Source organism: Nostoc sp. 'Lobaria pulmonaria (5183) cyanobiont', from assembly GCF_002949795.1.
Taxonomy (GTDB): domain Bacteria; phylum Cyanobacteriota; class Cyanobacteriia; order Cyanobacteriales; family Nostocaceae; genus Nostoc.
In genome coordinates this window covers 5,113,366-5,171,036 of record NZ_CP026692.1, presented here as the reverse complement: position 1 = coordinate 5,171,036, position 57,671 = coordinate 5,113,366, and the positions used below count along the sequence as shown (strand labels likewise).

At 42.1% G+C, this 57,671-nt stretch carries 53 protein-coding genes, 4 tRNA genes and 3 pseudogenes (1 of these 60 running past the window's edge); 25 read left to right on the top strand and 35 right to left on the bottom strand.

The features are described 5' to 3' along the window. The first annotated feature begins 14 nt into the window (after positions 1–14). The 5 genes from mfd (at position 15) to NLP_RS22795 (ending at position 4,978) form a co-directional block, all read left to right on the top strand. Positions 15–3,569, top strand: coding sequence for a transcription-repair coupling factor (gene mfd, locus NLP_RS22815; protein ID WP_104908351.1), 3,555 nt, complete (start codon positions 15–17; stop codon positions 3,567–3,569). 56 nt (positions 3,570–3,625) lie between these two features. After that, positions 3,626–3,892 carry a hypothetical protein gene (locus tag NLP_RS22810; protein ID WP_104909985.1) on the top strand — a complete coding sequence of 89 codons (267 nt, stop codon included), beginning with the start codon at positions 3,626–3,628 and terminating at the stop codon, positions 3,890–3,892. Next, a complete protein-coding gene (locus tag NLP_RS22805) occupies positions 3,873–4,436 on the top strand; it encodes a hypothetical protein (RefSeq protein ID WP_104908350.1) in 564 nt (187 codons plus the stop codon). Before NLP_RS22810 ends, NLP_RS22805 begins: the two co-directional genes overlap by 20 nt. Before the next feature lie 132 nt (positions 4,437–4,568). Next, positions 4,569–4,772 carry a type II toxin-antitoxin system HicB family antitoxin gene (locus NLP_RS22800; RefSeq protein WP_104908349.1) on the top strand — a complete coding sequence of 68 codons (204 nt, stop codon included), beginning with the start codon at positions 4,569–4,571 and terminating at the stop codon, positions 4,770–4,772. Then, positions 4,769–4,978, top strand: coding sequence for a type II toxin-antitoxin system HicA family toxin (locus tag NLP_RS22795; protein ID WP_104908348.1), 210 nt, complete (start codon positions 4,769–4,771; stop codon positions 4,976–4,978). The genes NLP_RS22800 and NLP_RS22795 overlap by 4 nt, the downstream gene beginning before the upstream one ends. A gap of 7 nt (positions 4,979–4,985) precedes the next feature. Here NLP_RS22795 and NLP_RS22790 read toward each other — a convergent pair. After that, a pseudogene (locus NLP_RS22790) lies at positions 4,986–5,456 on the bottom strand (DUF29 domain-containing protein). Positions 5,457–5,628: 172 nt separating this feature from the next. On the opposite strand from NLP_RS22790, the gene NLP_RS22785 reads away from it, so the two are divergent. Beyond that, on the top strand, positions 5,629–5,838 hold the full coding sequence (locus NLP_RS22785; protein WP_104909984.1) for a type II toxin-antitoxin system HicA family toxin: 210 nt from the start codon (positions 5,629–5,631) through the stop codon (positions 5,836–5,838). Next, on the top strand, positions 5,804–6,187 hold the full coding sequence (locus NLP_RS22780) for a type II toxin-antitoxin system HicB family antitoxin (RefSeq protein WP_104908347.1): 384 nt from the start codon (positions 5,804–5,806) through the stop codon (positions 6,185–6,187). The genes NLP_RS22785 and NLP_RS22780 overlap by 35 nt, the downstream gene beginning before the upstream one ends. 1 nt (position 6,188) lies before the next feature. Here the strand turns inward: NLP_RS22780 and NLP_RS22775 are convergent, their stop codons facing one another. The 4 genes from NLP_RS22775 to NLP_RS22760 all read right to left on the bottom strand — a co-directional run bounded on the left by NLP_RS22775 (position 6,189) and on the right by NLP_RS22760 (position 9,808). Next, positions 6,189–6,620 carry an NUDIX hydrolase gene (locus NLP_RS22775; RefSeq protein ID WP_104908346.1) on the bottom strand — a complete coding sequence of 144 codons (432 nt, stop codon included), beginning with the start codon at positions 6,618–6,620 and terminating at the stop codon, positions 6,189–6,191. Between the two features lie 5 nt (positions 6,621–6,625). Continuing rightward, positions 6,626–7,078: a DUF3531 family protein gene (locus NLP_RS22770; protein ID WP_104908345.1), complete on the bottom strand. Its 453-nt coding sequence runs from the start codon at positions 7,076–7,078 to the stop codon at positions 6,626–6,628. Between the two features lie 105 nt (positions 7,079–7,183). Further along, positions 7,184–8,116, bottom strand: coding sequence for a Sll0314/Alr1548 family TPR repeat-containing protein (locus tag NLP_RS22765; protein WP_104908344.1), 933 nt, complete (start codon positions 8,114–8,116; stop codon positions 7,184–7,186). A gap of 111 nt (positions 8,117–8,227) precedes the next feature. After that, on the bottom strand, positions 8,228–9,808 hold the full coding sequence (locus NLP_RS22760; RefSeq protein WP_104908343.1) for a group II intron reverse transcriptase/maturase: 1,581 nt from the start codon (positions 9,806–9,808) through the stop codon (positions 8,228–8,230). Between the two features lie 823 nt (positions 9,809–10,631). Here NLP_RS22760 and NLP_RS22755 point away from each other — a divergent pair. Together NLP_RS22755 and rsmG are read left to right on the top strand one after the other, a co-directional pair. Continuing rightward, positions 10,632–11,306: an ABC transporter ATP-binding protein gene (locus tag NLP_RS22755; protein WP_104908342.1), complete on the top strand. Its 675-nt coding sequence runs from the start codon at positions 10,632–10,634 to the stop codon at positions 11,304–11,306. A 73-nt stretch (positions 11,307–11,379) separates the two neighbouring features. Continuing rightward, positions 11,380–12,114, top strand: coding sequence for a 16S rRNA (guanine(527)-N(7))-methyltransferase RsmG (rsmG, locus tag NLP_RS22750; RefSeq protein WP_104908341.1), 735 nt, complete (start codon positions 11,380–11,382; stop codon positions 12,112–12,114). Between the two features lie 126 nt (positions 12,115–12,240). Here rsmG and NLP_RS22745 read toward each other — a convergent pair whose 3' ends face one another. The 3 genes from NLP_RS22745 to NLP_RS22735 all read right to left on the bottom strand — a co-directional run bounded on the left by NLP_RS22745 (position 12,241) and on the right by NLP_RS22735 (position 15,033). After that, on the bottom strand, positions 12,241–13,056 hold the full coding sequence (locus NLP_RS22745; protein ID WP_104908340.1) for a superoxide dismutase: 816 nt from the start codon (positions 13,054–13,056) through the stop codon (positions 12,241–12,243). A gap of 110 nt (positions 13,057–13,166) precedes the next feature. After that, positions 13,167–14,288, bottom strand: a complete 1,122-nt coding sequence (locus NLP_RS22740) for an ABC transporter ATP-binding protein (protein ID WP_104908339.1) — start codon at positions 14,286–14,288, stop codon at positions 13,167–13,169. Positions 14,289–14,304: 16 nt separating this feature from the next. Next, complete coding sequence (locus tag NLP_RS22735; RefSeq protein WP_104908338.1) at positions 14,305–15,033, bottom strand: GUN4 domain-containing protein; 729 nt, start codon at positions 15,031–15,033, stop codon at positions 14,305–14,307. 276 nt (positions 15,034–15,309) lie between these two features. Between NLP_RS22735 and NLP_RS22730 the strand changes: the two genes are divergently transcribed. Further along, positions 15,310–16,731 carry an NADP-dependent isocitrate dehydrogenase gene (locus tag NLP_RS22730; protein WP_104908337.1) on the top strand — a complete coding sequence of 474 codons (1,422 nt, stop codon included), beginning with the start codon at positions 15,310–15,312 and terminating at the stop codon, positions 16,729–16,731. 878 nt (positions 16,732–17,609) lie between these two features. Here NLP_RS22730 and mtnA read toward each other — a convergent pair. The 6 genes and pseudogenes from mtnA to NLP_RS22700 all read right to left on the bottom strand — a co-directional run bounded on the left by mtnA (position 17,610) and on the right by NLP_RS22700 (position 23,323). Continuing rightward, positions 17,610–18,689, bottom strand: coding sequence for an S-methyl-5-thioribose-1-phosphate isomerase (gene mtnA, locus NLP_RS22720; RefSeq protein WP_104908335.1), 1,080 nt, complete (start codon positions 18,687–18,689; stop codon positions 17,610–17,612). A gap of 215 nt (positions 18,690–18,904) precedes the next feature. Further along, positions 18,905–19,045: pseudogene (locus NLP_RS22715) on the bottom strand (S-methyl-5-thioribose-1-phosphate isomerase); the annotation flags it as partial. A gap of 395 nt (positions 19,046–19,440) precedes the next feature. After that, the gene (locus NLP_RS35635; RefSeq protein ID WP_267894887.1) at positions 19,441–19,566 is read right to left on the bottom strand and encodes a hypothetical protein; all 126 of its coding nucleotides are present in this window, start codon (positions 19,564–19,566) and stop codon (positions 19,441–19,443) included. Positions 19,567–19,598: 32 nt separating this feature from the next. Further along, on the bottom strand, positions 19,599–21,506 hold the full coding sequence (dxs, locus tag NLP_RS22710; protein WP_104908334.1) for a 1-deoxy-D-xylulose-5-phosphate synthase: 1,908 nt from the start codon (positions 21,504–21,506) through the stop codon (positions 19,599–19,601). A 758-nt stretch (positions 21,507–22,264) separates the two neighbouring features. Next, on the bottom strand, positions 22,265–22,711 hold the full coding sequence (locus NLP_RS22705; RefSeq protein WP_104908333.1) for a hypothetical protein: 447 nt from the start codon (positions 22,709–22,711) through the stop codon (positions 22,265–22,267). 237 nt (positions 22,712–22,948) lie between these two features. Further along, entirely contained in the window at positions 22,949–23,323 is a 375-nt protein-coding gene (locus NLP_RS22700) for a hypothetical protein (RefSeq protein ID WP_104908332.1), read from the bottom strand. 110 nt (positions 23,324–23,433) lie between these two features. Between NLP_RS22700 and NLP_RS22695 the strand changes: the two genes are divergently transcribed. After that, entirely contained in the window at positions 23,434–23,640 is a 207-nt protein-coding gene (locus tag NLP_RS22695) for a hypothetical protein (RefSeq protein ID WP_158680503.1), read from the top strand. 7 nt (positions 23,641–23,647) lie between these two features. Here the strand turns inward: NLP_RS22695 and NLP_RS22690 are convergent, their stop codons facing one another. Together NLP_RS22690 and NLP_RS22685 are read right to left on the bottom strand one after the other, a co-directional pair. Further along, the gene (locus tag NLP_RS22690) at positions 23,648–24,610 is read right to left on the bottom strand and encodes an aldo/keto reductase (RefSeq protein WP_104908330.1); all 963 of its coding nucleotides are present in this window, start codon (positions 24,608–24,610) and stop codon (positions 23,648–23,650) included. A gap of 306 nt (positions 24,611–24,916) precedes the next feature. Continuing rightward, positions 24,917–25,222 carry a small RNA NsiR4-regulated ssr1528 family protein gene (locus NLP_RS22685; RefSeq protein ID WP_104908329.1) on the bottom strand — a complete coding sequence of 102 codons (306 nt, stop codon included), beginning with the start codon at positions 25,220–25,222 and terminating at the stop codon, positions 24,917–24,919. Here NLP_RS22685 and NLP_RS33465 point away from each other — a divergent pair. After that, positions 25,221–25,385 (top strand): hypothetical protein, encoded by a 165-nt coding sequence (locus NLP_RS33465; RefSeq protein ID WP_158680502.1) that lies wholly within the window; start codon positions 25,221–25,223, stop codon positions 25,383–25,385. The two genes, NLP_RS22685 and NLP_RS33465, sit on opposite strands and share 2 nt — an antisense overlap. A 2-nt stretch (positions 25,386–25,387) precedes the next feature. Here the strand turns inward: NLP_RS33465 and NLP_RS22680 are convergent, their stop codons facing one another. The 3 genes from NLP_RS22680 to NLP_RS22665 form a co-directional block, all read right to left on the bottom strand. Continuing rightward, a complete protein-coding gene (locus NLP_RS22680) occupies positions 25,388–25,642 on the bottom strand; it encodes a hypothetical protein (RefSeq protein WP_104908328.1) in 255 nt (84 codons plus the stop codon). A gap of 272 nt (positions 25,643–25,914) precedes the next feature. Further along, positions 25,915–29,004, bottom strand: a complete 3,090-nt coding sequence (locus NLP_RS22670; RefSeq protein WP_104908326.1) for a phosphoenolpyruvate carboxylase — start codon at positions 29,002–29,004, stop codon at positions 25,915–25,917. A gap of 84 nt (positions 29,005–29,088) precedes the next feature. After that, the gene (locus tag NLP_RS22665; RefSeq protein WP_104908325.1) at positions 29,089–29,343 is read right to left on the bottom strand and encodes a hypothetical protein; all 255 of its coding nucleotides are present in this window, start codon (positions 29,341–29,343) and stop codon (positions 29,089–29,091) included. A gap of 507 nt (positions 29,344–29,850) precedes the next feature. Between NLP_RS22665 and NLP_RS22660 the strand changes: the two genes are divergently transcribed. The 3 genes from NLP_RS22660 (at position 29,851) to psbA (ending at position 35,986) form a co-directional block, all read left to right on the top strand. After that, complete coding sequence (locus NLP_RS22660) at positions 29,851–32,865, top strand: DUF1574 family protein (protein WP_104908324.1); 3,015 nt, start codon at positions 29,851–29,853, stop codon at positions 32,863–32,865. A gap of 68 nt (positions 32,866–32,933) precedes the next feature. Then, positions 32,934–34,433, top strand: coding sequence for an MBOAT family O-acyltransferase (locus NLP_RS22655; protein ID WP_104908323.1), 1,500 nt, complete (start codon positions 32,934–32,936; stop codon positions 34,431–34,433). A 470-nt stretch (positions 34,434–34,903) separates the two neighbouring features. Then, on the top strand, positions 34,904–35,986 hold the full coding sequence (gene psbA, locus NLP_RS22650; protein ID WP_104908322.1) for a photosystem II q(b) protein: 1,083 nt from the start codon (positions 34,904–34,906) through the stop codon (positions 35,984–35,986). A 63-nt stretch (positions 35,987–36,049) separates the two neighbouring features. Here psbA and NLP_RS22645 read toward each other — a convergent pair whose 3' ends face one another. The 8 genes from NLP_RS22645 to NLP_RS22620 all read right to left on the bottom strand — a co-directional run bounded on the left by NLP_RS22645 (position 36,050) and on the right by NLP_RS22620 (position 44,355). Then, on the bottom strand, positions 36,050–36,184 hold the full coding sequence (locus NLP_RS22645) for a PepSY domain-containing protein (RefSeq protein ID WP_234017031.1): 135 nt from the start codon (positions 36,182–36,184) through the stop codon (positions 36,050–36,052). Between the two features lie 134 nt (positions 36,185–36,318). After that, positions 36,319–37,350 carry an AMIN domain-containing protein gene (locus NLP_RS22640; protein WP_104908321.1) on the bottom strand — a complete coding sequence of 344 codons (1,032 nt, stop codon included), beginning with the start codon at positions 37,348–37,350 and terminating at the stop codon, positions 36,319–36,321. 151 nt (positions 37,351–37,501) lie between these two features. Beyond that, positions 37,502–38,497 carry a helix-turn-helix transcriptional regulator gene (locus NLP_RS22635; RefSeq protein WP_104908320.1) on the bottom strand — a complete coding sequence of 332 codons (996 nt, stop codon included), beginning with the start codon at positions 38,495–38,497 and terminating at the stop codon, positions 37,502–37,504. Between the two features lie 436 nt (positions 38,498–38,933). Continuing rightward, the gene (locus NLP_RS22630; RefSeq protein ID WP_104908319.1) at positions 38,934–40,142 is read right to left on the bottom strand and encodes a PepSY-associated TM helix domain-containing protein; all 1,209 of its coding nucleotides are present in this window, start codon (positions 40,140–40,142) and stop codon (positions 38,934–38,936) included. Then, positions 40,102–40,254 carry a hypothetical protein gene (locus tag NLP_RS33460; protein ID WP_158680500.1) on the bottom strand — a complete coding sequence of 51 codons (153 nt, stop codon included), beginning with the start codon at positions 40,252–40,254 and terminating at the stop codon, positions 40,102–40,104. Before NLP_RS33460 ends, NLP_RS22630 begins: the two co-directional genes overlap by 41 nt. A 111-nt stretch (positions 40,255–40,365) precedes the next feature. Next, on the bottom strand, positions 40,366–42,258 hold the full coding sequence (locus tag NLP_RS22625) for a TonB-dependent siderophore receptor (protein ID WP_267894945.1): 1,893 nt from the start codon (positions 42,256–42,258) through the stop codon (positions 40,366–40,368). A 33-nt stretch (positions 42,259–42,291) separates the two neighbouring features. Beyond that, positions 42,292–42,978, bottom strand: a complete 687-nt coding sequence (locus tag NLP_RS35130; protein ID WP_234017030.1) for an AMIN domain-containing protein — start codon at positions 42,976–42,978, stop codon at positions 42,292–42,294. A 324-nt stretch (positions 42,979–43,302) separates the two neighbouring features. Continuing rightward, a complete protein-coding gene (locus NLP_RS22620) occupies positions 43,303–44,355 on the bottom strand; it encodes a helix-turn-helix transcriptional regulator (RefSeq protein ID WP_104908318.1) in 1,053 nt (350 codons plus the stop codon). Between the two features lie 100 nt (positions 44,356–44,455). Here NLP_RS22620 and NLP_RS22615 point away from each other — a divergent pair. Then, positions 44,456–44,605 (top strand): annotated as a pseudogene (locus NLP_RS22615) (Uma2 family endonuclease); the annotation flags it as partial. Positions 44,606–45,145: 540 nt separating this feature from the next. Here the strand turns inward: NLP_RS22615 and NLP_RS33455 are convergent. The 3 genes from NLP_RS33455 to NLP_RS22595 all read right to left on the bottom strand — a co-directional run bounded on the left by NLP_RS33455 (position 45,146) and on the right by NLP_RS22595 (position 47,824). Continuing rightward, positions 45,146–46,150, bottom strand: coding sequence for a transposase (locus tag NLP_RS33455; RefSeq protein WP_158680498.1), 1,005 nt, complete (start codon positions 46,148–46,150; stop codon positions 45,146–45,148). 21 nt (positions 46,151–46,171) lie between these two features. Then, positions 46,172–47,023, bottom strand: a complete 852-nt coding sequence (locus tag NLP_RS22600; protein WP_104908316.1) for a hypothetical protein — start codon at positions 47,021–47,023, stop codon at positions 46,172–46,174. A 141-nt stretch (positions 47,024–47,164) separates the two neighbouring features. Next, positions 47,165–47,824 carry an Npun_F0813 family protein gene (locus NLP_RS22595; protein WP_104908315.1) on the bottom strand — a complete coding sequence of 220 codons (660 nt, stop codon included), beginning with the start codon at positions 47,822–47,824 and terminating at the stop codon, positions 47,165–47,167. A 357-nt stretch (positions 47,825–48,181) separates the two neighbouring features. On the opposite strand from NLP_RS22595, the gene NLP_RS22590 reads away from it, so the two are divergent. Both NLP_RS22590 and NLP_RS22585 read left to right on the top strand, forming a co-directional pair. After that, positions 48,182–48,254: transfer RNA gene (locus NLP_RS22590), tRNA-Arg, on the top strand. 252 nt (positions 48,255–48,506) lie between these two features. Next, complete coding sequence (locus NLP_RS22585; protein ID WP_104908314.1) at positions 48,507–48,908, top strand: hypothetical protein; 402 nt, start codon at positions 48,507–48,509, stop codon at positions 48,906–48,908. A gap of 426 nt (positions 48,909–49,334) precedes the next feature. Here the strand turns inward: NLP_RS22585 and NLP_RS22580 are convergent. The 3 genes from NLP_RS22580 to nadA form a co-directional block, all read right to left on the bottom strand. Next, positions 49,335–49,406, bottom strand: a tRNA-Thr gene (locus NLP_RS22580). An 87-nt stretch (positions 49,407–49,493) separates the two neighbouring features. Further along, positions 49,494–49,579 (bottom strand) — tRNA-Tyr (locus NLP_RS22575). A gap of 124 nt (positions 49,580–49,703) precedes the next feature. Further along, the gene (gene nadA, locus NLP_RS22570; RefSeq protein WP_104908313.1) at positions 49,704–50,678 is read right to left on the bottom strand and encodes a quinolinate synthase NadA; all 975 of its coding nucleotides are present in this window, start codon (positions 50,676–50,678) and stop codon (positions 49,704–49,706) included. 149 nt (positions 50,679–50,827) lie between these two features. On the opposite strand from nadA, the gene NLP_RS22565 reads away from it, so the two are divergent. The 7 genes from NLP_RS22565 to NLP_RS22535 all read left to right on the top strand — a co-directional run bounded on the left by NLP_RS22565 (position 50,828) and on the right by NLP_RS22535 (position 55,481). After that, entirely contained in the window at positions 50,828–51,748 is a 921-nt protein-coding gene (locus NLP_RS22565; RefSeq protein ID WP_104908312.1) for a TIGR04168 family protein, read from the top strand. 131 nt (positions 51,749–51,879) lie between these two features. After that, positions 51,880–51,964: transfer RNA gene (locus tag NLP_RS22560), tRNA-Ser, on the top strand. A 246-nt stretch (positions 51,965–52,210) separates the two neighbouring features. Then, positions 52,211–53,650: an AAA family ATPase gene (locus tag NLP_RS22555; RefSeq protein ID WP_104908311.1), complete on the top strand. Its 1,440-nt coding sequence runs from the start codon at positions 52,211–52,213 to the stop codon at positions 53,648–53,650. 29 nt (positions 53,651–53,679) lie between these two features. Then, complete coding sequence (locus tag NLP_RS22550) at positions 53,680–54,204, top strand: hypothetical protein (protein WP_104908310.1); 525 nt, start codon at positions 53,680–53,682, stop codon at positions 54,202–54,204. Between the two features lie 90 nt (positions 54,205–54,294). Next, on the top strand, positions 54,295–54,561 hold the full coding sequence (locus NLP_RS22545; RefSeq protein WP_104908309.1) for a FitA-like ribbon-helix-helix domain-containing protein: 267 nt from the start codon (positions 54,295–54,297) through the stop codon (positions 54,559–54,561). Then, positions 54,558–55,016: a type II toxin-antitoxin system VapC family toxin gene (locus NLP_RS22540; RefSeq protein WP_104908308.1), complete on the top strand. Its 459-nt coding sequence runs from the start codon at positions 54,558–54,560 to the stop codon at positions 55,014–55,016. The genes NLP_RS22545 and NLP_RS22540 overlap by 4 nt, the downstream gene beginning before the upstream one ends. Before the next feature lie 21 nt (positions 55,017–55,037). Beyond that, positions 55,038–55,481 (top strand): acyl-CoA thioesterase, encoded by a 444-nt coding sequence (locus NLP_RS22535; protein WP_104908307.1) that lies wholly within the window; start codon positions 55,038–55,040, stop codon positions 55,479–55,481. A 40-nt stretch (positions 55,482–55,521) separates the two neighbouring features. Here NLP_RS22535 and NLP_RS22530 read toward each other — a convergent pair whose 3' ends face one another. Together NLP_RS22530 and NLP_RS22525 are read right to left on the bottom strand one after the other, a co-directional pair. Then, positions 55,522–56,916: a 2-succinylbenzoate--CoA ligase gene (locus tag NLP_RS22530; RefSeq protein ID WP_104908306.1), complete on the bottom strand. Its 1,395-nt coding sequence runs from the start codon at positions 56,914–56,916 to the stop codon at positions 55,522–55,524. Next, on the bottom strand, positions 56,901–57,671 hold the 3' portion of the coding sequence (locus NLP_RS22525; protein ID WP_104909983.1) for an o-succinylbenzoate synthase. The gene runs 198 nt beyond the window's last position; 771 of the gene's 969 nt are visible here — the last part of the coding sequence; its start codon lies off the right edge, out of view; it ends in the stop codon at positions 56,901–56,903. Before NLP_RS22525 ends, NLP_RS22530 begins: the two co-directional genes overlap by 16 nt.

The window sequence follows — 57,671 nt, the reverse complement described above, 5'->3', positions numbered from 1 at the left end:
CGCTAGTAGTACTTATGTCATTTTCTTCTATTGTGCGTGCCTTAGGCCGATCGCCGCTTACTACTGAATTTCTTTCTAAGCTGAATCGACAACAAGAATTGCGGTTAAATGGCATTCCCAGGCTGCCCAAGACTCTAGTGGCTTCGGCATTAGCACAAGCTCAGGGCAAGGATTTATTCGTGGTTTGCGCCACTCTGGAAGAAGCTGGACGCGTTTACGCACAACTGGAGGCAATGGGATGGCAAACAGTACATTTTTACCCCACCTCCGAGGCTTCTCCCTACGAACCTTTTGACCCGGAAACTGAAATGAGTTGGGGGCAAATGCAGGTATTGGCAGATTTGGTCAACAGTCAAGAGTCATTAGTCATTAGTCATTTGTCCTTAGAAACAAACCAAAGACAAAGGACAAATGACAAAGGACAAATGACAAATATGGCGATTGTAGCTACTCAAGGGGCGCTGCAACCCCATTTACCTCCGCCAGAGGCTTTTCAACAATTCTGTCTTACCCTGAAAAAAGGGATGGAATTAGACCTGAATAGCTTCAGTGAAAAAATAACTATTTTGGGATACGAAAGAGTGCCTTTGGTGGAAACAGAAGGACAATGGAGCCGACGGGGCGATATTGTTGATGTGTTCCCGGTTTCTTCTGAGTTTCCAGTCCGGTTGGAATGGTTTGGCGATGAAATCGAGCAAATGCGGGAATTTGACCCAGCAACCCAACGTTCCGCCCTCGACAAAGTTGACCAGTTAATTCTTACCCCCACTAGCTTTACTCCCGTCGTGATGGCTGCACTGAAAAATAGTCCTGAGTTCCGAGTGCTGAGTGCTGAGTTGAATTATGACTCAGAACTTAGCACTAATAACTCATCTCTGATCGAGGGTAGTCGTCGTTTTTTGGGGTTAGCTTTCGAGCAACCAGCATCTTTGCTAAACTACTTAGCAGAGAATACCCTGATTGCCATTGATGAGCCAGAACAGTGTCATGCTCATAGCGATCGCTGGGTAGAAAATGCCCAAGAACAATGGGGAATAACCCATGAGCAAGAATCTACTCCCCTAACATTGCCGAAAATACACCGTTCGTTTGATGACTGTCTGGTTGATGTTGCCAAGTTTAAAACATTATATTTATCGGAACTATCAGAGGAAAATAGCGGGATCAATCTTGCTAGCCGACCTGTTCCAGTCACGCCGCACCAGTTTGCTAAATTAGCTGAAACCATCCGCCAAGAACGCGATCGCAATTTCTCGATCTGGCTGCTTTCTGCTCAACCTTCGCGTTCCGTCTCGCTGTTGCAAGAACATGACTGTCCGGCTCAGTTTATCCCGAATCCCCGCGACTACCAAGCGATAGATAAGCTCCAAATTAACCATACTCCTATTGCCCTAAAATATTCTGGTCTTGCGGAATTAGAAGGTTTTATTCTACCTACGTACCGATTGGTAATTGTCACAGATCGGGAATTTTTTGGGCAGCATTCCTTGGCGACTCCCGGCTATATCCGCAAGCGCCACAAAGCTACTTCTAAACAAGTTGATCCCAATAAGCTGCGTCCGGGCGATTATGTGGTTCACAGAAATCATGGTGTTGGTAAATTTGTCAAGCTGGAAAGTTTGACGATTAATAACGAAACCCGTGATTACTTGGTGGTACAGTATGCTGATGGATTACTTAGAGTCGCAGCCGATCAAGTAGGTGCTTTATCGCGGTTCCGGGCCGCAGGTGATAAAGCACCGGAACTCAATCGGATGACCGGTAAAGCTTGGGAAAATACGAAGAATAAAGTCCGCAAAGCGATCAAAAAATTGGCGGTGGACTTGTTGAAACTATATGCAGCGCGATCGCAACAACAAGGTTTTAGCTTTCCAGGTGATATGCCTTGGCAAGAGGAATTAGAAGATTCTTTCCCCTACCAACCCACAACCGATCAGCTCAAAGCTGTTCAAGATGTAAAACGCGACATGGAAAGCGATCGCCCAATGGATCGCTTAGTTTGTGGCGATGTCGGTTTTGGGAAGACGGAAGTGGCGATTCGTGCTATTTTTAAAGCAGTCATCGCCGGTAAACAAGTGGCACTCCTTGCGCCAACAACTATTTTAACACAGCAGCATTACCATACACTCAAAGAACGTTTTGCACCCTACCCCGTAAATGTCGGTTTACTCAACCGTTTTCGTTCGGCTGAAGAACGCCGCGATATTCAAAAGCGATTGGCAACGGGCGAATTAGATGTAGTAGTTGGTACACATCAACTTTTAGGTAAAGGTGTGGCATTCCGTGATTTAGGACTGTTGATAGTAGATGAAGAACAGCGGTTTGGGGTGAACCAGAAAGAGAAAATTAAAAGCCTGAAAACTCAGGTAGACGTGCTGACTCTCTCCGCCACTCCCATTCCCCGGACTTTGTATATGTCCTTGTCGGGAATTAGGGAAATGAGTTTGATTACCACTCCACCACCAACCAGACGACCGATTAAAACCCATTTATCACCGATTAATTCCGAAAGCATCCGCACAGCGATTCGTCAAGAATTAGACAGAGGTGGACAGGTGTTTTATGTAGTTCCACGAGTAGACGGAATTGAAGAGACAACAGCCAATTTACGAGAAGTAATACCGGGAGCTAGATTTGCGATCGCTCACGGTCAAATGGATGAAAGCGAGTTAGAATCAACCATGCTCACTTTCAGCAATGGCGATGCAGATATCCTCGTTTGTACGACAATTATTGAATCTGGCTTAGATATTCCGCGAGTCAACACGATTTTGATTGAAGATGCTCACCGCTTTGGATTGGCACAGCTGTATCAATTACGCGGTCGTGTGGGACGTGCAGGGATACAAGCTCATGCTTGGTTATTTTATCCGAAGCAACGAGCATTATCTGATGCGGCTCGGCAACGATTACGAGCGATTCAGGAATTTACTCAGTTAGGTTCTGGGTATCAACTAGCGATGCGCGACATGGAAATCAGAGGCGTGGGTAACTTGCTAGGGGCAGAACAATCCGGTCAAATGGATGCCATCGGTTTTGATTTATACATGGAAATGCTGGAAGAAGCAATTCGGGAAATCCGAGGACAAGAAATTCCGAAAGTGGAGGATACCCAGATTGACCTCAACCTGACGGCGTTTATCCCAGCAGATTATATTACCGATTTGGATCAAAAGATGAGTGCTTATCGGGCGGTGGCCACAGCTAAATCTAAATCAGAATTAAAACAGATAGCAGCCGAATGGAGCGATCGCTATGGTACTTTACCTGTCCCTGCAAATCAACTTTTGCGAGTCATGGAACTCAAGCAGCTAGCGAAAAAGCTCGGATTTAGCCGCATTAAGCCAGAACAAAAGCAGCACGTCGTTTTAGAAACACCGATGGAGGAACCTGCTTGGAATTTGTTGGCGGCGAATTTACCAGACAATCTCAAGACACGCTTTGTCTATTCTCCAGGTAAAATTACAGTGCGCGGGTTAGGGGTTTTTAAGGCAGATCAACAATTGCAGAATTTGATTGATGCTTTCGGGAGAATGCAGGGTGCAATTCCAGAGGCTGCTATTGTTTGATAAGTTTTGCTCAAGTTTCTATCAATTTAGAACCAAACCTACAGAGGATAACCAGAGTGAGTATTAATCTTGATTTGCCACCAGAGCTAGAAAACGAGCTTTTTACTGAAGCTTCTCGGCTAAACCTTCCTCTTTCTGAATATATTCTTCGGATTCTTTCTGTGAGGCAGGTTTTAGCAAATCCACCGAGGACAGGAGCCGAACTCGTTGCTTATTGGCAGAGCGAAGGTGTGATAAACTCACGACCTGATATTACAGATAGTCAAGCATACGCTCGCAAGTTACGCCATGAGGCCCAAACCCGTGAGCGAGAATCGTCCTGATTCTTGGGAGGATGAGGGAGAAGTTGTTGTTTGGGGATATCGAATATCTGGTTCAGCAGTTTCTTTTCGTTCTCAGATTGACTACTTTCCAAAAAATCGACTTGAGTATGTAGATATATGTCAGTTTGTTTGCGATCGTATGGCAGACTTACTTGATGAATGCATTCAGAGGATCAAACAACATAATAATTTAGAAGATTCATCTGTAGACGTAGCAGATTATGGATTTAGAATTTATCATTATTGCGAATATTTTTTGGGAGAAGAAGAGACTCTATCTCTGAAGTTAAACCAGCTTTCTAAAAGCGGGAAACTAAAAGAGGTAAACCGTAAAGGTGGACTGTCTGAAAAAGTTGCTCAATTTGGGGAGATTGATTTCTGCCTCAGTTCTGGATCGATAACTTTGATGAGAAAAATTAACAGCGATAAAAAAGGATTTGTTAAAGAGGTTGAGCAACAGGATATCAAAACATATCAGGAATATTTAGATTTTATAAAACGAAAAATAAATGACTATAATCTGCTGGACAAGCTTGAACTTTAAAGAGAAGTGTAGGTAGTCAGTTAGCGTAGCCTAACACTCTGTTGCAGTGAACAACATTAATTTGAGTCGCCAGAGTTAAGAACAAACAGGTATGCTTATTTGTATATTCTCACAAACTAGCTCAACAAGTTTATGAAAATCAGAGCAATCATTCATCCAGCAGAAGAAGGCGGCTATTGGGCAGAAGTTCCCGCGCTTCCCGGTTGTATTACCGAAGGAGACACCATAGAAGAGGTGATGGCTAATTTAAAAGATGCTATTGAAGGTTGGCTTGAAGTTGCCAACAGTCGTAATGCAATTGAGTCAACAGATCAAGTTGTTGAAATTGCTGTATGAAATCGATTTCCGGCAAGCAACTTTGTAAGATTGTGGAACAAAAAGGTTGGGTTTTGCAAAGAATTACTGGCAGTCATCATATTTATGAAAACCCCGAAGTAGAAAAAATCCTGTCAATTCCTGTTCACCGCAATCAAGATTTGAAAGTTGGAACCTTGAAAGCTTTGATGAAAATAGCCCAGCTATCTGAAGAAGATTTACTTTAATTTCAAATTACTGCTCTGATTCATCCACTAACTTGCTTGGTTCACCGGGGTAAAAATCATAGTCAACAATCTCTGACAAACTGTAAGGACACTCCACCGAAAAAGTCCGCTTGGGCAAATCTGTTTCTCCAACAGCCAATTCGACACCTTTAAGGTAGGCTTTGCGAAGTGCTTCTTCAAGGTAGGGTTTGAGGCTAGGATTGTCTTCAAGCTGTTCAGCAATATCTAACCGTTGAATCCGAAGTGTTGCTAACCAGCTACGGCTACGGCGTTGGGACTGGTACTGCCATTTTAGTAAATTTCCCATCAACACACTCAGACGATTTCGTAATTATTGACGTTGCTGTTTACCCAAAGATTGAATCTCCTCAATCAGATTTTGCAGATCAATCTGACTCCACTGCTCATTGCGAAGTAAAGTTGCTTGTTCCTGTGTCCAAGCGTAAAAATCAGTTTCGTAGAGGCTTGGTGAAAGCATTGGTATCTTTGGGTTTGTTTCAGGTACACCCATTAGGTTAGTTCAACCTCAACGTCTTTGCTTTTATGCCTCACATTTTTGATACTATCTATAGTATCATTTATCAATGAGCAAATTAAGAAAATTAGTAGATCAGTTCCTAAAATAACCTCCAGAAGTGCGGTTTCAGGAAGTGTACTATCTATTGGAAGCTTTTGGCTTTGAAGAGAAAAGGTCTAAGGGTAGCCATCATAGCTTCCGAGACTCCCAAGGTAAAATTATCACTGTACCCAAAACAGGAGGACAAAAAGTTAAAGGAGTTTATGTACAGCAAATAGTTGAACTATTAAATTTAGAAGAGTGGATTGATGAAGACACTGAACCAGAAGAACCAGCAGATTGAGAAGCCGTCCTTAGAATATTATTTAAATCTTCAGTACCCTCTAACACTTTATCCCGACCCAGAGGGGGGATATGTAGCTCAAATTAAAGATTTACCTGGATGTCTTACCCAAGGCGAAACTCTTGAAGAGATAATGGCAAATCTTAATGAGGCGCGGGAATTGTGGATTGAAACAGCTTATGAAGCAGGCGATGATATTCCCTTGCCAAGTAATAATGATAGCTATAGCGGTAAACTACTACTACGGATGCCAAAATCTTTACATCGGCGTTTAGCTGAGACTTCTGAACGGGAAGGCGTTAGTCTCAACCAATATATTGTGTCTTTGTTGAGTGCGATTTCCAGATGATTTATAAATATTCAAAAAATACTTCAGGTACTAATCTGAATTCCCCAGATTTCAAGCGAGATATATCTATCCATAACGCTCTATGTTTATGATGTGGTGATTCGGAAAAAATTAAACTTTCCAGTTGATAAAATTTTGAATCAACAAAGTCACATTGATAAAGCTGAATAATTTCATGACCTTGCCTACCATTAAATGTAAACAGGTTTTCTATACAACCTAAATATTTAATATTAGTTAATTGTGCCTGAATTTCCTCTTGAAACTCTCGTTCTAAGGCGGCACGGCTGGTTTCGCCAAATTCGACACCACCGCCTAAAGCACGATAAAATGTTTGTTGTTTTACGGGATCGTAGCCTTCAGAAAGAAATATGCGTTCGCTATCCCGAATTAGCCCCAAGGCTATTACCCGAATTTCGCCTGCTTTATTCATTGTAACTAATTATCATAAATAGACTGAGGACGACTTTCGCTATCCTCAATAGGCCAATCTGAATTTTCACCACCGATGTACAATTCTTCAATGGTGACATATTCCTGACTAAGCTGTGTGAGAGCATTGATTAAAATATCCAGAGCGATCGCATCACTGGTTCCTAAATCAAACCAACAACGTCCCCACTGTCCCTCATATTCAAACTCACCTATGTTGTGCATCAGTGCTAGTAGGCTTTTGTCATAGCCCTGTTCATCATAATTCATGTAGCTGATATCGAGTCCAGTGTCCTGCACCTGGAGATTCTCTGCATTAAATGCACCCAATTTACCCAGATAAAACCAGGAATTGAAAACTTCTTCTACATATTGCTTTTCACGCGCAGAAGGATTTGTGCTGAATCTCAGCCAAATCCACATATCAAAAGGATTAATTTCGCGGAACTGAATCTCCATTTTGGTCTAATATCTCAATTACTCTTCTAGAAATAAGCATATCAAAGTAGGGAATGGAGAATGGGGCATAGGAGATAGAGAAAAAACTTAATCGCCAATGCTCAATTACCCAGCATTCTTCAGGCTAACAGCACTTCTGCGTTCGCGCTCAATTTGTTTGACTAAATCGCCTGGGAGTTGAGATTTTTTAGTCAATGCTTTGTCAAAATTAGCGATCGCTTCCTCGATCGTTTCCTGGCTTTTTTCTTTTTGCCCCAGTTGTTTCAGGATTTGGGCTTTGAGATAATAAATTTCTGGATTATCGGATGTGGTTTTGATCGCCCGATTCACATACTCTAGTGCTTGTGGATACTTTTTTAAATCTCGGTAAGCAAGAGCAATACCCCGATCGACTAGATACCCAGGAGAAGCATTTTGTTCTAAGCGTCGAATTGCCTGATCTGGGCTAGCAAAAGGCAAATTAACCGCCAATAATAAATCCATATAACCTTTGATTAAATTCAGTTCTGGATCGTTGGCAGAAATTGCTTCGGCTTTGTCTAAATATTCATAAACTTGTCGTAGCCGACTCAAGGCTTGGGGTACACCGTTGACTGTACCTTCACGAGTGATAACTACTGCTCCTTCTAAAAAATGACCAATAGCAATGTATAAATTACCACGCAATGGATCGCTAGGAATCAGTTTTTGTCCTGTTTCTAGAGTTTTCTGACTGTAGGTGTCAAGTTTAGCCCAATCCTTATTTCCGTATGCTAAAGATGCCTTCATAGCATAAACTAGAGGTTCATTTGGCTCTTTGGATAGTGCTTGTTCCAGATAATGATCTGCTACTGGATAGTTGCCCTGTTGAAAAATTGCTTTAAAAGCTGCTTCTGTTTGGTCGCCAATTTGATGAGGTTCGCGATTGCGAAACGGATCGCCAGCCAGAGAGGGATTTACCCAGACATTAAGTGCGATCGCACCTGCAAAAGCAGTCTGAGCAAAGGTGGTTAGTTTAGCAGATTCTACTAATCGAGGCGAAGAAAACCTTTTAGTCATTTTAACCCTCAGAATAATTGCGGTTGGTTGAGTCGATGGGGGATATTATTCCCCGCACCTCTCAGTTAAATCTGGGCGTGCGACTTTCACCGCACCCAGCTTCCGATGTTCTTAGCTTGCGCTTTTGCTTATGTGTTTGTAATCGTGGCAACTCTCATGAATTGCTTCCAGATTATTTTTCTTCCAATTGGCGTGATTTCCATCGATGTGATGCAGATTAATCCGTTCTTCATCGATGAATTTTAGACCGCAGGAAGCACATCTATGGTTTTGCTTCTTGAGGGCTTTAGAGGTTTCGCCGTCGTAGAGCTTACTATTACGTTCACTCCAATAGGCTGTGTCTCCGTCATACGGGGATTTGGTACCCTGAACCATGACGTGTTTATTTTCGGAGGTAGGAACCGTTGGAAATGCTTTCTTTATGAGCTTTTCGCTCGAATAGCGATTCTGTTTTGTTTCCTTGTTAAATACCGTGTAGGCTCTGTGGTGCATGAACCAAAGCGAGTGCTTTGAGCCGTCCATCTTACAGAACTTATGGTAATTTCTCCAGCCTCTAACTATCGGAGCTAATTTCTCAGCTTTTACGATAGAACCATAATTCGAGTTGTTAACGACGTGTTTTACTTTCTTACGGAACGCTTTAAAGTTATCCACTGAGGGACTACATCTGAACTTTCCGTTTTTCTGGACTTTAAAGTGCCAGCCGAGGAAATCAAACCCATCTGTCGCGGCGGTAACTTTGGTTTTCTTTTGGCTTACATTCATTCCGCGTTTGCGGAGGAACTCGCTGATTCTTTCAAGTATCTCTGTTGCATCATCTTCGGGTCGGAGTATAATAACCATGTCATCCGCGTATCGGATTGATGGCTCGGCAATTTGTTTTGCCGATGTTTCAGGTGTTATCCTTCTTCCCCCTCTGTGTAGAGAGTGGTATCTGTGGATACTCTCAATTCCGTTGAGTGCAATATTTGCTAATAGTGGGCTGACCACTCCCCCTTGTGGGGTTCCTTGTTCAGGAAATTCTGGATTTACCCCTGCCTTGAGGCATCGGAAGATACCGAGTTTTAGGCCTTTGGGGGCGATGAGTTCGTCCATTATTACTGAGTGGCTAATCCTGTCGAAGCACTTTTCAATATCGAGTTCGATTACTCGTTTTTCTATTCCGTTGGCTTGGGAGTTTAGGTTGTTAAAGATGTGTTTTTGTGCATCATGGGCAGAGCGCCCAGTTCTGAACCCATAACTCCTGGCGTGGAAGGTGGCTTCGTGTGCTGGTTCTAGTGCATATTTTGCTAGGCATTGCCAAGCTCTATCCGCGATGGTTGGTATCTTAAGCATTCTGGTAGTCCCGTCTTTCTTGGGAATAGGGATTTCCCTTAAGCCTTGATGCTTCCAATTTCCACTATTCATTTTCAGTAGTTCTTCTAGGTTGAAGCGTTCTTCAAATGAGAGGGATTTCTTACCATCAATACCAGCTGTCTTTTTACCAGCGTTTAGCTGAGATACAAGTCTAATTGCAAGAAATCGAGCCGAGGTGGATTTTAGAATAAGCTTTTGGAGTGACCTAGCTTTCCGCTTGTTTCCAACTTGAACAGCTTTGTACACGCGCTTTTGAAGGCGGAATAGGTTACGCCGGAATTTCTTCCAGGGTAACGTTAACCATGATTCACTGGTTTTGTAACTGTGTCTAATCATACTCTTCTCTAGTTAGTGTATTCTGAACACCTCAGACCAATTACGGTCTGTCCTACCCGAATTGTGGGGATTCCTCCGCTCGTCTGGGCTACTTGGGGTTCGACTGCCCCTAGACCCACAACTCGTTTTTATTCGTTCCCTCGGAGAGATTGATAGTTCCGTTAGATGTAGCCAATTTGACCATTAGATTCCCTGGACTCTTGCCGTTAATTATTCCGAAATGCGGCGGGAATTGAATTTGTCTCTAATGGAGTCAGGGTTGTTTGTGTTACGCCCTGCTCTACAATAGGTCACTTTTCTAGGCTCTGTTATCATCATGGGAACCCCCTATTAGCGCCAGTGTCAGCCCGTAACGGCTGTCTGATTGCACCCTGTTCCCAGCTTCACTCTACAAGAACCGAGCTTGTTCGGTGTGGGCAGATAAGGAGTCAATTCTGAGTCGGAATGGTAGGGCTTTCACCTACATCTGACCGAGAGTTCAGCCTTTAGTGACAGTAATCTGCTGTCAGACTGGACTAGTTATTTACGGACTGACTACCGTGATTCTCTAGTCAACGAATCGCACGAAATAGTTGTATGTGTTACTTAGAATGCAAAAATGGTTAATTTGAACTTGCCTCTGCTTCAACCAAAATTTTCTTATATATTGGTAATCTTTCCATGCTTCCAGGCTTAGTCTGCCACAATGGAGAAAAAGTGGATAATTCTTGCTGCTAAATTAAGGTGTTAATCCAGGTAATGCGCTGTAAATTTTTCCAGAATTTTCCAGATACTCTCAGTGTAGCTAATCAGTAATTTGCTGACTTTTTGGTAATCTTAACAAATGCTTTATCTCCGAAATGTAAATTATCATCCGACAGCGTGCCCAACAGCGATTCTCAAATCGATCAATTTAGAATTAGCACCCCAGCAGCTAGGTCTGATTATTGGTCCGAGTGGTTCGGGTAAAAGTACCTTACTAGAAATTTTGTCGGGACTAGCCGAACCCACTACTGGCGCTCTCTTCTGGCGTGAACAAGAACTTCTAGCCGAACAGCTACAACAATTAGCCGGGCTGGTATTTCAGTTTCCAGAGCGACACTTTTGTGGTGGTTCGATTTTAGAAGAATTGCGTTTAGGACATCCTGAGTTAGGGTCAGAACGAGTCAGACAGGCGCTGAGTGAGGTGGGATTAGAGCATTTATCGCTTTCCGCTGCTCCCCATGCTTTGAGTGGTGGTCAGCAACGACGTTTAGCTTTAGCAGTGCAATTAATTCGCCAGCCAAATTTACTGTTATTAGATGAACCCACAGCTGGTTTAGATTGGTCAATGCGTCGGCAACTGGTAAATTTATTAGCAAAACTGAAACAAGATTGGACATTGTTAATAGTGACACACGATGCTGGGGATCTGTTAGCGATCGCAGACCGTTGCTGGACACTTAACCACGGCGAACTAGAATCAGTAGACCCAAAGACACTAGAATCCAAAGTTAAAGAACCTCTACCAACTGTGTGAGAAAAGAGCAGGGGGCAAGGGGAGAAAGAGAATGCCTCAGACCCCATGCCCAATGACAAATGATAAATGACAAATGACAAACTTATTGCCTGAAATGGCAGAAATCTGGCAGCAAACTCTCAATTGGCAACCAACTCCTCAACAGCAAGTACAATTTCAAAAGCTTTATGAGTTAATCCTAGAAGGTAATCGTCAACAAAATTTAACTCGGATTGTTGAACCCCAAGAGTTTTGGGAAAAACATCTCTGGGATTCTTTGCGAGGAATTGCATCTCTGTTATCAGTAAATTTCTCTTCTGCTTCTCCCGCTCTCATCGATATTGGTACAGGTGCGGGTTTTCCGGGTGTTCCAGTGACAATTTCTGTACCTAATTGCACAATTACTCTTCTCGATTCAACTCGGAAAAAAATTACTTTCCTCGACAATATATTAAGTGAACTTGCCCTAACCAATGCCAAAACTCTTGTTGGTAGAGCGGAAGAAATTGGTCAGCACCCACAGCATCGACGAGCTTATAATATTGCATTGATCCGTGCCGTAGGGGCAGCCTCTGTCTGTGCAGAATATACTCTACCACTACTCAAACAGGGAGGTTTAGCCATAATTTATCGCGGTAATTGGACAGAGGATGAAACAGCTGCTTTACAGAATGCTGTGAACCAGTTGGGTGGTGTCATTGAATCAATCGAACAATTTACAACACCCTTAAGTCATAGCATCCGGCACTGTGTGTATTTGCGTAAAATAAGCACCACACCAATTCAGTTTCCGCGTGCTATTGGTATACCTACCCAAAAGCCTCTTTAACTAATTCGTAATTCGTAATTCGTAATTATAAAAGCTAGAGCAGCCCACACTGATTATAATTACGAATTACTTTGACAGGAGCCGAAGATAAACTTTTTATTTTTTGCTATCTTTCCTGCCCCATTTTTAAGCAAATTTACTTGCTGCTGCAAACCGCTTATTAATTTCATCCCAATTAACTACGTTCCACCAAGCATCTAAATAATCCGCACGGCGATTCTGGTAATTGAGATAATATGCATGTTCCCATACATCATTACCCAGGATGGGATATTTACCTGCACTTAAGGGACTATCTTGATTAGCTGTAGTTGCCACTTCCAACTTGCCACCCTTGTTACGCACTAGCCAAACCCAACCACTACCAAAACGACCAGCACCAGCCTCGTTAAACTGTTTTTTGAAAGCTGCAAAAGAGCCAAAATTTTGATTAATCGCGGAGGCTATATTTCCTGTTGGTTCTCCCCCACCTTTCGGTTTCATAATTTCCCAGAACATTGAGTGGTTGACATGACCACCGCCATTATTACGTACTGTTTTGCGAATATCTTGTGGTACATTGTCAAGTTTTTGCAACAGTTCTTCAATAGTTTTGCCTTTGAGTTCTGGATGTTTGGCTAACGCTGCATTCAGGTTTTTAACATAAGTTGCGTGGTGTTTATCATGGTGAAATTGCATCGTTTTAGCATCGATGTGTGGTTCGAGTGCTTCGTAAGCGTAAGGTAAAGGTGGTAGTTGAATAGCCCCTGTTGTATTTGGCGTTGTATTTGCTGTTGTATTTGGTGTTGTATTTGGTGTTGTATTTGCTGTTATATTTGGTGTTGTCTCGGAAGTTGCAGTGTTTCCCTGAGGAGATTTCTCTGCCGATGCACAAGCGTCTAATGCAAAAGCACCAGCACCTGATGTAAGTAAAACCAAGAAATGGCGTCGATTAATAGTCATATAAGTTTTGCAGCGAATCTATTCAGTCTCTATTGCAGTTTTCATTTTCTTAGATTTTGGCTACAAAAAATTAGAAATTAGCGATTACTTCTGGCAGTTTAAGAAACTCTTTATAAAATTCTGTCCCCAGTTTTGGGATCGAATACAAACAACTGATTTAAATCGAGCTGTAGAGAAAGGCGATCGCCTGGACGAAGACGCATATCACCGCCTACCTGAATATTCAACATCACCGCCGAAGCAGGTAAACCAGCACGAATCAAAGTTTCTCTTCCCAAAGGTTCCACAACTTTAACTTCAACCGATAATAGTCCTGAGTTTTGAATACTGTTAGCGGTAGCCGGGGGTTCAGCTCGTTCTGAGTCAGTGTTGATTTTGATATGCTCTGGACGAATCCCTAAATCAAAACTGTGTCCCTGATGCGACTGTAATTTGTCATTTACAACTGCTGGAATCGCTAATAACTGTCCACTCACATCAAAACCATTATTTTGATAGATTGCAGGCAAAATATTCATTGGCGGACTGCCTAAAAAACTTGCCACCATCTGGTTAGCAGGATTTGCATAAATAGTTTGGGGATCGCCAATTTGTTGAATCCGCCCGCGATTTAGCACGACAATTTTATCAGCCAAAGTCATCGCTTCAACTTGATCGTGGGTGACATAAATAGTTGTAATACCTAATTGTTGATGTAACTGTTTCAATTCTGCTCTGGTATCATCGCGCAATTGGGCATCTAAATTAGATAAAGGTTCATCAAGTAAAAACACTTGGGGTTCACGAGCGATCGCTCTCCCTAATGCTACTCGTTGTTGTTGTCCACCCGAAAGTTGTTTGGGTTTACGATCTAGCAAGTGATCTAGAGAAAGCGATCGCGCCACATTCATCACTCGTTCTTGAATGATTTTTCGGTCAACCTTCCGCATTTGCAAGCCAAAGCCGATGTTTTGGGCCACACTCATGTGAGGATAGAGAGCGTAGTTTTGGAACACCATCGCCACATCTCGTTGTCTGGCTGGGATATTATTCACCAAGCGATCGCCAATGAAGAGTTTACCTGATGTGGCGGTTTCTAAACCAGCGATCGTTCGCAAAATTGTAGACTTACCACAACCCGATGGCCCGACTAAAACCCAAAACTCGCCATCGGGAATTTCAAAGGTAATATCCTCAATCGCAGTGACGTTATTGAATCTACGCTTAATATCTTCTAGACGAACGTTTGCCATTATCTATTTCTCAAAATCATTTTTCAGAATTCTTTGTCCAAGCAGGGTGAGAGAGTAAAGAAGCAAAAACTCGTACCCCCCGAAGTTGATTAGAGAGGGGTAAATGGCCTCTAGGCGCACTCAAATCCCAGGTAAACTCGTTAGGGTATCGCGTCCAGGTATTACCTGCTTTCCAGCCAATTTTCGGCCAGAAATTCTCCCAATTTTTACCTAAACTTAACCAGATTTCTCGCTGCACTGAAAAGCCAAATTTACCTTCGGAGTGGACTAACCAGAGGTTGTTAATGGTTTGCAAGTCAACAGCTGAGGAATTTTCTACTTCACTAAAATACAACCATTTTCGTTGTACAGCCGTTGGCCCTGATAGTTCACACATTTTTTCTATGGTGAGGCGATCGGCTGCTTGGAAGTCTTGAACAGCAAGTAGCTGTTGCAAAGAATTGTAGTTAATGTCGCACTCTGATTTTAGAGGTACAATTCCTTCAGGAAAACAGGAGCGCAAAAATTCTTTGGCTTGGGGTGCATCAGAGTTATACAGGACTTGGTAAGCTTTGCCATCAACCCAAGTCGCTGGGTTTTCACGTCGTTTCAGTAAAAATTCCATCAACACGTCTAATCCCTCATTACCCAACTCAGCTAACTGTGGGATTATCTGTTGTTGGACTTTTTCAGACCCAGCGATTAATGGTTGTCGGAGGGAGTCGATGTCATTAGCAGGGCCTGATAAAATCATTGGGTCTGTCATGCCATTCTCGTTTTAGCGGTCAGTGAAAAAGTGGTAAGCTATTAGGCTTCTTTAAGGCGAAGCACTGATAGCGAAAAGTAGTTTACTATTTTTGATCGTACAAAATTGCGATCGCTTCACTGAAATCCCACATTATAATTCCCAAATAATGTACAAGGGGAATAGGGGGAAAATCTGTGCCTTATGGCTTGGTGAACAAAAGACACAGCAAAATATACAAGCCTGCCACATAAGGTTTTTTTAACTAGCAGCGTATCGATTAGGAGTGTGTGAACGATGTATGAAAAGATTACCCCCCCCGCAACCGGAGCAAAAATCACCTTCAAAAATGGTGAACCAATCGTACCGGACAATCCAATTATCCCCTTTATTCGGGGCGACGGCACAGGTATAGACATCTGGCCTGCTACCCAAAAAGTGCTAGATGCTGCGGTAGCCAAAGCATACAAGGGTCAGCGTCAAATTAGTTGGTTCAAGGTTTACGCTGGGGACGAAGCCTGCGATTTATACGGTACTTATCAATATTTACCTCAGGACACTCTCACGGCAATTGAAGAATATGGTGTAGCTATTAAAGGGCCTTTGACTACTCCCATTGGGGGGGGAATTCGTTCTTTAAATGTGGCGCTGCGGCAAATTTTTGACTTGTATGCCTGTGTACGTCCTTGCCGCTACTATGCAGGTACGCCTTCACCCCACAAAAATCCCGAAAAGCTGGATGTAATTGTTTATCGGGAGAATACAGAAGATATTTATTTAGGCATTGAGTGGCGACAAGGTAGCGAAATCGGCGATCGCTTAATTAAAATTCTCAACGAAGAACTGATCCCCGCCACCCCAGAACATGGGAAAAAACGCATTCCTCTTGATTCTGGTATTGGCATCAAACCCATCAGCAAAACTGGTTCCCAGCGTCTAGTCAGACGTGCCATTAAACACGCTTTGCTCTTGCCCAAACATAAGCAACAAGTGACTTTGGTGCATAAGGGCAACATTATGAAGTACACAGAAGGCGCTTTCCGCGACTGGGGTTATGAACTAGCAACCAGCGAATTTCGCCAAGAAACTGTCACTGAACGAGAATCTTGGATTTTGAGTAACAAGGAAAAAAATCCCAATATTTCCTTAGAAGAAAACGCCCGCGAGATTGATCCTGGGTTTGATGCTCTCACTGAAGAGAAAAAAGCGCAAATTGTCAAGGAAGTTGAAACTGTTCTTAACTCAATTTGGGCAACCCACGGCGATGGCAAATGGAAAGATAAAATTTTGGTGAATGACCGGATTGCTGACAGTATTTTTCAACAAATCCAAACTAGACCGGATGAGTATTCGATTTTGGCGACGATGAACTTGAACGGCGATTACTTGTCTGATGCCGCCGCCGCCATTGTTGGGGGATTGGGAATGGGGCCAGGGGCTAATATTGGTGATTCTAGTGCCATATTTGAAGCTACCCACGGTACTGCACCTAAACACGCTGGCTTAGATCGAATTAATCCGGGTTCAGTGATTTTGTCTGGTGTGATGATGCTGGAATTTATGGGTTGGCAAGAAGCCGCAGACCTAGTTAAGAAAGGTTTAAGCGATGCGATCGCCAGTAGTCAAGTCACCTACGATTTAGCCCGGTTGTTAGAACCGCCAGTTGAACCCTTAAAATGTTCTGAATTTGCCGAGGCAATTATTCAGCATTTTGGTTAAGTTTACTAGGGTTAATTAGTTGAATAAAAAGACCTCTGCCTGGTTTTATTACACAAAACCTGTCCCTCTCCGAGTCGGAGAGGAAGAGACTTGAATTTTAGTTCAAGACAGGGAGAGGTTTCTAAATTTGCTCTATGGCAATACTCGTAAATTGGCTAAGGTATTGGTATAAAGGTACAAATACGAGATTATTTTGATGGCTAAAGGTTTTGGAAAATCACCTGCTAATATAGAAACTCAAGGTCTACGCCCCTTTAGACAAGCACTCTAAAAGCTTGATTTTATCGATGAAAACGAGAAGCGCTATATTTGTTCCTTGTCTAGGGTTTTTAATCGAATGACCAAATAATTTTGAGAAAGCCCTGACGATTTTTATTCGCCAGGTCAGTATTTTTACTAAATCAACCATTTTAAAAAAGCGAAATGGCATTTTATTTGCAAAAAACACCAAAATCAGAAAGCGAACTGGGGTTTGAGTAAGTCAAATGGCATTTTGAGAAAGCAAAAGCTTATTTTACTTGCGGAAAACACCAAAATGAGAAAGCAAAAGCTTGTTTTGAATAAGTCAAAGCTTATTTTACTTGCGGAAAACACCAAAATGAGAAAGCAAACTGGGGTTTGAGAAAGTCAAAGCTTATTTTGAGAAAGTAATTGCGGATTTTGCTTATTGAATTTAGTCCAAATATGAAGTTTAGATAAAATTATTGAAAAAATTGCTGATAAATTTTGATCCGTCAGATTTTAAAGTAGTCAAAAAACAAAGTCCCCGGCTTTTCTAAAAAGTCGGAGATTTTTTTGGGGCAATCCTCTATAAAGTTTCCGTTATTCGGATTTAGAGCGATCGGTAGAGTTATCGAGAACTCGGCGCAAGTTCTCCATTAATTCGGATTTAACCCAATCGGTAATTGCTTTAACTGTGATTTTGCTAATTCGTGAGGTGCGATCGCTCCATTCTCTGTAATGATGGCTGTAATCAACTCAGCCGGAGTCACATCAAAAGCTGGATTGTAAAAATCTACACCCTCAGGTGTGAGAATAGTATCGCCAACTTGATATATTTCTGTTGGATCGCGTTCCTCAATGGGAATTTGGCTGCCATCGGCTAATTCAAAATCAACGGTGGAAAGGGGTGCAGCGACAAAGAAGGGTATATTATGGGCAATAGCAGCGATCGCAACACTATATGTACCAATTTTGTTAGCAGTGTCGCCATTGGCAGCAATGCGATCAGCACCCACAACTACAGCATGAATCAAACCCTGTTTCATGCAATGGGCTGCCATATTATCAGTAATTAATGTCACTGGAATCCCTTCTTGCACACATTCCCAAGTGGTGAGTTTTGCGCCTTGTAAGCGAGGACGGGTTTCATCGGCAAATAAACGTTCTAAACGTCCTTCCCTCCAAGCAGAACGCACCACACCTAAAGCAGTGCCATAACCAGCAGTAGCTAATGCCCCAGCGTTGCAGTGAGTAAGTAGCCTCAGCTTTTGTGGAGTATTGGGCAAAACTGCCAAACCATTGTCGCCGATCGCTTGACAGGTTTGTAAATCTTCTATGTTGATTGCTTGGGCTGTTTGGAAAAGGATTTGCTTGATGTCTTCTACTGTTCCCAGAGTTTCGTAGGCAGTTTTCATCATCCGGCTGATTGCCCAAAATAAATTCACCGCCGTTGGACGAGTAGAACGCAACAACTGGGCTACTTTATCTAAGTTTTGCAAAAATTCGTGGCGATCGCTTGTTTCAATTTCCCTTGCGCCAAGAAACATTCCATAAGCCGCAGCCACACCAATTGCAGGCGCACCTCGGACAATCATGGTTTTAATCGCCCGCGCCATATCTTCGCTGCGGTGAATTTCCACAAATGCATACTCGTTAGGTAAACAGGTTTGGTCAATTAATGACACCGAGTCGTTGTGCCAAATAACGGGATAAACCTGGTTTGGAAAATTTGTCATCAAAATTATTACTAATTTAAATTGGAAGTAAGTCTGCGTTAAAAAAATCAAGCGCTCTGACGAAATGTAAAATCAGCGAACAGTTGATAAATCAGTGATTTCACAGTTTTTACAAAACTAAACCTACATCAGTTTTATCGTGCTGACCTTTTTACGTTTACCCCTAATAATATAGCGTTTTTCACTCGTATGAAGTACACAAAAGCCTTATATAGCATTGCATAAGCCGCAGCTACATTAATTACAGGCGTACCTCGCACAATCATGGTTTTAATCGCCCGCGCCATATCTTGACTGCGGTGAATTTCCACAAATGTATATTCGTTAGGTAAGCGTGTTTGGTCAATTAGTAACATTGAGTTATTGTGCCAAATAACGGGATAAACCTGATTTGAAGAAAGTGCAGCACGGCGTAAATCGAGCAACCATACCCTACTCTTAAGCAATCTGCAAAATTCCAAATGCTTATGATATGAGCATTTGGAATTTAGAATTGCAGCGAAGCGTTACTAGGCAATCAGACTTAAATTGCTACTACTCAGATAACACTTGATGATTTTAGATAATCGACTAAAATCACTTGCTTGTAGCGACAGTAGGATTGGCTCTTAGCGACAAATTTTAAATATAGCGCTTCTCGTTTGCGTGGGGTGTAGGGGCACGGCACTGCCGTGCCCCTACACCCCACGATATAATTTTGTACCGCATCTGAATGGGAACCGCTATAGCTTAAATAGTTAATATTTTTCTGTTAGAGAATAAAATAAAACTTTAATCCCGAAACACTAGAATTGTAGCTCCGTAGGCGATCGCATAACTTGAATATACTGATATTAGACTTGCCGTTTTCATAAGCGATCGCCCACACCTGAGTCACAAGTGTGGGCGATTCATTCTACAAAAAATTAGCTAAACAACAGTAGATAATTGCCGTTTAAAGAAAGCTTGCAACACTCTCTCTGCTATTTGATGACTAGTTAAACCGAGTTCTGTCTTAGATTCATTGGGTTCAGCATGATCTACCAATACATCTGGTACACCGAATCGCTTGACAGGAACGAGAATATCTGCATCTAGTAAAGCTTCCGCGATCGCAGAACCAAAGCCACCCATGATACAACCTTCTTCTAAGGTGATAACACGGCCGATTTTCTTTGCTAAAGGCAAAATCAACTCGGTATCCAAAGGCTTAACGAAACGCGCATTAATTACAGTTGCTTCAATGCCATGTTCGCTGAGAATTTCCGCGGCTTGCATTCCTGGATAGACCATTGTGCCATAAGCGACGATTAACACGTCATCGCCTGTACGCAAAATCTCGCCTTTGCCGATTTCCAAAGGTTCCCAGCCTTCCTCCATCAAAGGAACACCGTAGCCATTGCCACGAGGATAACGCATTGCGATCGGCCCACTGGTATGATTAACGCCAGTTACTACCATGCTTTGCAGTTCTGCCTCGTCTTTGGGGGCCATGATTACCATGTTGGGAATGCAACGCAGATAGGCAATATCATACATACCTTGGTGGGTGGGCCCATCAGATCCGACGATTCCCGCCCGATCCAAGCAGAAGAATACTGGCAGGTTTTGGATGCAGACATCATGAATTATCTGGTCGTAGGCGCGTTGCAAGAAGGTGGAATAAATAGCTGCAACAGGGCGCATCCCTTCGCTTGCAAGTCCTGCTGCTAGGGTAATTGCGTGTTGTTCCGCAATGCCGACATCAACATATTGATTCGGCAGTTTTGCTTGAAGTTTATCTAAACCTGTCCCCGTTGCCATAGCCGCAGTAATCCCAATGATTTTCGGGTTTTGTTCGGCAAGTTTCACCAGAGTGTGAGAAAAGACTTTGGCATAAGCCGGGGGTTTGGGTTTATTAGAAGGAATGGCTTTGCCAGTTGCGACGTTGAAAGGGCTTTGGGCGTGGTAGCCAACTTGATCTAGTTCGGCAATTTCATAACCTTTGCCTTTTACTGTTGCCACATGTACCAAAACTGGGCCTGGTATTTGATGTGCTTGTTGGAAGGTGGCAATTAGTTCTTCAAGATTATGCCCATCCACTGGCCCAATGTAGGTAAAGCCGAGTTCTTCAAAAACTGCACCTACCTTTGGAACAGCCAAACGCTTCATACCTTCTTTGATCCGTCCGAGTTCGGGTGATAGGGATTCGCCAACGAAAGGAATTTGCTTCAACTGTTCCTCAAGATTATCTTTAATAAATTGCACCGGTTGGCTGAGGCGCATTTTGTTGAGATAGCGGGGAATCGCGCCGACGTTGCGAGATATGGACATATCGTTGTCATTGAGAACAACCAACAGATTGGTTTTCGGCATGTGTCCGGCGTGGTTGATGGCTTCTAAAGCCATGCCGCCAGTTAGTGCCCCATCCCCAATCACAGCAACGGCTTTAAATTTTTCTCCTTTCAAGTCTCGCGCTAAAGCCATGCCCAATGCTGCTGAAATGCTTGTAGAAGCGTGTCCAGCCCCAAAGTGGTCAAACTTGTTTTCACCCCGTTTGAGATAGCCCGCAATTCCATCTTTTTGTCTAAGGGTGTGGAAGCGATCGTAACGTCCTGTAAGCAGTTTGTGGGGATAAGCCTGGTGTCCTACATCCCAAATCACTTTATCCCGATCTAAGTCCAGTGTTTGGTAAAGTCCTAGTGTTAATTCGACAACACCCAACCCTGGCCCCAAGTGTCCACCATTAACTGCTACTGTTTGAAGATGCTTATCTCGAATCTGACGGGCAATCTGTTGCAGTTGGCGAACAGATAAACCGTGCAACTGATTAGGATGGGTGATTTCGCTCAGATGCATATTATAAGGTTTTCCTCTCTAACTTCCAGTCTCGGTATTTTGATTTTCCCACGGTCGGGTTGTCCACAGAATCAAACTTTTACATTGTTACTAAGTTGTAGTGGAAAGTATAACTTCTTAATTGATAATGGTGAAAAATCTGTTAACCATTAACAATTCGTCAAATAAGATTGCAATCAGTTAAAGTTATAACACATTTCTCCGTGAGTAATGCTACTTATAAAATGCCTGTGATGCGTATAGAAAAACAAGTTTTTTAAGAAGAATTTGCGGAAGTTCCCTAAGCAGATGACTCAATTTTGCTATCTGTAAGTTAGTAAAAAAGAAAATCAAATATTTTAATTTACAGCTATATATCTAGCATAATTGCTAGTAAATTTTTAACTAGAGTTTCTACTCTTCTGCGTTGACAGCAGCTAATTTTATCAGCGATCGCTACTTCTTATAACTGTGACAAATATGTATCTAAAGCTACTCGATTACTTGCTCTAACTTCATGTATTTAGTAAATCATTTCTGTATCTCGTTAAAAGTCTCCAACTAGGAAACGAGGCTTTAACTACAATCCCCTGTAGGCACGCAGAGCTAGCTGTGCTACCCTTACCATAATGTTTAACTATCTGTAAATTGCTGTAATAATATTGACGTAACCTGAGACTTTCCGAAATTACTCGTAAACAACAATGTTTCCGACTTATTAAAAAAGTCGGAAATTTAAAGCTTTCGATTTTCGCAAATCAAATCAGATTGCTATATCTCTATTTACCAAAAGCATCCTTAATGTTTTCAACAGTACGTTCAACAACATTCTTTGTGTTGTCTACTGCTTCTTTAGTCCGAGATGCGTCTTCATTTGCTCTCTTCTGAATTGTAGCGGCATCTTTCTTGGCTTTACGCCCAATAGGGCTATCGTTGTCTGTTGATTGGTCAACTTTACTGGCATTGCTTTTGGCAGCATCCTTCACTTTATCTGCCGTATCATCAATGAAATTTTTGGCTCGTCCAGCATCTTTACTGGTTTTTTCTTGAACTTTATCGCCTGCATCATCGTATGCAATCAAGGTTCCAGTAGGATTGGCCATTGCTGAGGTGTTCGAGAAAAATGCACCTTGCCAAACAAAAGCGATCGCTAACATACAAAACAATGTTGTGGCCATCCAGCGTTTTAGGGTAGAAAGCTGTTTTGTAACATAATTGGATTTCATACAATACAATCTCATGTGATTTAGTATATTATTTCTACTTCATTTAGCTTATTAGCCATATCGATCCCTAGATAGAAGTTCTCGCATCAATAGTTATGAAATTAGTTCACTATTTTGATAGATTGAATTTTGAGTAAAGATTATTTTCTAGTAATCAAAAGTCGGTTTAAACAAATTAGAATTTTTCGACATGGGCGATTGCACCCAGAGAAAAGTTAGCGATCGCCCTTCAGTTAATTAACTTGCAATCGCAACTGACTTTTTACGATTGGGACGCTTGCGTTCTGATTTTTTCTTCAGTCCAACGGCTTGAGCTTGATCGCTATCTGAACCATATTGTCCGCGGATTACTTCTTTCATCGCTAATACAGCATTATGAAATTCCCATTCTGCTAATCGCGCAGCATTGGCCGCAGCACGATATAAAGTTAGTTTTTCAGTTTCGGATTGTTGCTGCGCCAACATAGCTTGATAAGCTTGCTGTAAGTTTGCTACAGAGGCATCAGTACGGTTTGTATTATATGTACTGATGGTTTGCAAGCCGTGAAATGAGTTTATATCTTGAGTAATTGATTGAGAAGGCAAACGACGGGTTTTATCTTGGGTGGGCATACAAGTATACTGATATAGTGTATATTTTAATGTGCCCATTACAACAAAAAATCTAACGGTAAAGTGAGATTTTTAGATAGAACAAGGTAAAAAAAAGCGTGAGTTAATTTTTGCAGGTCGAAACAATGCCATTGTTAGCCGAAACAATCGCATTGTCAGTCGGAACAATCGCATTATCAGTCAAAACAATGGCATTGTTAGACGAAACAATGCCATTGCAGGGAGTTGCATTAGATAGCGTGGCGATCGCAATTACTAAACTGGAAGATGCTTTATTGTTGTATCACCGTATGAACTTCCTGCACAGACAACACTAACAAAGCATCACGCTGACATCAATTGCTGAATACGCTGTGGTTCCTCTCCCAGCCAATCTGGATTTTGGGCGGTGCTGTCAAAGATTGATGAGGTTTTGAACGGCTCAAACTCGCCGCGTGATGCCGCTTCTGCCGTTTTTGCTAAGAGCGATCGCACTTGCTCGTCGTTCATTGGCTGAAACGTCCGCACTGCTTCAAAAGCTTGCTCTAGAATTTCCATGCTGTCAATTCCGGTAATCACAACCGATGTGGGCAGATTCAAAGCATAGTGTAAACATTCAATTGGCGTTACAGTCTTAGACCGTAAAAGAATACCATTTGCCAAGCTTTTCATCCCCAAAATGCCGATATTTTGTTTTACAAGTTCTGGTACAACCAGCTTTGCAAAGCTCCGGTAGTGGGCATCCATTACATTCAGCGGCATTTGCACTGTATCAAATTTAAACCCGTGAGCAGCTGCAACTTCCAGCGTATGTAAATGAATATGGGGGTCTTTGTGTCCAGTGAAGCCGATGTATCGCAGTTTTCCAGCTTCTCGCGCTTCAATGAAGGCAGCATTTGCCCCTTCGGGGTCGAAAATTCGATGGGGGTCTTCGTATCGAATCATTTCGTGATGCTGAACAAGATCGATGCAATCAACTTGCAGACGTTTAAGTGATTCGTCTAATTGTTTTGCGGCTTCTTTCTTAGAGCGACCATCGATTTTCGTCATCAGAAACACTTTATCCCGGTAGCCATCGCGCAGCGCTTTTCCCATACGAATCTCGCTGACTCCACCGTTGTAATCCCAACTGTTATCCATAAAGGTGATGCCGCGATCGATGGCTGTTCTCACAATGCGGATACCCAATTGCTCATCAACGTGCTTCAAGGCAATGTGCCAACCACCCAATCCGATGGCGGAAACTTTCTCTCCTGTGCTGCCAATAACTCGGTATTGCATTTCTGAATTTGACGTAGTTCTTGACATGTGTTCTCCAAGTCTTTCAGCTATTACTTAAGTACATATAGCCATCTGCCAATTCAAACACAAGGTAAAGTTGACAAAATCTTGCTGAAGATACACTTTTCGACGAGATTAGGATAAATACTCAAGAAGCCAAAATACCGATGGCAATTTGGAAGGTGTGAGGTAGATAATTTAATTTATGTGTTAAGCCCAAACGTGTGGCGGTAGGGAATTAGCAGAATTACGCTGTGCGAAGGAGTGTCAGAGTTTGTCGCCAGATATCGCTAAGGTATCTTATCTCAACGAACTCCTAACTCCTAACTTTATTTATTTGCCACTATAGAAAAAGGCAATTTCTTTCTCTTTTAGGGGTGCGAAACCAGCATCTACGAGTAATTGGTCGAGTTCCGCTTGGGGAATGTGTTTTGCGCCAATTCGCACAATGCGCGATCGCATCGTATTAGATACACCACTGCGCTGTCTGTTGCCTTCTAGCGCCATAACTTTACCATAAAGTTCTAGCTTGGCAGACGGAATGGGAGAACCATCAAAATCAATTCCCTGTGCGATCGCTTCATCAATCGCATCAGCCCCTGTAGTAGTTTGATTCCCTGGGTTAGTTTCGGTAGGCATGGTGATTTTCTCTTCTTCGCTATGGGTAGATTTTACCAGCCTTGCTGACACCAAAGCTGCCAATCCTCAAACTCATACCAATTTGAAAATCTTTAAAGACGCGATTCATCGCGTCTCTACCCAAGGATGTGTTGCAATCATTAATTTAATTGGTATCACATGAGACTAATCACGAGCTTGTCGCGTCACCACACCACCAACAAAAGCCCCTAAGATAGTGCCTGTCCAAAGTCCTGTTGTGCTACCTTGCCATATTGCTCCTGGTGTCATCCAAGCGTTGCACATCTCCTTTAAACCCCAAGGTTGGTTTTGGCACTTTTGGCTATGCAGCATTATAGTGATTTGCCCACTGGTGTAAGCACCAAAAAAACCTGATAGCAGCGCCAAAAAAGTGCAAATTAAAATTCTGTTTTTTGTCATTTGTCATTTGTCATTGGTCATTGGTCATTAGTCATTAGACTTCTTGCATAAATCAATGAGCTTTCACCCTAAATCCCTCTCCCAAGCTTGGGAGAGGGACTTTGAAATTGGCTCCCCTTCTCCCAATTTTGGGAGAAGGGTTGAGGGATGAGGGGGAATTTTGCATTTGTGCAAGAGGTCTATTAGTCATGGGAAAGAGGACAAGAGAAAAGACTTGTTGCAAATTATCACTTAAGTTACTTTGTCTCCCCTGCCCCATGCCCCATTCCCAATCAACCTGTATTTCTCATCCCAGCAGCAATACCATTAATAGTTAACAATGCTCCTCGCAGTAACTCGCCTTTGCTGTAACGAGAATGAATTACTCCAGAAGTAGCAGTAGTATTTTGGGACTGCCGTAGACGTTTGAGTAGTGAAACTTGGATAAATCCCAAGGGGACAATTGTGCCATTGCGTAACTGCACAGAGCGTTGCAATACAGGATCGCCATCTAAGAGTCGATTGTGATCGGTGATTTTTAACACCAAATCTCTTGTTAGATAAAACTCGCTGGCAATTTGGTCAAAAACCTTGGCAAAACGAAGTTGATCTTCTGGTTTTGAGAGTTCCTGGACGTAGTGGTGTGCCATTTGCATATCTACTTTTGCCAAAGTCATCTCGGCCTTAGAAATCACCATCTTGAAGAAGGGCCACTTCACGTAAAAGTAGCGGAGTAATTTCAAGTGTTCTTCTGGTTCTTCGTTCAAGAATTCTTGTAACGCTGTGCCAACACCGTACCATGAAGGAAGCAAAAAGCGAGTTTGTGTCCAGCTAAATACCCAAGGAATAGCTCGCAGACTACTTAAATCTTTCTTACCAGATGGACGACGTGCGGGGCGGGAACTAATTTGTAGCTGGCTAATTTCTTCAATGGGAGTTACTTCGTGGAAGAAATCAACAAAATCAGGCTGTTCGTAGATTAGGGCGCGATAATGTTGACGCGATCGCGCTGCTAATTCTTCCATAATCTCATTCCAGGGTTCAATATCATCAAACCCTGTCCGCAGCAGACTAGCTTGAATCACAGCAGTGGTGATGGTTTCCATGTGATACAAAGCCAAGTCCAACAAGGAATATTTGGAAGCTAAAACTTCTCCTTGTTCGGTAATCTTGATTCGCCCATTGATACTATGACCTGGTTGAGCCAAAATCGCTTCGTAAGCGGGGCCGCCACCTCGTCCCACAGAACCGCCGCGTCCGTGGAAAATCCGCAAATTTAGATCGTAGTTTTCTGCTATTTCTTGCAGTGATTTTTGAGCTTTATGAATTTCCCAGTTGCTGCTTAAAAAACCAGAGTCTTTGTTGCTGTCAGAATACCCCAGCATTACTTCTTGCAAGTTGGGGGTGACGGAGGAGGAGGCAGGGGAGCAGGGGAGCAGGGGAGCAGGGGAGGGTGAATTTTCATCTGCACCTTCTGCTTTTGTCTGTTCGTAACCACCAGCTAACAAAGCGCGATATAACGGTAGTTCAAACAGTTTCCGCATGACGCTTCTGGAGCGTTGCAAATCTTCTACTGTCTCAAATAGGGGGACTACTTGAATAGTTCCGACGGCAAGGGCGGGGTCAAAAAGTCTGGCTTCTTTGGCTAAAAGCAATACTTCCAGCACGTCGCTCACGTCGCGGCACATACTGATAATGTAAGTTTGGCAGATGTTAAGACCAAATTCTTGTTGCAGCGATCGCACGATGCGAAAGGTTTCAATTACATCGTTGGTTTTTTCCGAAAATGGCAATTCTGCCGGGATTAGTGGGCGACGGGTTTGCAGTTCGCCTGTGAGCCAAGCAACTCTTTGCTCCTCAGATAGTTCGTTGTAAGGTTGGGGTAATATTTGCAGGTATTCGAGGATTTCGTTGAGCGCATCGGCGTGACGGGATGATTCTTGGCGGATATCTAACTGTGTTAAGTTAAAACCAAAAATTTCTACTTGACAGATCAGATTTTCTAATTCTCGACAACTTAAACCTGTTTCTGTCAAGTTGCGCTGAATCATTCGCAGTTCTGCTAAAAAATCGGCTCCCGAACGATACAGGGGGCTATCTTGATTTGTTGGCGTTTCCCGATTGTACAAAGCTAAATTGCGATCGCGAGTATTTTCCAACCGTTTCAGCACGTAAGCCAGTTTCAGCCGATAGGGTTCTTGTCGATAACGCAGCGCCAGTGCGTCATATACCTCGCTGATCTGGGACTGATCCAATTCTAGAGATTCCAGCAAATCTGGTAAAACATCACTCCAATGCATCGACACACTCAACAATTCAATCAGATTTTTCACTGACTGAATATATCTCCCGATTACCATTTTGCGCTGATAGCAAGCCGTTTTCCAGGTGATTTCGGGTGTGACTGATGGGTTCCCGTCTCTGTCTGAACCTACCCAAGAGCCAAAAGAGCAAAAGTTTTTACTCGGTGGTTCTAGCCAAGGAAAGGTATTGGATAGAGTGTGTTTGAAACGTTTATACAGTTGCGGAATGCCATCAAATAAAACTTCTTGGAAGTAGTGCAGGGCATAATCTACTTCATCTAGCACTGTGGGTTTGAACTGATGAAGTTCGTCTGTACGCCACCACAGGCGAATCTCTTCGAGCAATTGTTCGCGGACATCTACTGCTTCCCAAGGATATGCTCCTGGTGTAGTCCCGGAATGGTTTTCCAAGGCATCCAGTTTTTGCAAAAGTTGTACTACTTGTCGCTGCTTATCTCGGATGGTATGACGAACAATTTCCGTCGGGTGCGCTGTGAAAACTAAGCGCACATCCAGATGTGCAATTAGACGTTGAATTTGCTGGGGTGGGACATTCAGTTTGAATAAATAGGGAAACAAGGCAGCAAAAGTACCTTTTGGTTTGACTTGCGCCTTTTCGAGATAATTCTTTCTCAGGAAGGCTGCTGCTATTCCCTTGCTAACAGGTGCGTCATCTTCTCTTTGATTGGAGGAATAATTAACATTGGATGGTGTTTCTGGCTCTATAGCCTCTGTTTCTGCCTCATAGCGACTCAATTGCTGCCGTTGTTCGTATTCCTGCTCTATGATGTTGATCAGCTGAAAATACAGAGCGAAAGCACGAGCCGCGCGAATTGCTTCGTTGATATTTAGTTGTTCAATCAATTTGACGGCTGAAGATGCTTGGTCATTTGTTGCTTGTCCTTCTGGCGAACATAAATCGCGCAACTGACGCAACAGGTCTACCATATTTTGACCGCATTCTTGCCGGAGAACTGACTCCCACAATTCTTCCACTACCTGGAGACGATGACGCAAAAATAATTCCGACACCGGGTATATATCCGCAGTTTGAGACGAAGAGTATAAAAGGGAACCCATATTCTCTATTCTTGTAAAGCTAATTACTGTTTACGGTTCTTGGTTTTGCACTTAATGCTCACCGGGTTGTTCCTGAGCAAATAATTATTTGGTGTATATCTTCTCATCTTGATTGATTTCGTGTTCATCTGGGAAGTCTAGATTGGGTAGGCGATCGCCTCGAAATAATTCTTCACTAGCTTCTCCTATGGCTTCTAGTGCTCTTACTGTAGTTTTTCCGGTAAGCAGGAGCAGTAATATAGACGCTGTACCTATTTGTAAAAGGAACGATTGGGGAATGGGAAATAAATCCAGATTGGATGCGGGTTTAGGTGAAGACTGTTGGTTGATAGGAGGCATTGCTAATTTTTGGTTATGGGAATTTATGAGTAGAGACGCAATTAATCGCGTCTGTTAGGAAAGACGCGATTAATCACGTCTGTACAGGAGTTAGGAGTTAAGATGACTCCAACCAACGATCAAGGGATAGAGTTTAAATGAGATAAGCTTGTTGTCTGTTTTACCTGAAGGGGCATTAGCAGATTGGGAAACGAGTCCGGTTTTAAAGGACAAGTTATCAGCCAGTCATATAGAATTATTCTGACTCATGGTTACTGTACAAACGCGATTAATCTCGTCTCTCCTAAATCCTAACTTCTGATTTTTGACTCCCTATTAGTAAAATAAACGCAAAACTCAACATTAGTCAGACTTACAACCTATACAAGACTATCTTGTCCGATTTTGTGAGCTAGGAAGGTAACAAAATTGTTAAAAAAAAACGTCAGAGTGTGATAGACCTATGGTTCTAGTTTACAAGTGCAGGCACTATCCCCCAACCATCGCTGACTGTAAAGTTAACTGAGCATGAAAACAGTATTACCAGATCGCCAGCAATCCTTAGTGCAATGGGTAAGCCAAGCAACAGGGATCAACACTTTCGGAGTGAAAGTCCGGTTGCGGGGAAATGACCTTCATATTCTTTGTGAAGGTACAGAATGTCCGCAGCGTTGGCGTACTTTGTCTGATTTGCTGCAAGCACTACAGCAAACAAACTTAGATATCCTCACAAATAGCGAACAAACCTCAATATATCAAGTATTTGTCTATGGCCGCAGAAAAGGGGAACACCGCCCCTCATGGTGCCATCGGGTTCACTTAAATCAAATAGATAAGCATCTCGATCAGGTGCAGCAAGCGCTGCTAGCAGACTCGGAAAAATCAAAACAATCGGGTGGGGCGCTAATTGTCTCTAACGAAAGTTTGGCACGCCAAGGCAATCCAGAAGCGATCGCTCGATATCTGAGCGAAACTCTGAGTACGCTAGGTGTATCAGTACAGGCAAAGATTAAGCTATATAAGCCAAAGAATTCTCAGCCAGAAGAAAATCGCCTGTGGATATTTTGCCAGTCAAGCTATAGCCCTGATGCATCGTTGCTTGCTGAACCAATAGCACAGAAGTTGCGTTATCTCAAGCTTTCCGGCTACCAAGATGCCGTAATTGTTTCTCAGGTAAGCGGCGAAACTGCCCCAGATTGGCTGCTGCGGGTGGATTTAACACCACCAGAGGTGATGCTTAAAGAGTGGGCGCGTTGGGGGGATGTCCAAGCGATCGCTCGATTATTAGCTGAAGTACTATCAGGATTAAAAGTTGGTGTCCAAGTTTCTCTGAAAGAATCAACGCTACATATCTTTTGTATTCCAGCTTTTGATCCCTTAGGAACTGCCCCGATCCCAGATAAGGTAGTGTGCTTAGAGGCGATTTTACCGCAGCTAGAAGCGATCGCTCCTCAAGCCATTCTCGCCGCCACCGTATACGGGCAAAAAGCAGGCGACAAGGAACCTACTTGGATTGATTGCCTGGCTTTACCCGCTGCCAAGTATCCCGCCTTTGCCATATCAGCATTAGATTTGGCAAATACTGGCGATGAACCAGCAATTATATTTTTACTAGAGCGTTTACTTAATCCTGATTTGGATTGGCGACTATTGACAGGTGGAATTCGCGTACTCCTACTGAACAGAAATGGTTTATTACACATTATGTGTGATGCACCTGTTTGTCCACTGCGGCAACAAGTAGCAAGTAAAATTACGCAGTTTATCCGCCAGTTAAAAATTTCCGGTATTATGGGAGTACGTATCTACGGTCGCCGTGCTGGGAATAAAGAACCTTTTTGGCATTATGGCGTCGATCTTGAACATCGCCAACGTTTAGTTCCAGAAGCAACCCCAGAATTTGCTGCTACTTCTATATACATTAACGATTTAGTAACCTCTGAGACTAGTGAGCCAATTTTGCGCCCAGACTTAACGACAGCAGAAGTTCAAAATTTTGTAACAGAAGTAGCGCGAGATTGGATAGCAACGGCGAGTTCAACTGCGAGAAAATTCCTGTTGAAAAGTCAGTTATTTACCGAAAGCAACCAGTCAGCGGAACATAACCATGATGTTCAAGGAATTAAAATTGCTTTGGTTTGGGGAACACTAGGATTATTGCTCACCCTCCAAACTGATTGGGTATTGGGTCATATTGTTGCACGTACTACGCCCAGTTCCCCAAAAGCTGCTAGTGCCAACCTCTCATCATCTTCCGAGCAAAAAGCATCTTTGACATCTGAAGAAAATCAGAGTGAGAAAACGACATTTTTTAGCAGCACTTCCAAGACAAAATCTCCTCCAAATCAGAGTTCTGTATTTAATGCTTCGGAATTTACCCAAAGTGATGATACCCCAAAAAATAATTTGGCAGCCGCACCACTGAAGGAAAAAGCAACCGCAACAGCTATTCTTTTAGCGGCGCGATCGCAGATGCCAAGTTTTAATGTCAGGCAGTTAGACGAGCAACTAGCACTGTATAAACAGCGTTTAGCTAGAACTGGTAGTCCCCCAGATGTATTGATTATTGGCTCTTCACGCGCCCTCAGAGGAGTAGATCCCGCAGCACTCTCTAAAGCTTTAGCAACTCAAGGCTATCCAAATCTTGATGTGTTTAACTTTGGAATTAACGGTGCTACCGCACAAGTTGTAGACTTTGTAATTCGTCACGTCTTGGAACCATCAGAACTACCCAAAATGATTATCTGGGCAGATGGTGCGCGTGCTTTCAACGGTGGGCGCGAGGATATTACCTTTAAATCGCTTGCTGCATCGGCTGGTTATAAACAAGCATTTCAAAAAACACCAACAACGGCAAGTAGCAATGATTTACCAGAAAATACGGTAAATTCGGGAGAACAAAAAACAAACGAAGAAAAACAAGAGATTAGTACTTATGAAGCTGTCAATCAATCGTTAAATCAGGCTCTAGCATCTGTTTCTGCTAGCTATCAAAACCGCGACCAAATTAAAAGTTTACTACAAAAACAACTGCTCTTATTTGGTAAAAATCAGACAGTTGCATCACAAAAACAGTTGACAGACGGTACTTCAGATGAAAGTATTTCTCAGCAAGCGGTTGACTTTGATGGCTTTCTACCCTTGTCTATTCGCTTTAATCCCACGAGATACTATCAAAAACATTCTAGAGTTCCCGGAAATTATGACAACGACTATAAATCTTTTCAAGTAGAAGGACAGCAAGATGTTGCTTTTCAAGAAGTGCTTCAGTTTACCCAGTCTCAGAAAATCTCCTTAGTGTTTGTGAATATGCCTCTGACGGGAGATTATTTAGATCCAGTGCGTAGACAATATGAGCAACAATTTCAGCAATATATGTTGCATTTGGCTACTAATCCCAACTTTATTTATCGTGATTTGAGCCAACAGTGGACAAAAGTAAATGATTTCTTTTCTGATCCTAGCCACCTCAACCGTTTTGGTGCATACGAAGTCTCGAAAAAGCTAGCTAACGATCCGATGATTCCTTGGCCAGTGAAGTAGGAGATTGGGGACTGGGAACTGGGGAGAATAATCTACAATGCCCAATGACAAATGACAAATGACTAAAAATGAACTTTATATCAATTTTCTATGGACTGTTCTTGTTGAGTGTATTAGGAATTTACTGGTCTTTAGCACAACATAAATTGCGATTGTGGACGCTGCTAATTGCCAGTTTAGTTTTTTATGCATCTTTGCACATTCAATACATACCATTACTATTAGCATTAACGTTTATTAATTTCCGTATAGGGCTAGAAATTGGTAACAACACATCACCAGGAAAACATTCTCTTGATTGGGAAATTTCTAATGAAGAGTGGCAATTTGCTCAAGTTGATTGGAATCGTCGCCGTTTAAAGGTTTTGTGGGTGGGTATAATTCTCAATGTTTTACTGCTATTAGCTTTTAAGTATTTTACCCCTTTATTCAAGTTTGTTTTTCATGTTCAAACAAACTCACCAGATAGCTCTTTTAAATTAATTGCACCCTTGGGAATTTCATTTTTCACCTTTGAATGTATTGCTTATTTAATAGATGTCTATCGCGGTGCCCTTGCTACTGATAATTTTCTCAAATTTGCTACATACAAATTATTCTTTGCAAAACTGATTTCAGGGCCGATTACACGCTACCACAACTTAGCAAATCAATTTAATACACTAGAATTCCCCAGTACTAATAGAGTAGCTGAAGCGCTGTGGTTGATTGCTAGAGGCGCAGTCAAAAAAGGTATTTTTGCAGACCACTTGGGAATTTTCGTAGATTTATGTTTTGGTAATTTGCAACGGGCGGGTAGTACCGATCTGTGGTTAGCTACATTTGCCTATGGCTTGCAGTTATATCTAGATTTCAACGGTTACGTAGATATAGCCCGTGGTAGTGCTATGCTTTTTGGCTTAGTTCTACCTGAAAATTTCGACTTTCCTTATTTCAGCACCAATATTTCAGAATTTTGGCGGCGCTGGCATATCACTCTAGGAGATTGGCTACGTAACTATGTCTACTTTCCTTTGGGTGGTTCCCGTCAGGGTTTAGTCCGTACCTGCTGGAATTTATTTATTGTAATGCTAATTGCTGGTATCTGGCACGGTGCTGCTTTGGGTTATGTTATTTGGGGTATACTCCACGGATTAGCTTTGGTGGTTCATCGACTTACAGATTCTATAAGCGAGCGCTTTGAAAATCTAGAACAATTCTGGCAAAATCCTCTGGGTATCTTTGTCGCTTGGTTTTTGACCCAACTGATGGTTTTTACCTCTTGGATTTGGTTTCGTCTACCTAATCTCCAAGACTCTTCTTTGGTAATTCGGCATCTTTGGGGTTATCCGGCTGACGCCCAGTTTGCTGAAAAGGTCTATGTGGAAGCCTTAAATATGAGCCAATTCCAACTCGCTTGGGTACTTCTAAGTTTAGCTGCCCTTATGTCTATAGTCTATGCATTCAACCGGATACTGAAGTTAGAGTTTAACTGGCCCCTTAAGCTTGTCTTTGTCCCCCTATGTTTTTACGCTGTTTGGTTATTAGCTCCAGAAGGCAGTTTGCCCTACATCTACTTTGATTTTTAACTGAACCATCAGACAACATAGAACTTCTTATCTCGTTACAAATCAGCAAGATTTCAAATGTTTTTTATCGGCTAATTGTAAAGAAGTGTAAAAGTAGATAAGTAAGTAGGTCAAATTAAATATAAAACCCACCCTGCCTCCGGCTTCCCTCTCCTTGCTAAGGAGAGGGATTGAGGGTGAGGTTTGATCTTATGTTTAATTACGCCTACCTACTTACTAACTAGGCGATCGCGTCATTGAAAGTAATAGCTAGTTTGTTGTTGAAGTGGCTTAAAAAGCCTCAATACATTACTTTATATCCCTGTTCTTTATAGTAGGAAAACTTTACAGTTCGATGAGCTTGTTAAACAATTCTGTTACAGAATATTAAGTCACAGATCGCGTCCAAGTAAATTCATGTAGACTAGATTTCAACAGGCGAAATAAATCCGCTTGTTCCATATTTAACAACCCATAGCACTTATAAAACCATGACCACAACCTTACAACGGCGCTCTGGCGCTAGTGTATGGGATCGCTTCTGCGAGTGGATCACTAGCACCGACAACCGTATATATATCGGTTGGTTTGGTGTACTCATGATCCCAACCCTACTAGCTGCTACAACCTGCTTCGTAATTGCTTTCATCGCTGCTCCTCCTGTGGACATCGATGGTATTCGCGAACCAGTAGCAGGTTCTTTGATCTACGGAAACAACATTATCTCTGGTGCAGTTGTTCCTTCTTCAAACGCCATCGGCTTGCACTTCTACCCAATCTGGGAAGCTGCTTCTTTAGATGAGTGGTTGTACAACGGCGGTCCTTACCAGTTGGTAGTTTTCCACTTCTTGATCGGTTGCGCTGCCTATCTTGGTCGTCAGTGGGAACTTTCTTACCGTTTAGGTATGCGTCCTTGGATCTGCGTAGCTTACAGCGCACCTTTGGCTTCCGCTACCGCAGTATTCTTGATCTACCCAATCGGTCAAGGTTCTTTCTCAGATGGTATGCCTTTGGGTATAAGCGGAACATTCAACTTCATGATTGTGTTCCAAGCAGAACATAATATCTTGATGCACCCCTTCCACATGTTAGGTGTGGCTGGTGTATTCGGCGGTTCATTGTTCTCTGCAATGCACGGTTCTCTAGTAACTTCTTCCTTGGTGCGTGAAACCACCGAAACCGAATCCCTTAACTACGGTTACAAATTCGGTCAAGAAGAAGAAACCTACAACATCGTTGCAGCCCACGGCTACTTCGGTCGTTTAATTTTCCAATACGCTTCCTTCAACAACAGCCGTTCACTGCACTTCTTCTTAGCAGCTTGGCCTGTCGTCGGTATCTGGTTCACCGCTTTGGGTATCAGCACGATGGCATTCAACCTGAACGGTTTCAACTTCAACCAATCAATCATTGACTCCCAAGGTCGCGTCATCAGCACCTGGGCAGATGTAATCAACCGCGCTAACCTGGGTATGGAAGTAATGCACGAGCGTAACGCTCACAACTTCCCCCTAGACTTAGCTGCTGGTGAAGTTGCTCCTGTAGCAATGACTGCTCCTGCTATCAGCGGTTAATACTTCAGTGTTAGCTAAATAAGAAAGCGCCCTCCAGAAATGGGGGGCGCTTTTTAGTTGTAATTATTTTAAAACGGGCTGTTTAATAAATTCTGTAGGAGATTTTGCTCGATAGCGATGCTTCCACATCACAAAGCCAGTAATGAATAAAATTAACGGTGCAAGTCCAACAAAGACGTAGAAAATCCGAAATGGCAATCCCCCACATCGCGGAGTTTTTTAGATTGGATCATGGCGATCGCAGTTAAAGATTCTCCTGACTCCAAACGATCAAGTCACCAAGGGGAATACTAAAATATGGTCAGCGTGATGTCATCATGATGATAGTAAATTCAGCCGCAGAAAATGAGAGGATTAAAACCGCACTTTAAGTGACCCCCGAATTGTAAAAGGCGCACCAAGAGCCTCTGACCCAGGACCGCGCGAATTGACAATATAATCCGAATCAAACAAGTTCTCAAAGTTGAGCGCAGCCTCCCAGCTGTCGCGTCGGTAAAACAGAGCCGCTTGACTGTTTGGTTTGCATAGAAGCCCCGAACTGTAATACCTCCCTGGTTCTGTTGAACACCGCTGACGTTCTCCAACGCACTGTTGACATCAGTAACATTACGATCTTTGATCACCTGTTGCGGTACAATTTGAATGGTATTTGGAATATCTCGCAAGGGAGTATCAGTACGCGTTCCCACGCTTGTTTGCGAGGGGTTGTAGCCTTGATCTTGTTCGCCCTTTACCACGAGTTCAATTGGTTCATTACTTCCTGGCGATGTTTGACTTGGCTGTGTTTGACTCCCTGGCTGCTCTTGTGGCTGAGTCGGTTGCGTTTGAGGTTGCTGTGCAGAGGATGCAGCAGTTGCAACAGAGAAGATGATACCTTCATCTGGACTGTCAAACAACTCAACAATTGGTACACCCACCTCACCCGTTACACTTACCCGGATAGTCTGAGCATCAAAGTTTGTTACCGTTATCTCACTAACACCTGCAATTGGTTTAGTAGAGCGGAATGTGAATGCTTCGCCCGATGGTAAACGCAGTTGGGCATTGGGAATATCAGCAATAAAGTTATTGCCCGAACTGCGATTTACTACTTGCAATTGTTGCCCAATGGAAGTCTGCAAAATCACCTCCACACCCTTAGAGGTGGGATTTGCCTTCACCGAAGTCACTTGTACAACTTCACCCTGCTGACTTTGGTTCGGCGGGTTCTGCTGTTCTATCTGAGCGAACCATTCTTTGACTGTTCTTGCGGAACGGTCTAGTTCTTGTACACTATGAATTACAGTTACTTGCTTTGCCTGAGTTGGTTGTATGACCATAGCAACAACAAAACAGGAAATAAACAGCGATCGCCACAGTTTCATCACTCCACACACCCAATCGTATTTCTCAAAACAGAACTGATTAATTGAGAATCATTTTTAGATAACTCTGTTTACGACAATAGGGGAAATTGAGCGATCGCAAATATACTGAAACCGGATTTTTTTTATCGGAATCGGGATCTATTTTTTGCTACAAGCCTTTTTGCTTACGATACTCTCTAGGAGTGATGCCAAATTGCCGCTTAAACAGATACCCAAAATGACTTATGCTCTCGTAACCCACTTGATAAGCAATTTCTGCAATTGTGAGATTAGTGTCGATGAGTAACTGCTTTGCTTGCTCTAGCCGCAGGGATTGCACATATCCCAACACCGTAGTCCCAAATACTTCTCGAAATCCCCGCTTGAGCTTAAAGTCATTAAGTCCAATTTGACTGGCTAGGTCTAGTAGAGAAGGTGGATTTGGGAGCGTTTGATTTAAAATAGCTTTAGCTTGATGTAAACGTTCGATTTCATCGGCACGGAAAAATAGCGATCGCTGCAATACCTGATGATTTTCCCCCCACTGGGCAATCTGAAGTACCAGTAGTTCCAAGACTTTTGCTTCTAAATACATTAGTCTGAGTGTTTCTCGGAACGGACACTGCAATATTTGTTTCAGTAGCAGTTGCATTGTCGGCGTGGTCACTCCTAACGGCTGATGAAAGCGCTCCTTTATTGGATTTTCTTTTAACTGTTCGAGCAAAGCAGGCAATCGATCAAAGCTGCTTTGAAAACTAGAAAGTAAATCAGCATTCCAATAAATTTTGATATTTTGAGTGTACTGGTTCGCATTAAAATGCTCAAACTCCCGAACATCAGGCAAGCAAAACAAGTAATTGTAACCTGCGACTTCTTCATAATCGTCACTGACTCCTGGCACATTTGGTGTAACTGTTCTTACAGCACCAGATAGAAAAAATTTAGATGTAAGCTCAGGCGAATTATCGTGTTTCTCTTCAGCAATTATCGCCTGAGAAAACTCATTGTCAGAGATTGATAGCCCAAGGTTATGGCGAAGTATAGTCCAGCGATGGCTGTTTTGACCAAACCAAGTAGATAATTTTGCTTTTCCCTCATAGTCATTAAACTGCACATCCTTGCAAAATTCCCCAAAGTCTTCTGTCCCAGTTAGACGAATAGTCATAGTAATACTCTCCACTGCTTATTGAGAATAGTATCTATTAGCAGGTAGAGCGATGTCTACACCAAGCTGCTAAGAGCGTCTACGCCACAGTTTCATAACTCCACACACCTAATCAGATTTTGCCAAACAGAGCTTACTATTTCCGAATAACTCTTAATTAACTCTATTTTTAAAAATACAGAAGTTTGGGCGATCGCATCTACACTGAAACCGAATTTTTTATCTGTATCGATATCTGCCTTTTACTACAAGGCTTTTTGCTGGCGATCTTCTCTAGGAGTCATGCAAAATTGCCGCTTAAACAGATAGCCAAAATGACTTATCTCATATTGCACTTGAGAGAAATTTCTATAACTGTAAAATTAGTGCTTTGAAGTAGCTGTTGTGCTTGCTCTAGTCGTAGAAATTGCACATATCCCAACACCATAATTTAAGATTAAGACTTATCAAAGAGATCAACCGGATTCTTTTGAGAAACTCTCCGGCGACGCAGACGAAACATATTCAAACCTGTAACCAACAAAATAGCAGGAGATAATCCGACAAATACGTACAAAATTTTGGTACATAACCCACCAAAAACGCCATAATGCAGGGGTACTGAATAGTTGGAAAAACGGACTGATAAGGACGTTGTTTTAGTCCCATCAACGACTTGTAAAATCTCACCCGTGTATTGAGCGATATGCACTTCACTGTCCCAGGATTGCGTTCGTGGAGAAATCATCCGAAAGTCGTACGTCCCTGCTTGCGATTCGCTAGGCACGTCTATACTAAATATGGAGAAGTTAGGTAAGGCCGCTTCAGCTTTTTGCACGATCGCATCTAAGGGAAAAGGAGTTTGACCTGGAGCCGGAGTCAAAGCCTTGCGGGGAGAGTCTACTGTCTGAGATGTTTGAGGCGTAAAAATGGCAGCAACAGCATCAACAGGCGTAAAAATGGCATCAATAAGGGGATTAATTAATGGAACACCACTCCACATGGCACCTGTTACAACAGGCAAAATCAACACTATGCCTAAAATGATGCCAACCACTTTATGAATATCAAAGTTTAGTCGTTTGGGATGACCATTCCATTTAATTTTGAATCCGCTACTCAGTTTTCTCCATCCGGGCCAGAGGACGATCCCCGTTACGCCCAGAATTACCATAAACGAAGCCGCCACTCCAAGGATGTAGACACCCGTATCGCCCATCAGCAAGGCAACGTGAAGCTCATACACTTTGCCGAAAAATTCACTGCCAAACCAGGAGGGATTTTGGGCTAAAAACTTCCCTGTGTAGGGATCTACCAAAAAATCCCCGATTGTTGCAGGTACATCGGGTTTTGGTGCTGAATTATAGTAAACTCCGTAAGGAAAAATCCGACCGAGCTGAAAATCTGGATCATTGGGATGAGCGGCTTTTACTCTGTCCACTAACACGGATAAGGGCAGGCGATTCTCTTGAGGGATCACCGCTCCATACTTATGAGCTAAGACGAAATTATCGATCTCGTGCATAAACACCAGCAGGCTACCCGTCAAGCCAGCAATGATTGCAATTAAGCCAAGCACTAAACCAAGATAGCGATGCAGATTGAAAATCACATCGCGGAATTTTTTAGATTTGCTCATGGTTAAAACATTGATCCAGATAGACATTGCTGTTGCCGCAGCTCCCGGTTAAGCCAAGCAGGATGGCAATTGGTGCGATCGCAAAACCCAGGATGCGATGCAGAGTAAATACAATGTTACGTAGTTTTTTATAACTCAAGCTAGACGCTCCTTTGCACAAGCTCAGGCTTAATGAATCAGTAGGATATTCCTTGTCCCTTTTCAAGCATTCTTGCAAAAAACCTACACTTGTCAGAGGGTTAGGGTGGGATCAAAAGGTGACTGAAATTGTGCCCAGTACAGTAAATGGTGCTTGGGGGAAGGTGAGGTAGCCGTTTGATTCGTAATATTTAACATCCAAAATGTTCTTAAAGTTGAGTCCAACTTGCCAGTTATCCCGTTTGTAGGAGATAGAAGCATCGGTTCTGACATAGGAAGGAAGGATGAATTGCTCGCTCTGGTTAGCAACGCGCTCGCCTACAAAAAAGAACCCTGCACCAAACTGCAATCCTTGCAAGTCACCCCGTTTAAATTCATAAGTTGTCCACAAACTCGCGCCATGATAGGGTGCATTTTCTAAATGCTTACCTTGGACTGTGGGGTCGTTATCTTTGCTGACATAGGCATCATTTAAATAACCAGAAGCAATTACCTTCCAACCTGGTAAAATTTCCCCAGCTACATCTAGTTCAATCCCGCGACTTTTCACTTCTCCTAGCGCGATTGAGTATTGATTGTCGATTGGATCTACAGTGGCGACATTTGTTTTAGCAATGTCATAGGCTGCAAGGGTTGCTGAAAGTCGCTTATCAAATAGTTCAGCTTTGATGCCAACTTCGTACTGAGTCCCGCGCGAAGGCTCTAATAGCTCTTTGTTTCTATCTCTGCTACCATCAGCATTGAAGGAGCTACTGTAGCTGGCGTACAACGAGATGGGTTCGATCGGTTGATAAACGATGCCTACACGTGGGGAAAAGGCTTCATAGTAATATCCAGACCTGTCTGGTTCGCTAGGGATACTGACATCAGAAATATTTTCACTATGTGAGTCAATAAAGTCATATCTGCCGCCAACAAGCAACTTCAAATTAGAGAGCAATGTTACTTGGTCTTGCAGATAAATTCCTGTGGTATTATTTGTCCTATTATACTTGCTATAGATGCGCTCAGGCAGTGGTGGAACGTCATAGTTTGGCTCAAAAATATCTATTGAAGGGAAATCAATATCATAGCCGTTATTGGAATCCAAGGTATTCCGGTTCCAGTCCACACCTAACAGCAGTTGATGAGCGATCGCACCCGTATTGAATTTACCAATCAAGTTGCTTTGCAAAGCAAAGCTTTGTGAATAATTCGGGCCATCACCAAACTGCCCTCGCAGCAATGTTCGACCATCTTCTAAAAGAGGATTACCGATTTGGGTCACTTTTTCACTATTTTCATCAAATTGTGCGGAAAATCTGCTTCTCAACTGCCAATTTTTACTAAACTGCTGATTGAGTGTTAGCGCGACACGATGGCTTTCAGTATTGAAAAAATCATCGGGTTGAGATACAAGGCGATTTCTAGGCAACGTTAAAAAGATTGCTTCTGGTTTAAAGCCTCGGTCGAACCCTTGTTGAGAATTAAGATATTCATAGGTAAAGTCTAGGGTTGTCGCATCATCAATTTTGTAGGTGAAAGCAGGAGAAATATAGAGGATATCGTTTCCAAGGTAATCCCGATAGCTGCCAGAATTTTCATAAGAAACATTCAACCGATACAATAACCTTTTATCGGTCGTCAGCGGTCCAGACAGGTCGATTGTGGGACTATAGTAATCAAAGCTCCCAGCCGTGAAACTAGCAGAGTAATAGGGGGTACTAAGAGGTTTTTTTGTCACATAATTTACAATACCACCCGGCTCCAATTGTCCATACAGCACGGAAGCAGGGCCTTTTAGAACCTCCACCTGTTCAATATTGGCTCCATTGGCAGGAAGTAAACCAGTAAACCCATCTACCAAGATCCCACCAAAAAAACCGCGAATGTTGACATCACCGAAAGTATTGCCATAGCCCGATACGGCTGCTACACCAGACACATTGCGAGTTGCATCCACAATCCTCGTGATTCCCTGATCCTTAATTACCTGCTGGGGAATAACTTGAATTGACTGCGGAATATCACGTAAAAGCGTATCAGTCCTAGTTGCAGTTCATGCTTCGGGTACAGTGTATCCATCTTGCTCACCGGTCACTACAAGCTCAATCGGCTCATCAGTAGAAACTGCTGGTTTTTCCGGCTGATTTTCTTGGGTGGGCTTCTCTTCGGTTGGTGATTGTAGCGTTGGGGGTTGCTGTGCAGTCGATGCAACTGGCGTTAAACCAAAAATCAAGCCTTCATCACTATCAAATAACTCAATTTTTGGCACTCCCACTTCACCCGTTACCGTCACCCGAATACTATTGGCATCTATCTGAGTAACAGTAACAGCACTAATTCCGGCTACTGGGTTGTCTGAGCGAAACTCCTTCGCATTTGCCAAAGCTAATTGGCTATTAGAAATATCTGTAATTAATGTGTTCCCCTGATTGCTACTTGTTGGCTTTAGTTTTTCACCTTCTTTGGTTTCGAGAATTACTTCTATGCCAGTGTTGGTACTGTTAACTCGTACTCCTGTCACCTGTACTGGAGATTGGGTGTTAGGAATTGAAGATTGAGATAGGAAATCTTTTATATTGGTTGCAGGTCTATCAATCTCACTCAATCGAGGGATTTTAGCCACTACTGACCCTCTTTTGCCCTCCTTTACTTGGGGAATCTGCTCAATTGCTTCTGCAAAAGCAGGTTGAATTAGCAGCACAGAAAGCACACCCACCATGAAGAGTTGTCGTTTAAACATTGTTGTCCCACATACCACACTTGCTAATCTGATTGGCAATAGTGCCTAATTTTTTTCCAACGAATTAAAAATTATTTGCAAGTAGTATATGGGATTTGGCTGATGAATTTCTCTTCAAGCCGGACTTTTTTCTCTTCAAGCCGGACTATTTGTGAATGAATAATGTTGTCACTTAAGATAAAATGGCTAATAGACATCTCCAGGCATGAGGTATCAGCCCAATCTGTACAAGGGTTATAGATTCATTTTCACTCCTATGTCTAATGAGAAGCCCGTAGAGTACTGCGATCGCAGTCGATCAAAATATAGCTAAGTTATAGAAACTTAACCCAGAGAGATTCTACCTGCTATCTGGTAAGCTTTGGGATTAATGCCAAACTTACGTCGGAAAGCGGCACAAAAAGCTGTGGGGCTGGTATAACCTACTCTGGCCGCAACCCCTGCAACAGTCATTTTTTCAGCTAACAGCAGTCTTTGTGCTTGCTGCATTTGATAATCATGCAAGTATCCGAAAACGGTATTACCAAATACATGACGAAATCCTTGTTTAAGTTTGCGTTCATTTAACCCTACTTGCCGTGCTAAGTCGATCAAAGATGGTGGATTGTGAAGATTATTGATTAAAATTTCGCTAGCTTGATAAATGCGATCGCACTCATCCCGTTTTAGGCTAATCCAATGATCACTAGGCTTATCAGTTTCAACCATCTGACTAAACTGTAAAGCAATGAGTTCCAATGTCTTTGCTTCTAGGTAGACACGTCTCATCATTCCTTGGTAAGGACAGTGCATAATTTGTCGCACTGCTAAATGCATTGCAGATGTCATCTTGCCAACATCTAGATGAAATAAAGGCGCTGAGTCGGCTTCGATGAATGGCTTGAGGATATCGGGGAGAGAATCTTCTTGTCCCGCAGTTAAAGTTCGCAGCAGATGAGACTCAACTCGAATGCGGATATTTTGCAAAAGTCCAGTAGGGTGTACCTCAATTTCGCGGGTTCCGGGCAGAAAAAATAAATAATTTTCTCCCGCCTGTTCGCAATTATCCTCTTTAATACCGTAAATTTGCTCTCTGCAACCGCCTGCCACGATAAAGGCTAAAGTCAAGGGAAAAGACTCAGAATGTTGACCTTCGTCTCCCCAATTTATAGGAGTTTCATAATTACCAATCTGCAAGTAGAGTCCAGGACGTAACTCAATGACTTGAATAAACCCTTTTTTCAGTTCATGTTGCCACGTTTCAATATATTCAGAATCGTTGGATTGGCAGGTAATTTCACCTGTTTCTAAACCTTCTTGCCATAATTCATCAAAGTCAGCTTCTGTAAAGATGATTGTCATGGTTAAATGAGAAAGATTTTTATTGCTTGCTCTCATTTTCCCATCTACATAGACGCTCTCTGGGCGGCTTGTGGAAGATATAACGCTGCACTATGTTAAATTCAAGCTACAACTCCTGCGGATGAGGAACCAATTAATGGCGGCTTCTGTGGAACATGGCTTAAATAATAGCGCTTTTATTCCTCCTTTAGAAAGTGGCGATCGCTTAACCCGCCACGAATTCGAGCGTCGTTATACAGCAATACCGAATAAAAAAGCAGAATTAATTGAAGGAGTCGTCTACGTGATATATAAGCCGATAACAATTTCCCCTTTTTTATACTATCTATCTGGGGAAGTTAATGAACAGCATTTTTGGTGTGAGGTAATTTGAGAGAATTAGGGCTATTAGGGAGAAGGTATTTAGCGAAAGTCTTTGAAAACAGCTTGATTTTCAATTCTATAGAAGTGATGCACGAACGCAATGCTCACAATTTCCCCCTAGATTTGGCGGCGGGTAAGGCAGTAACTGTAGCAACGATCACACCTGTAATTTACGGTTAATTGTAAGTTAAAATTCACTGCGCTCTCTGTCTAGAGAGCGCTTTTTTCATACATGAAGCTATAGGGTGGCCGCCGAGATACGCGGCAGCCACCCTATAAAGCCTGCATTTCTTAAAGTAATCTCTAGGGCGCAGGCTAGGGTAAAAGTAGGTAGGGCAGGGCTGTTTTGCTCCCTAAAAAATGTAAAATTACAACTATCTAGGGGATGAAAAATCATGGATGCAAAGATGAAACAGCCCTGTTTTTAATTACTGAATCGATGCTCTACTCTAACTACTAACTCCTAAACCGTAGACAACGAATAGACTTGACCATCGATCAGTAGTCGCGTGATGCCCTTAGCTTGTAGATGAGTACGAGCCTTATGGAGCATTTTACTATCTGGAACTTTAATCACGCGATCGCGTTTAGTAGAAAAACGCTTGGCGACGCGATGATTATCAAACACCGGCAGAGTTCTTTGCTGGGTTTCTAGGCTGGGAATTTGTCCCAAGTCACCAAAGTCCTTCAGAGGTCGCGTAATTAATTCTGAAGAACGGTCAATTACCAAATAGCAAGTTTTGGGCAAATTGGCTACCGACAGTGGTAAAACTTCAACTGATGTTTCACCTGGTCTTCTTCTTGTAACTAGAGGTCTTTGCTCATCTAAGTCATCATCATCAAAGTCTTCTTCCTCAAAGTCATCATCTTCTAAATCATCATCTTCTAAATCATCCAAATCCTCGGATTCGTCGAGCAAATCATCGCCCAGCATGTGCGCAATGACAGCCGCTCCTGGATGTTCATTCTTTAGCGGTGGGATGGGAATGCTGACTGTTTCCGGCGGCTTTGGCTCTGGAGTTTCTAATTTCTCTGTGACTCGGAGTTTGGGTTTCTCCGTCGCCGAGGGGCGTCGCCGCACTCGTCTACTAGCAGCAATTGACTCCGCCGTTTCCTCCGAGTAAAGTTCCTGCTCTACACGAATTATCTTACGTGGTAGTGGCTCAACCTTCGGCACTTCCACAGGTGGGCTTTCGCTGGGTATAACTTCTATCTCCGGCTCTGGTTCTGGTTGACTCAGTAGGGGTAACTGCTCGTAGCTTACCTGTGCCCTTCCCTCAGGAGTTCTCGCAGCCCGCTTTAAAGAAACTAAGTATTCATACTCATCCTCTGGCAAAGTGCTTTTGAGCAAACGACTAATTGTCGAGTTACTCACACCATAGCGGTCTGCCAAAGTTGAGGTTGTTTCGGCAGTCTCTCGATATAACTTAAGAATTTCTTGCTTGTCAGAGTCTGTTAATTTTCTCACGGTAGATACCAAAAATCCTTACTAAGCTCGTTTACGTCCGCTGGTACGCCGCGTTCGTCTTAGTGATGCGTCATATTCTAAGACAGCGCCCATGCCAAATAACACTCCACTAAACACCCAAAACACTTCTAATATCTCTCCACTTTGATAATTGGGGCCTTGGGCGTATTTAAACCACATATCTGCAATGTAGAGCGAAAAGGCCGCCGCTGCAATCATTCGCCAAGACTGGGAAACTCTTCCCCCCCAAAAGGCTAGTAGTAGAGTGGTAGCAATAATTAACAAAACTACATCGCTAACTACGTAAAACCAATTCAAAATAGCGACTAGCAGTTCTGAGGGTGTTTCCTGTTGCATAGAAATCCACCATGCCAACAAACTACCGAACACTGCAATAGCTAACACAATTAGCCACTGCCATTTTTCTAGATTGATTCGCCTGGAAGCCACAGCTAAAATCATGCCTGCGCCAAGTAATAGATAAGTCAGTACAAAAAATATATCGCCCACAGACACATCCGGTTCATCTTTTAAAACTATTTCGGTATAGCCGAAAATTATCCCCCCAACGAAATAGGAAAGCATACCTAGCCCAATTAAGAGCCAAACATTCCGGCCACTGACGATTTGCGGACTCAGCCAGTTCCTCAAGCATAAGATACTAGCACCCAAATAAGCTAAAGCTTCAAAAATATTTGTACCAATCACATACCACTCAGCCCGGCTTTCTATGCCATCTGCTCCGGGAACTTTGGCACTAAACAACAAAAAGTATAGCAGTGCCAGTACGGCCCAGCCAATATTAGCTAAGACAATGTTCTGAGTGGTGAAAATTGATTTAGAAAGAAACGAATTTTCGTAAGAGTTATTCATAGGACTTGACTTATGTAGATGCACTCTGGCAGTATTTTGAGTTAAAGGACTGTATATCTTGCAGTATGTCTGTCAGGTAATACACAATCGGACACCAAAAGCAAGTGCCAATGGCAGGAATTTTGTAAAAAAACTTCCATGCTACTGCCATAGTTTAGCCAGTGGCGATTGATTTAGCCAAGTGATAAACAGCGATCGCTCGGCTTCTGGCATATCTTCTAGCTTATAAATCACTTGTTTGGTAAAATTAGCGTTGCCAAAATAAGCTTTTCCTAATCGATGCAGTTCTTGTAACAGGATAACTACATGATTTTCTTGCCAATCAGGTATTTTGGCTGTCGACAAAGGATTAGTAGATACCAAATATTTAACTGCTTCTAGGGAGGATGCTTGGGGAAATTGCTTCTGCTTTAACACCTCCGCAATATCTTTTTCAAATAAGGCAGCTTGCCTAGCACCTAAAAACTCTTCAATATCGATAGAAACACCTTGCAACAGCAAAATAGTGGCTTGGATTAAAATCGCCGTTTTGCCATGACCACCTGTGTCACTATCTAGCTGCTCTAAACGGATTTTACCCCAAACACTAAAGCGTTCCGGTTCCTCCAGCAAAACACAGGCTTTACCTCGGTTATCCGTTAATTCTCTCCATAAGCCTCTAGCTTCTTCCTCTTGACTAGCTTTGAATACGCTAATCAAGCGAAAAGTCTGCCCTTGATAACTAAGGATCGGCACCTGCTGATCCTTTTTTGGGTGCTGAATGCTTGATATTTCAACATCCTGCCGTTTGAGAATAAACATGGCACTAGCAAATAACTCCTCACAGGGGCACTCTTAATATGGAATATATAATGGCATTTGGCAGCATCGCCAAGGCTGAAATTACCTAGCATACTGTGGAAATGAGCCTAGCGATCGCTAGATCCTTCCCGAAAGTAGCCGCCCAGAGAGCGTTGGCGTTAACAGGCAAATAACCCCTTAACAACTCAATATATCTAAACCAATACTCCATCTGTTTCGTTTTTAGTGTAAATTGACTAGCTAGCGACTAGCATCTTAGCCTTGCTAGTGGGAAATCTGCAATTTTTGATTGCTTCTTGGTAGGAGAAGACGATATAATAGTGTAGGTGACTCCTTCAGGAGCCACTATTTTGTTTTGGGCGCGTAGCTCAGTGGATAGAGCAATTGCCTTCTAAGCAATCGGTCGCAGGTTCGAACCCTGCCGCGCTCGTTTTAACTCAATATGAACCCTCAAGCACTGTGAAGTGATATGATGATTTAATCGATTGAGGGTTCGTTATTGCTGCATCATACCAAGAACAAAAGCAATATTGCTTGCTGCAACGAAAGCGATCGCCGATATAGGGTAGAAAAGCCACCTAAAGGGTATTGGGTTAAGAAAGCTTATGGAAAAGTAGAACGACAGTTAACAATCATGACGAAGATTGAAACTTATTGAGTCTACTCAAAAAAATCTAAATAAATGAAACCTTTTTTATACACAGAAGATATTCCATCTAATCGGAGTGAGGTTTTAGACTCTCTTAAGGGACTTGCGATACTTAATTTGACTAGATATAGTTGGGAGCCACCTGATATGGCGGTTCTGGAATACGGCATTGAAGCAAAAGAAGTTTTTTCACTGACAGCCGGCTGTCTTATCATGAGCTTTGACTCAGGGCTAATTATTGGATATGGAAGTCAACCATCAAAAAACTCAGTTACTATCTGGATTGAGAAAAACGAGGCTGCTGAAACAAGTGAAGAACTAGCTGAAGAAGATAACGAGCTTTATCCAGTAGATGCAACAGATGCAGTATACAGTAATAACTTTTGGGCTAGGTTTGTAGGGCAACGTATATCAAATATAACTATTTTAAAATGAAGCTACAGCAGCGTACTATACGCAGATATTGCAAATAAAATTGGATTACTGTTTGAGGTAGAAGATGGGAGTAGATTTATCGCTTCTCACGAATTACATGACGAGTCGGATGATTTTTCGGTAATTCAGGAATCACAGATTGATAATGAAATTCGTAATGAAATCCAAGGACTTTAGAGGAGAGAGTGAAAAAAGGGTGTTGTTGAAGACTAAGATAAATATCTCTGTGGCTTGTACTGAGCCTACAAAATCATAGCCAAATCATAGCCAAAAAAACAACCTAGATATTCAAAAGTCTGACCTGATAGTCAAAATCATAGTCAGAATAGTCACAAATGCAAGTAAGAGACTTAGCTTTTCAACATCTAAATTCCTTCAAAAGGCTGAAGCCCTTGCTTTTACGTTGATTATTTTATCAATTTAAAAAGCCCGTGACGAGGATTGAACTCGTGACCTCACCCTTACCAAGGGTGTGCTCTACCACTGAGCCACACGGGCAAAATATAACTTTGGTTTTTTAGTTGTAAGTTACAATGCTGGGAGTCTTGCTCTTTACCCAGTCATTATAACTTATAACTTCGTAAGTGGTGGGCCGGGCTGGATTTGAACCAGCGTAGGCGCTAGCCAACGGATTTACAGTCCGTCTCCATTAACCACTCGGACACCGACCCAATTTGTCTCACGATTTAAAATATTAGCATCATGTTTTATAAATTGCAAGAAGTTAAAAAAAATAACTTGTGGATAGAGACGCAACAAAACTGCGTCTCAACCATACGTATAAACCTATACTAGCTACACGCTCATTTCCAGCATTCGCTGCATTGGTCGCAGTGCAGCAAGGCGAATATTTTCTGACATGGTGATTTCAGGAGTGCGATTTTTCATTGCCCAATAGAGCTTTTCTAGGGTGTTTAACCGCATAAACGGACATTCGTTACAAGCACAATTATTCATCGGCGGTGCAGGAATAAAATGCTTGTCAGGAGCTAGTTTTTGCATTTGGTGAATGATTCCAGGCTCCGTAGCAACGATAAATTCTTTAGCAGGGCTGTTTTGACAATATTTGAGTAAAGCTGCTGTAGAGCCAATAAAGCTGGCGTGGCGCAATACACTACTTTCACATTCTGGGTGTGCGATCGCCTCTGCTTCGGGATGGGCAATTTTTAACTGGACAATTTTCTTTTCCGAAAAGGTTTCATGGACAACACAGCTACCTTGCCATAGCACCAAATCTCGTCTGGTCTGTTCCATCACATACCGTCCTAAATTCCGATCTGGGGCAAAAATAATCGGCTGTTCCTTTGGTATCTGCTGGACAATTTTTACAGCGTTGGAACTGGTGCAAATAATATCGCTCATCGCCTTGATATCAGCAGAGCAGTTGATGTAAGATACCACTAGATGATCTGGATGCGCGGCTTTAAAAGCTGCAAATTGGTCTGGTGGACAACTGTCTGCTAAAGAACAACCAGCATCCAAATCTGGTAAAAGTACTAATTTATCAGGATTAAGTATCTTTGCTGTTTCTGCCATGAAGTGAACACCAGCAAAGACGATTGCATCCGCATTGGTTTTTTCGGCGGCTCTTGCCAGTTGTAATGAATCCCCAATAAAGTCGGCAATATCTTGAATATCTGGCTCTTGATAATAATGTGCCAGGATAACTGCGTTGAGTTCTTTTTTGAGACTCTCAATCGCCGCAAACAAATCTAGTGGTAGTTCACCCAGTTGGGTGTTTTCTCGTTGAGCTAATGCAGTGGTAAACACAGTTTAGGGGTGCTTTATGTTGCAAATTTATGTCCTGTGGATTCAATTATAGTAGTTTTTACCAAAAATAGTGGACGGTTGATATTTTGGGGTTGTGTCCAAATCGGGTTGAGTTTCATATCCTGGAGATAGACGGCAAGGAAAGTGGCATGACCAGTCAGAAAACTCAATCGATAACTCTCAAAATTGCTGTAATTGGAGATGTTCACGACCAATGGGAAGTGGAAGATGGTATTGCACTCAAGCATTTGGGTGTTGACTTAGTGCTGTTTGTGGGGGATTTTGGCAATGAATCGGTGGAAGTGGTTAGAGCGATCGCCTCCCTCGATATTCCCAAAGCAGCCGTGATGGGCAACCATGATGCCTGGTATACCGCCACCGAATGGGGACGTAAGAAGGCTCCTTATGACCGCTCTAAGGAAGACTGGGTACAGGAACAACTCGATTTATTAGGCGCGTCCCATGTCGGTTACGGTAAGCTAGATTTTCCCGCTTGGAATTTAACTGTAGTGGGGGGTCGTCCCTTTACCTGGGGTGGCCCAGAGTGGAAATTCGCGGAAATCTGTAAAGAACGTTACGGTGTGACGAGTTTGGAAGAATCCGCCGATCGCATCTTCAAAGCAGTCAAAAGCGCCGCTTACGAGACGATTATATTTTTGGGTCACAACGGGCCTAGTGGGTTAGGCGATCGCCCCGAAGACCCATGTGGCAAAGACTGGCACCCAATTGGCGGCGATTTTGGTGATCCAGATTTTGGCGAGGCGATATCTCTTGCCTTGACTGCTGGTAAAACCATTCCCCTGGTGACATTTGGTCACATGCACCGAGATTTACGCCATACCAAGAAGGTGCAGCGCAAGCCCATCTTTAGAAGTCCAGAGGGGACAATTTACTTGAATGCAGCCACTGTGCCCAGGATTGTGGAAAATGACAGCGAGAAGTTGCGTAATTTTTCCATTGTCACTCTAGAGGGGGGTGTGGTTTCGCAAGTTTCCCTAGTTTGGGTGGGCAATGACTTTCAGGTGGCTTCAGAGGAAATTTTGTATGAGCGATCGCGTAGTGTGTCGTAGACATTGGCATCTACTAGTGCAATCTGCGTAGATGATACGATATAGTATTATCTGTCAGCTTTAGTGCTAACCAACAAAAGCGTCTAAATAGCGTCTGAAAGTAGAGTAAGCAAAAGTTTGACAGATTTATTGGAGAGGTGGCAGAGTGGTCGATTGCGTCCGACTTGAAATCGGATGAGGCTAAAACCTCCGGGAGTTCGAATCTCCCCTTCTCCGTTGAAAGATTTTTGCATAATACATTACAGATAAACTCTCTGACTAACAGATTCAAGTTTATGAGAGTGAATCAAAGTTATATTGCATATAACAGTAAGGCTAAAGATAGCCCTGTTATCATTCAAGGTATTAGGATTGCTATATGCCATTCAGCAACAAATTATGATTTACTGACTTTACAAAGCGTGGTAGGTTTAGTTGAAATTATATAGAATTAACCTTGAGTAATTAAAATCAAATGATGTCATGAAAGTAGAAATTCATAACTTAGGTGTTATCGAAGAACTTGAAATTGACTTAAAACCCCTTACTGTTTTTATTGGAAGAAATGGCACTGGAAAAACTTGGACAGCTAATACTTTAGCATCTATATTTGGTAAAAATGGATTTGATAGGTATTTCAAAAGTTACATTGATGGCAAAACTAAGCAGAAATATCCGATTCTAGATAATGCTATTGAGCAATTTATCCAAGAAGGAAATGTTAGTATTGATTTAATTAATTTTGCTGAGGAGTATGCAGAAGCATATATTAATGATGTTGCTCAGTCATCTCCTAGTTTGATTAAAACATTTATGAGTAGTGAGCGTAGTGATTTTAAATCAAGGAAGATAAGCTTTAATTTAGCTACGGTAAAACAAGAAATACTTGAGAATGTAAAAAAATATAGCTTAGAAAAACAAATTTATTTTGGTTCACAAGGTAAAGAGTATTTAAATATCTTAAAGGAAATTGATGAAAATAATATTTACTTTAACATAATTTGCAAAGGTAGTTTTTTAAAAAAAATCCCTATAAGGCTATTTAAAAAACTTTTACTTCAAGAGATTTTCCAGATACTTCATAGTTCTTTTTATTCAGATGTTTATATATTTCCTATACAAAGAACTACTTTTCCAACCTTTCCTTTTTCTCTTGAAAAAGAAAGTTTGGAATTTGAAAATGTCAATTTTGATAATTTTGATGAAACCTCTGATATTAATTTAGATGTTAAAATAATATCTGAACGCTCAGATAAACCAAAAAATAAAAAAACAAGTGAGCCAGTACAAAGTTTAATAGAAATATTAGCTAATGCATATATAAACATAACAGAGGAAAGAGAAGAAGAAATTCAAAAAAGACCAGAAATTGCCATTTATGCTGAATTAGCAGAATTATTAGAAAAGCAAATTTTGCAAGGTAGAATAGATTTTAATGACCCTGGATTAGAAAATAAAATATTTTTTCAGCCATCAGAAAAAATCAAATTAGAAATAACAGTTGCTTCATCTCTGGTTCAAGGACTAACACCTTTAGTTCTTTGCTTACGCTATCTTGCTGAACCGGGTGAGTTGCTAATTATTGATGAACCAGAAATACATTTACACCCTTCTGTACAAGTAGCGATTACTGAATTTTTAGCAATGTTAGTCCAAGCTGGTCTAAAAGTATTAATTATAACTCATAGTCCTTATATTTTGGATCATCTATCGAATTTGATGAAAGCTGCTCAATATAAAGATAAAGAAAGTATAAAAGATAAATTTTATTTAGAGCGAACAGAAGCTTTTATCCCTCAAGAAAAAGTTTCTGTATATCTGTTTGAGGATGGTATGGCTAAGAATATCTTAAATCAAGAAGGCCGTATAGATTGGGATACGTTTGGTGATGTATCTGATGATATTTCCCATATATTCCCATAATCACTCTTAAGCTAAGGAGTGATTTAAGAATGCTTTTCAATAAATTATTGTTATCAAGTTGTTTGCTACCAGGAAAAACAAGTTATACAGAAAATGGAGTAGAGATAAATATAAAACCATCTAGCGGTGAAACAATTCTCTTTTTTCTAATAGACAATCAGTCAAATCCTAATTGTAAATTGCGTCAAATATTAGGATTAGAGCAAGAAGGGATGAAAATCTGTGATCTAATAGTCTTTTATGCAAAAGAGAGTAAAAGAATAATCTGCTTTGTAGAATTGAAAGGTGGTGATGTAAAAACAGCTACAGAGCAAGTCATAACTACATATACATATTTTAAAAAATCCTTGAAACAGTCTGAACTATCACTAAATTTTATTGCAAAAGCATATATTAAATCTAACAGTTCTGTACCACAAGAAATTGATAAATATAAACAGGAATTAAAGCAGACATTTGGCGAAGGTAACTACGATATTAGCAAGAATTCAGATTTAGGTAACTTTCTGCGAGGAGTTGAGTATCAACCTAAAGGGAAATCAAAAAAAAAGTAGATAATTGAGAATAATTGAGAGAAAGCGATCGCTCCCCCTTTTGCTTGCATAGTGCTATCATTTTGATAAATTCTACTTTGAGATAAAACGATGGCTACCCTTTATGTAAGAAATTTACCCGATGATTTGTATGCAAAGCTGCAAGAGTTAGCCGCATCTGAACACCGTTCAATTAACGCCCAAGTTATAACTCTGTTAGAACAGGCTTTAAAGACTGAAGCACAGCAAACAGAAGAAGAAAGACGAAAGAATGTCCCAAAACTTTTAGAGGAAATCCGTCTTCGCCGTGAACAGCTACCAACTGATATCGAATGGCCTGATAGTACTGCCATGATTAGAGAAGATCGGGACAGATGACAATTCCTCTTAGGTGCGTCGTCGATGCCAGTGTGTCCGTTAAGCAATTTATTCCCGATCCGCTAACAGCCAAGGTTAATCAACTGTTTGCTCACCTTGCCTATCCCCAGACAGAAATCTTTGTACCTGATTTATTTTACATTGAGTGTGCAAACGTTTTGTGGAAGTATGCTCGTGCAGGTAGTTACGATGTTTCTCTGATTCAGGGGAATTTAGCTAGTCTCAAAGCTTTTCCGTTGCGTGTTGTCTCCACGGCTGATTTGATGGCGGATGCAGTGGCGATCGCCTTAAATTATGGAATCTCTGCCTACGATGGTTCTTATGTTGCACTTTCACAGCAGGTAGGTGCTACTTTGCTGACTCTTGACGGTAAGCTGGTGAAAGCTCTAGCAGCTTCGTCTTACAATGTTTCCTCGTTTAATGACTTTGAGGTTCCGCCCTTAGAGTCGACATAATTCGTAATTCAATTCTCAAAAATGTCTTTTACTTATAACCGCACGGTTCGTTTTCAAGATACTGATGCTGCTGGAGTAGTTTATTTTGCTAACGTTTTGAGTATTTGCCATGAAGCTTATGAAGAATCTCTAGAAGCATCAAGTATTAATCTCAAAGATTTTTTTACTAATCCGTCTGTGGGGTTTCCTATTGTTCATGCTAATGTTGATTTTTTGCGCCCTATGTTTGTCGCGGACAAGTTGCTGATTAGTTTAATACCGCAAAAAATAGGTGTTGATAAGTTTGAAATTACTTACGAAATTACAGTGGCTGAGGTGGTAGTTGCTAAGGCTATTACTAAGCATATTTGTATTGATGGAAGTAGTAGGAGTAAGCAGGAATTACCTGAAGAAATTATTCAGTGGTTGGAAACGAATCGCAGAGACGCTGAGAAGCCAGTGCGTTGCGGGGGTTCCCCCCGTTGAAGCAACTGGCGCGGCGCAGAGAGAAGAAAGTCGAGAGAAATTATGTGATGGGATTTTGGAGGAATTCTGTGGCTATTTGCTGTAGCTGTTGGCGGTTAATTTTACCTTGGGAGTTACGGGGTAAGTTTTGCTGGGGAATCCAATATTTAGGGATTTTAAATTTGCTGAGTTTGTCTTTAAGTAGGGTTTGGATTTTTAAAGCAGAAGTATTTGATTTTTTAGGAATGTAAATCGCTGTTAATGCTTGTCCCCAGTGTTTATCTGGGATGCCTATGACACAAATATCGGCAACCATTTGAGTTGCTTGTATAGCTGATTCAATTTCTGTTGGGTAAATGTTTTCTCCACCTGTAATAATTTTATCGCTGTTACGTCCGACAATATTTAAATGGCCTTGTTCATCTAAAAAACCTAAATCATCTACTTGGAAATCACCTTGATTTTCTCTGGTTATCGGATAGTAACCAAGGGCTAGAGATTGAGCATAGATAGTGATCTTTCCTATTTGATTGGAATTTAAAATCTCGCCTTGCTGATTGCGAATAGTTACTTTTGCATGGGGAAGAATTTGACCACTGCTGATTTTACCGCCGAGAAAATCATCTGGTTTGAGGGTAGCAATTTGAGAGGCGGTTTCTGTCATGCCATAGGTTGGTGCTAATCGGATATGATGAAATCTGGCTTTTTCTAGTAGTTCGTTCCATGCTGGCGCACCTCCCAAAAGTACAGTATTAAATTGGGATAGCCATTCAGTTAATTCTGGATTTTGCAGAAGGCGTTGTAACTGTGTTGGTACTAAAGATATAAAAAACTCTGATTGTTTAATATTTAAGATTTGACCTGATTCTACAGCTTTAAATGGTTGAATAGATAGTTTACCTGCGGTAGTGAATGAGCGCATAAATTGCATTAAACCGCTAACGTGATATAAGGGCAATATGCAAAAAGAATTAACTTGCTTTAGTTGAAAGTATTCTGTAAATCCTTGTACTGATGCTGTGAGAGTTTCCCAAGTATGGATGGCAAATTTAATCTGCCCCGATGAACCACCTGTGGGAATCATAATCGTTGGGCATTGGACATTGGGCATTAGGCATTGGTAATTATTCCCATTCCCTATTCCCCATTCCCTATTCCCTATTCCCCAAGTAATATCTGGCTGTACTAAATCAAAGACTTGTTGCCATTCTTGTGTTCCCCAGTCGGGGTTACAAAGAAAAACTGGACAATTAGCTGCACAAGCGGCAATAAAGCTTGCTAAAAATCGTAATGGTTCGCGTTCGGCTAAGATAATTTTTGGTGGTGTTCCACACGCTGATAACTGTGTTAGTTCTAAATACAATTCTTGAGCTATTTGATGAAATTGATGGCTGTTGTAACCGATAAGCCAATCATGCTGAAGTAAGTTATTAAGACAGTCTAAAGGTTGTTCCATAGACTTTGAAGCCATGTATCTTCTTGTTCAAAAAAATAGTCGATGCCAAAGCCAACTGCCCTGTTGTTTCGGGATAATTCGGCTGCTAGTTTGAGTGCTGCTTGTCTTGCGATCGCAGTCTCAAATACTGATGAGAATACAGTATCAATTTGATGCTGGTGGCAAAACTTTCTCAGACGAGATGGCGATCCAACGATCCCAGGCTTTATAACAAAAATTCCTCGCCAACCTTGTTGATGACAAGCAGCAAGTTGCCCAAGTGTGGCGACAGATTCATCTAAAGCGATAGCAGTTTCATAACTCATACTCAATTCCAACATCCCCTGAAATTGCTCAACGGGTAGCGGTTGCTCAATGAATTCAATTTCTAGGGGTATTTCTGCATTTGCTTTGAGATTGTCGCAAGTCCACAGCCATAAGTTAGCTTCCTCATAGCTGAGTCCACCGTTGGCATCTAATCGCAGTTTGGTAGAGGCTGGTAAGGTGTGTATGAGTGACTCAAAAATTTTTAGTTCATCAGCGATCGCATCCACTCCAATTTTCCACTTAAATGTACGATATCCTTGTGCCCATAGGGTTTGCCATTGATTTAAAGCCGCTTCCCCAGATGGTAATAAGCCACTGAAAGATTGGGTATTGGGCATGGAAAAGAATTCACTCCCCCACTCGCAGGCTGACTCAAAGCCAAATTGACAAGCAGGTAACTCATCAGGGATGGAGAAAATTATTTTGTCTGTGATGTCTTCTGGGAGTTG

What these genes read in the sequence shown, in the direction of transcription:
- mfd (WP_104908351.1), top strand. Translation starts at nt 15, where the DNA reads ATGTCATTTTCTTCTATTGTGCGTGCCTTAGGCCGATCGCCGCTTACT.
- NLP_RS22800 (WP_104908349.1), top strand. Translation starts at nt 4,569, where the DNA reads ATGAAAATCAGAGCAATCATTCATCCAGCAGAAGAAGGCGGCTATTGG.
- NLP_RS22795 (WP_104908348.1), top strand. Translation starts at nt 4,769, where the DNA reads ATGAAATCGATTTCCGGCAAGCAACTTTGTAAGATTGTGGAACAAAAA.
- NLP_RS22780 (WP_104908347.1), top strand. Translation starts at nt 5,804, where the DNA reads ATGAAGACACTGAACCAGAAGAACCAGCAGATTGAGAAGCCGTCCTTA.
- NLP_RS22775 (WP_104908346.1), bottom strand. Translation starts at nt 6,620, where the DNA reads ATGAATAAAGCAGGCGAAATTCGGGTAATAGCCTTGGGGCTAATTCGG.
- NLP_RS22770 (WP_104908345.1), bottom strand. Translation starts at nt 7,078, where the DNA reads ATGGAGATTCAGTTCCGCGAAATTAATCCTTTTGATATGTGGATTTGG.
- NLP_RS22765 (WP_104908344.1), bottom strand. Translation starts at nt 8,116, where the DNA reads ATGACTAAAAGGTTTTCTTCGCCTCGATTAGTAGAATCTGCTAAACTA.
- NLP_RS22760 (WP_104908343.1), bottom strand. Translation starts at nt 9,808, where the DNA reads ATGATTAGACACAGTTACAAAACCAGTGAATCATGGTTAACGTTACCC.
- NLP_RS22755 (WP_104908342.1), top strand. Translation starts at nt 10,632, where the DNA reads ATGCTTTATCTCCGAAATGTAAATTATCATCCGACAGCGTGCCCAACA.
- rsmG (WP_104908341.1), top strand. Translation starts at nt 11,380, where the DNA reads ATGACAAACTTATTGCCTGAAATGGCAGAAATCTGGCAGCAAACTCTC.
- NLP_RS22745 (WP_104908340.1), bottom strand. Translation starts at nt 13,056, where the DNA reads ATGACTATTAATCGACGCCATTTCTTGGTTTTACTTACATCAGGTGCT.
- NLP_RS22740 (WP_104908339.1), bottom strand. Translation starts at nt 14,288, where the DNA reads ATGGCAAACGTTCGTCTAGAAGATATTAAGCGTAGATTCAATAACGTC.
- NLP_RS22735 (WP_104908338.1), bottom strand. Translation starts at nt 15,033, where the DNA reads ATGACAGACCCAATGATTTTATCAGGCCCTGCTAATGACATCGACTCC.
- NLP_RS22730 (WP_104908337.1), top strand. Translation starts at nt 15,310, where the DNA reads ATGTATGAAAAGATTACCCCCCCCGCAACCGGAGCAAAAATCACCTTC.
- mtnA (WP_104908335.1), bottom strand. Translation starts at nt 18,689, where the DNA reads ATGACAAATTTTCCAAACCAGGTTTATCCCGTTATTTGGCACAACGAC.
- dxs (WP_104908334.1), bottom strand. Translation starts at nt 21,506, where the DNA reads ATGCATCTGAGCGAAATCACCCATCCTAATCAGTTGCACGGTTTATCT.
- NLP_RS22705 (WP_104908333.1), bottom strand. Translation starts at nt 22,711, where the DNA reads ATGAAATCCAATTATGTTACAAAACAGCTTTCTACCCTAAAACGCTGG.
- NLP_RS22700 (WP_104908332.1), bottom strand. Translation starts at nt 23,323, where the DNA reads ATGCCCACCCAAGATAAAACCCGTCGTTTGCCTTCTCAATCAATTACT.
- NLP_RS22690 (WP_104908330.1), bottom strand. Translation starts at nt 24,610, where the DNA reads ATGTCAAGAACTACGTCAAATTCAGAAATGCAATACCGAGTTATTGGC.
- NLP_RS33465 (WP_158680502.1), top strand. Translation starts at nt 25,221, where the DNA reads ATGGTGATTTTCTCTTCTTCGCTATGGGTAGATTTTACCAGCCTTGCT.
- NLP_RS22685 (WP_104908329.1), bottom strand. Translation starts at nt 25,222, where the DNA reads ATGCCTACCGAAACTAACCCAGGGAATCAAACTACTACAGGGGCTGAT.
- NLP_RS22680 (WP_104908328.1), bottom strand. Translation starts at nt 25,642, where the DNA reads ATGACAAAAAACAGAATTTTAATTTGCACTTTTTTGGCGCTGCTATCA.
- NLP_RS22670 (WP_104908326.1), bottom strand. Translation starts at nt 29,004, where the DNA reads ATGGGTTCCCTTTTATACTCTTCGTCTCAAACTGCGGATATATACCCG.
- NLP_RS22665 (WP_104908325.1), bottom strand. Translation starts at nt 29,343, where the DNA reads ATGCCTCCTATCAACCAACAGTCTTCACCTAAACCCGCATCCAATCTG.
- NLP_RS22660 (WP_104908324.1), top strand. Translation starts at nt 29,851, where the DNA reads ATGAAAACAGTATTACCAGATCGCCAGCAATCCTTAGTGCAATGGGTA.
- NLP_RS22655 (WP_104908323.1), top strand. Translation starts at nt 32,934, where the DNA reads ATGAACTTTATATCAATTTTCTATGGACTGTTCTTGTTGAGTGTATTA.
- psbA (WP_104908322.1), top strand. Translation starts at nt 34,904, where the DNA reads ATGACCACAACCTTACAACGGCGCTCTGGCGCTAGTGTATGGGATCGC.
- NLP_RS22640 (WP_104908321.1), bottom strand. Translation starts at nt 37,350, where the DNA reads ATGAAACTGTGGCGATCGCTGTTTATTTCCTGTTTTGTTGTTGCTATG.
- NLP_RS22635 (WP_104908320.1), bottom strand. Translation starts at nt 38,497, where the DNA reads ATGACTATTCGTCTAACTGGGACAGAAGACTTTGGGGAATTTTGCAAG.
- NLP_RS22630 (WP_104908319.1), bottom strand. Translation starts at nt 40,142, where the DNA reads ATGTCTATCTGGATCAATGTTTTAACCATGAGCAAATCTAAAAAATTC.
- NLP_RS35130 (WP_234017030.1), bottom strand. Translation starts at nt 42,978, where the DNA reads ATGTTTAAACGACAACTCTTCATGGTGGGTGTGCTTTCTGTGCTGCTA.
- NLP_RS22620 (WP_104908318.1), bottom strand. Translation starts at nt 44,355, where the DNA reads ATGAGAGCAAGCAATAAAAATCTTTCTCATTTAACCATGACAATCATC.
- NLP_RS22600 (WP_104908316.1), bottom strand. Translation starts at nt 47,023, where the DNA reads ATGAATAACTCTTACGAAAATTCGTTTCTTTCTAAATCAATTTTCACC.
- NLP_RS22595 (WP_104908315.1), bottom strand. Translation starts at nt 47,824, where the DNA reads ATGTTTATTCTCAAACGGCAGGATGTTGAAATATCAAGCATTCAGCAC.
- NLP_RS22585 (WP_104908314.1), top strand. Translation starts at nt 48,507, where the DNA reads ATGAAACCTTTTTTATACACAGAAGATATTCCATCTAATCGGAGTGAG.
- NLP_RS22565 (WP_104908312.1), top strand. Translation starts at nt 50,828, where the DNA reads ATGACCAGTCAGAAAACTCAATCGATAACTCTCAAAATTGCTGTAATT.
- NLP_RS22555 (WP_104908311.1), top strand. Translation starts at nt 52,211, where the DNA reads ATGAAAGTAGAAATTCATAACTTAGGTGTTATCGAAGAACTTGAAATT.
- NLP_RS22550 (WP_104908310.1), top strand. Translation starts at nt 53,680, where the DNA reads ATGCTTTTCAATAAATTATTGTTATCAAGTTGTTTGCTACCAGGAAAA.
- NLP_RS22545 (WP_104908309.1), top strand. Translation starts at nt 54,295, where the DNA reads ATGGCTACCCTTTATGTAAGAAATTTACCCGATGATTTGTATGCAAAG.
- NLP_RS22540 (WP_104908308.1), top strand. Translation starts at nt 54,558, where the DNA reads ATGACAATTCCTCTTAGGTGCGTCGTCGATGCCAGTGTGTCCGTTAAG.
- NLP_RS22535 (WP_104908307.1), top strand. Translation starts at nt 55,038, where the DNA reads ATGTCTTTTACTTATAACCGCACGGTTCGTTTTCAAGATACTGATGCT.
- NLP_RS22530 (WP_104908306.1), bottom strand. Translation starts at nt 56,916, where the DNA reads ATGGAACAACCTTTAGACTGTCTTAATAACTTACTTCAGCATGATTGG.